37 protein-coding genes and 2 pseudogenes are annotated in these 41312 nt (G+C 70.9%); 20 read left to right on the top strand and 19 right to left on the bottom strand.

The genetic code is table 11. The features are described from left to right. Nucleotides 1-68: 68 nt before the first annotated feature. Together AB0I83_RS20945 and AB0I83_RS20940 are read left to right on the top strand one after the other, a co-directional pair. Nucleotides 69-1553: pseudogene (locus AB0I83_RS20945) on the top strand (LCP family protein); the annotation flags it as partial. Nucleotides 1554-1602: 49 nt separating this feature from the next. Beyond that, complete coding sequence (locus tag AB0I83_RS20940; protein ID WP_363305672.1) at nt 1603-3258, top strand: LCP family protein; 1656 nt, start codon at nt 1603-1605, stop codon at nt 3256-3258. A 96-nt stretch (nt 3259-3354) separates the two neighbouring features. Here AB0I83_RS20940 and AB0I83_RS20935 read toward each other — a convergent pair whose 3' ends face one another. After that, a complete protein-coding gene (locus AB0I83_RS20935) occupies nt 3355-4377 on the bottom strand; it encodes a glycosyltransferase family 2 protein (protein WP_356536451.1) in 1023 nt (340 codons plus the stop codon). Between the two features lie 325 nt (nt 4378-4702). Here AB0I83_RS20935 and AB0I83_RS20930 point away from each other — a divergent pair, with 325 nt between their 5' ends. Next, nucleotides 4703-6067, top strand: coding sequence for an LCP family protein (locus tag AB0I83_RS20930; RefSeq protein WP_363305686.1), 1365 nt, complete (start codon nt 4703-4705; stop codon nt 6065-6067). Between the two features lie 71 nt (nt 6068-6138). On the opposite strand, the gene AB0I83_RS20925 is transcribed toward AB0I83_RS20930, so the two are convergent. Further along, a complete protein-coding gene (locus tag AB0I83_RS20925; protein ID WP_356844274.1) occupies nt 6139-6687 on the bottom strand; it encodes an acyl-CoA thioesterase in 549 nt (182 codons plus the stop codon). 119 nt (nt 6688-6806) lie between these two features. Between AB0I83_RS20925 and AB0I83_RS20920 the strand changes: the two genes are divergently transcribed. After that, nucleotides 6807-8099 (top strand): LCP family protein, encoded by a 1293-nt coding sequence (locus AB0I83_RS20920; RefSeq protein WP_363305671.1) that lies wholly within the window; start codon nt 6807-6809, stop codon nt 8097-8099. An 81-nt stretch (nt 8100-8180) separates the two neighbouring features. Here the strand turns inward: AB0I83_RS20920 and AB0I83_RS20915 are convergent, their stop codons facing one another. Next, nucleotides 8181-8393, bottom strand: a complete 213-nt coding sequence (locus AB0I83_RS20915) for a DUF397 domain-containing protein (protein ID WP_363305670.1) — start codon at nt 8391-8393, stop codon at nt 8181-8183. Beyond that, nucleotides 8390-9268 (bottom strand): helix-turn-helix transcriptional regulator, encoded by an 879-nt coding sequence (locus AB0I83_RS20910; RefSeq protein WP_363305685.1) that lies wholly within the window; start codon nt 9266-9268, stop codon nt 8390-8392. Before AB0I83_RS20910 ends, AB0I83_RS20915 begins: the two co-directional genes overlap by 4 nt. Nucleotides 9269-9483: 215 nt before the next feature. Here AB0I83_RS20910 and AB0I83_RS20905 point away from each other — a divergent pair. The 4 genes and pseudogenes from AB0I83_RS20905 to AB0I83_RS20890 form a co-directional block, all read left to right on the top strand. After that, nucleotides 9484-9711 (top strand): annotated as a pseudogene (locus AB0I83_RS20905) (ATP-binding protein); the annotation flags it as partial. A 281-nt stretch (nt 9712-9992) separates the two neighbouring features. Next, nucleotides 9993-11006: a helix-turn-helix domain-containing protein gene (locus tag AB0I83_RS20900; protein ID WP_363305669.1), complete on the top strand. Its 1014-nt coding sequence runs from the start codon at nt 9993-9995 to the stop codon at nt 11004-11006. A 31-nt stretch (nt 11007-11037) separates the two neighbouring features. Next, nucleotides 11038-11955, top strand: a complete 918-nt coding sequence (locus tag AB0I83_RS20895; protein WP_363305668.1) for a hypothetical protein — start codon at nt 11038-11040, stop codon at nt 11953-11955. Nucleotides 11956-12028: 73 nt separating this feature from the next. Then, complete coding sequence (locus AB0I83_RS20890; RefSeq protein WP_363305667.1) at nt 12029-12580, top strand: GNAT family N-acetyltransferase; 552 nt, start codon at nt 12029-12031, stop codon at nt 12578-12580. Nucleotides 12581-12691: 111 nt separating this feature from the next. Here the strand turns inward: AB0I83_RS20890 and AB0I83_RS20885 are convergent, their stop codons facing one another. Continuing rightward, nucleotides 12692-13849: an acyl-CoA dehydrogenase family protein gene (locus AB0I83_RS20885; RefSeq protein ID WP_363305684.1), complete on the bottom strand. Its 1158-nt coding sequence runs from the start codon at nt 13847-13849 to the stop codon at nt 12692-12694. 186 nt (nt 13850-14035) lie between these two features. Between AB0I83_RS20885 and AB0I83_RS20880 the strand changes: the two genes are divergently transcribed. Continuing rightward, on the top strand, nt 14036-15379 hold the full coding sequence (locus AB0I83_RS20880; RefSeq protein WP_356536462.1) for a UDP-glucose/GDP-mannose dehydrogenase family protein: 1344 nt from the start codon (nt 14036-14038) through the stop codon (nt 15377-15379). A gap of 165 nt (nt 15380-15544) precedes the next feature. Here the strand turns inward: AB0I83_RS20880 and AB0I83_RS20875 are convergent, their stop codons facing one another. From AB0I83_RS20875 to AB0I83_RS20865, 3 genes are read right to left on the bottom strand one after another with little or no spacing between them, the layout of a single operon-like run. Then, nucleotides 15545-16747 carry a dipeptidase gene (locus AB0I83_RS20875; RefSeq protein ID WP_363305666.1) on the bottom strand — a complete coding sequence of 401 codons (1203 nt, stop codon included), beginning with the start codon at nt 16745-16747 and terminating at the stop codon, nt 15545-15547. A gap of 7 nt (nt 16748-16754) precedes the next feature. Beyond that, nucleotides 16755-17291: a 5-(carboxyamino)imidazole ribonucleotide mutase gene (gene purE / locus AB0I83_RS20870; RefSeq protein ID WP_363305665.1), complete on the bottom strand. Its 537-nt coding sequence runs from the start codon at nt 17289-17291 to the stop codon at nt 16755-16757. After that, entirely contained in the window at nt 17288-18439 is a 1152-nt protein-coding gene (locus AB0I83_RS20865) for a 5-(carboxyamino)imidazole ribonucleotide synthase (RefSeq protein ID WP_356536467.1), read from the bottom strand. Before AB0I83_RS20865 ends, purE begins: the two co-directional genes overlap by 4 nt. Nucleotides 18440-18627: 188 nt before the next feature. Between AB0I83_RS20865 and AB0I83_RS20860 the strand changes: the two genes are divergently transcribed. Continuing rightward, nucleotides 18628-19146, top strand: coding sequence for a GtrA family protein (locus AB0I83_RS20860; RefSeq protein WP_356536469.1), 519 nt, complete (start codon nt 18628-18630; stop codon nt 19144-19146). A gap of 27 nt (nt 19147-19173) precedes the next feature. On the opposite strand, the gene AB0I83_RS20855 is transcribed toward AB0I83_RS20860, so the two are convergent. Together AB0I83_RS20855 and AB0I83_RS20850 are read right to left on the bottom strand one after the other, a co-directional pair. Further along, nucleotides 19174-20439, bottom strand: a complete 1266-nt coding sequence (locus tag AB0I83_RS20855) for an ATP-binding protein (protein ID WP_363305664.1) — start codon at nt 20437-20439, stop codon at nt 19174-19176. Between the two features lie 15 nt (nt 20440-20454). Next, entirely contained in the window at nt 20455-21132 is a 678-nt protein-coding gene (locus tag AB0I83_RS20850; protein ID WP_363305663.1) for a response regulator transcription factor, read from the bottom strand. Between the two features lie 490 nt (nt 21133-21622). Between AB0I83_RS20850 and AB0I83_RS20845 the strand changes: the two genes are divergently transcribed. After that, nucleotides 21623-23113 (top strand): oligopeptide:H+ symporter, encoded by a 1491-nt coding sequence (locus AB0I83_RS20845; RefSeq protein WP_363305662.1) that lies wholly within the window; start codon nt 21623-21625, stop codon nt 23111-23113. 102 nt (nt 23114-23215) lie between these two features. Here the strand turns inward: AB0I83_RS20845 and AB0I83_RS20840 are convergent, their stop codons facing one another. Together AB0I83_RS20840 and AB0I83_RS20835 are read right to left on the bottom strand one after the other, a co-directional pair. After that, complete coding sequence (locus AB0I83_RS20840) at nt 23216-23707, bottom strand: ATP-binding protein (protein WP_356536475.1); 492 nt, start codon at nt 23705-23707, stop codon at nt 23216-23218. Between the two features lie 198 nt (nt 23708-23905). Continuing rightward, nucleotides 23906-24274 carry an STAS domain-containing protein gene (locus tag AB0I83_RS20835; RefSeq protein ID WP_356536477.1) on the bottom strand — a complete coding sequence of 123 codons (369 nt, stop codon included), beginning with the start codon at nt 24272-24274 and terminating at the stop codon, nt 23906-23908. A gap of 292 nt (nt 24275-24566) precedes the next feature. Between AB0I83_RS20835 and AB0I83_RS20830 the strand changes: the two genes are divergently transcribed. Next, the gene (locus AB0I83_RS20830) at nt 24567-25532 is read left to right on the top strand and encodes an RNA polymerase sigma factor SigF (RefSeq protein ID WP_363305661.1); all 966 of its coding nucleotides are present in this window, start codon (nt 24567-24569) and stop codon (nt 25530-25532) included. 138 nt (nt 25533-25670) lie between these two features. On the opposite strand, the gene hutI is transcribed toward AB0I83_RS20830, so the two are convergent. The 4 genes from hutI to hutU form a co-directional block, all read right to left on the bottom strand. Then, on the bottom strand, nt 25671-26852 hold the full coding sequence (gene hutI, locus AB0I83_RS20825; RefSeq protein WP_363305660.1) for an imidazolonepropionase: 1182 nt from the start codon (nt 26850-26852) through the stop codon (nt 25671-25673). A gap of 56 nt (nt 26853-26908) precedes the next feature. Then, complete coding sequence (locus tag AB0I83_RS20820) at nt 26909-28282, bottom strand: formimidoylglutamate deiminase (protein WP_363305659.1); 1374 nt, start codon at nt 28280-28282, stop codon at nt 26909-26911. Next, nucleotides 28273-29487: an allantoate amidohydrolase gene (locus AB0I83_RS20815; protein WP_363305683.1), complete on the bottom strand. Its 1215-nt coding sequence runs from the start codon at nt 29485-29487 to the stop codon at nt 28273-28275. The genes AB0I83_RS20820 and AB0I83_RS20815 overlap by 10 nt, the downstream gene beginning before the upstream one ends. Before the next feature lie 173 nt (nt 29488-29660). Then, nucleotides 29661-31325 (bottom strand): urocanate hydratase, encoded by a 1665-nt coding sequence (gene hutU / locus AB0I83_RS20810; RefSeq protein ID WP_356536483.1) that lies wholly within the window; start codon nt 31323-31325, stop codon nt 29661-29663. 352 nt (nt 31326-31677) lie between these two features. Between hutU and AB0I83_RS20805 the strand changes: the two genes are divergently transcribed. The 4 genes from AB0I83_RS20805 to AB0I83_RS20790 all read left to right on the top strand — a co-directional run bounded on the left by AB0I83_RS20805 (nt 31678) and on the right by AB0I83_RS20790 (nt 33839). Continuing rightward, nucleotides 31678-32082, top strand: coding sequence for a hypothetical protein (locus AB0I83_RS20805; RefSeq protein ID WP_363305658.1), 405 nt, complete (start codon nt 31678-31680; stop codon nt 32080-32082). Continuing rightward, nucleotides 32079-32873 carry a transcriptional regulator gene (locus AB0I83_RS20800; protein WP_363305657.1) on the top strand — a complete coding sequence of 265 codons (795 nt, stop codon included), beginning with the start codon at nt 32079-32081 and terminating at the stop codon, nt 32871-32873. The genes AB0I83_RS20805 and AB0I83_RS20800 overlap by 4 nt, the downstream gene beginning before the upstream one ends. Nucleotides 32874-32911: 38 nt before the next feature. Then, complete coding sequence (locus AB0I83_RS20795; RefSeq protein WP_363305656.1) at nt 32912-33379, top strand: roadblock/LC7 domain-containing protein; 468 nt, start codon at nt 32912-32914, stop codon at nt 33377-33379. An 85-nt stretch (nt 33380-33464) separates the two neighbouring features. Beyond that, complete coding sequence (locus AB0I83_RS20790; protein ID WP_356536490.1) at nt 33465-33839, top strand: hypothetical protein; 375 nt, start codon at nt 33465-33467, stop codon at nt 33837-33839. A 97-nt stretch (nt 33840-33936) separates the two neighbouring features. On the opposite strand, the gene AB0I83_RS20785 is transcribed toward AB0I83_RS20790, so the two are convergent. After that, nucleotides 33937-34785, bottom strand: a complete 849-nt coding sequence (locus AB0I83_RS20785; RefSeq protein WP_363305655.1) for a MurR/RpiR family transcriptional regulator — start codon at nt 34783-34785, stop codon at nt 33937-33939. A gap of 147 nt (nt 34786-34932) precedes the next feature. Here AB0I83_RS20785 and AB0I83_RS20780 point away from each other — a divergent pair, with 147 nt between their 5' ends. Further along, entirely contained in the window at nt 34933-35514 is a 582-nt protein-coding gene (locus AB0I83_RS20780) for a thioredoxin domain-containing protein (RefSeq protein WP_363305654.1), read from the top strand. Between the two features lie 41 nt (nt 35515-35555). On the opposite strand, the gene AB0I83_RS20775 is transcribed toward AB0I83_RS20780, so the two are convergent. Then, complete coding sequence (locus tag AB0I83_RS20775) at nt 35556-36359, bottom strand: maleylpyruvate isomerase family mycothiol-dependent enzyme (protein WP_363305653.1); 804 nt, start codon at nt 36357-36359, stop codon at nt 35556-35558. A 127-nt stretch (nt 36360-36486) separates the two neighbouring features. Between AB0I83_RS20775 and AB0I83_RS20770 the strand changes: the two genes are divergently transcribed. After that, nucleotides 36487-36906, top strand: a complete 420-nt coding sequence (locus AB0I83_RS20770; RefSeq protein WP_363305652.1) for a hypothetical protein — start codon at nt 36487-36489, stop codon at nt 36904-36906. A 309-nt stretch (nt 36907-37215) separates the two neighbouring features. On the opposite strand, the gene AB0I83_RS20765 is transcribed toward AB0I83_RS20770, so the two are convergent. Then, nucleotides 37216-38619, bottom strand: coding sequence for a cystathionine beta-synthase (locus AB0I83_RS20765; protein WP_363305651.1), 1404 nt, complete (start codon nt 38617-38619; stop codon nt 37216-37218). Nucleotides 38620-38774: 155 nt separating this feature from the next. Here AB0I83_RS20765 and AB0I83_RS20760 point away from each other — a divergent pair, with 155 nt between their 5' ends. Beyond that, nucleotides 38775-39812 (top strand): SGNH/GDSL hydrolase family protein, encoded by a 1038-nt coding sequence (locus AB0I83_RS20760; protein WP_356844217.1) that lies wholly within the window; start codon nt 38775-38777, stop codon nt 39810-39812. 216 nt (nt 39813-40028) lie between these two features. After that, nucleotides 40029-41249, top strand: a complete 1221-nt coding sequence (locus AB0I83_RS20755) for an acetyl-CoA C-acetyltransferase (RefSeq protein ID WP_363305650.1) — start codon at nt 40029-40031, stop codon at nt 41247-41249. Nucleotides 41250-41312 lie beyond the last annotated feature (63 nt).

Below are 41312 nucleotides of genomic sequence, written 5' to 3'. Positions count from 1 at the left end.
GGCGCGGCGGGGCGGGCCCCCCCCCGGGCGGCCGCCGCCGGCCGCCGGCCCCGGCCCGGGGCCGGGAGCCGTCGGCCGGACGGCGGGAGCCCGGGCGACCGAGGTCGCGGCGGCGCGGGGCGCTGCTGTGGACCGGCGGGGTCATGGCCTTCGTGATCGTCGCCGGATCGGCCGGGGCCTACGCGCTCTACCGGAAGTTCGACGGCAACCTCGACACCGTCGACGTGGGTGACGCGGGCAGCAAGAGCGTCGCCTCCGACGGCCCGCTGAACGTCCTGGTCATCGGCACGGACAAGCGGACCGGTGCGGGGAACGAGGGTTACGGCGACAAGGGCAGCACCGGCCACGCCGACACCAACATCCTCTTCCACGTCTCCGCCGACCGCACCGACGCGACGGCGATGAGCATCCCCCGGGACCTGATCACGGACGTACCTGACTGCCGCACCAAGCAGCCGGACGGTTCGGAGAAGGTCGTACCGGGGACGGAGAACACCCGCTTCAACGTGAGCCTCGGCCAGGAGGGGCGCGACCCCGGCTGCACGATGCGCACCGTCGAGAAGATCACCGGCCTGTCCGTCGACCACTTCATGATGGTCGACTTCAACGCCGTGAAGACGCTCTCCACGGCCGTCGGCGGGGTCGAGGTCTGCCTGGCCAAGGCCGTGAAGGACCCCGACTCGCACCTGGACCTGCCGGCGGGCCGGTCCACGATCCAGGGAGAGGACGCGCTCGCCTTCGTCCGCACCCGCCACAGCTTCGGGAACCAGAGCGACCTCGACCGGATCAAGGTCCAGCAGCAGTTCATCGGGTCGATGATCCGCCGGATGAAGTCCGACGACACACTCACCGACCCGGGCAAGCTCTACAAGCTCGCCGACGCGGCGACCGAGGCGCTCACCGTCGACTCCGGCATCGGATCGATCAAGAAGCTGACCTCACTCGCCGACCAACTCGGCAGGATCGACACGAAGAACATCACCTTCGTGACGATGCCGGTGAAGGACAACCCCGCCGAGCCGACGCCGGTCACCGTGGTCGTGGACCAGCAGAAGGCCGCACAGCTCTTCGCGATGATGCGCGCCGACACCTCGCTCACCGAGGTGAAGGCCCAGGAGAAAGCGCGGGAGAAGGCAACCAGAAGCAAGCAGGAAGCCCTCCTCAAGGGCAGCAGGGCGAAGCCCGCCGACATCCGCGTCGAGGTCCTCAACGGCGGCGACATCTCGGGTGCGGCGAGCTCGACCGTGCGATGGCTGCGGAACGAGCAGGGCGTACCGGATCCGGCCAACGGGTCGAACGCCCCGGCCAAGACCGACAGCACCACACTGGCGTACGCGCCGGACCAGGCGGACCAGGCCCGCGCACTCGCGGACATCATGGGCCTGCCCGCCGGCGCGCTGAAGCAGGGAACGACCGGCGCCGACGGCCTTCAGCCGATGGTCCTGACCCTGGGAGCGGACTTCGAGGGCGCCGGAGTGCCCCTCACCGGTCCGCAAGAGGCGCCGCAGGACATTCAGAAGGCAAGCGCCGACAAGGCGGTATGCGCGAAGTGACGACGGGTCCTCGCGCCACAGCGGAAGTCTGAGCAGCAGGGGGGTCCTGGTGGGACGGAGCAGCACACGCGGGGAGGAGACACGTCCTCACGGCCGGCACGACGGCCCCGGCGAAGACGCGGGGGACCGCGGCGGCCACGACCGGTGGGAGCGCTCCGCCGCGCCGGAGGGCGGACACGAGCCCGGCGGGCCGAACCGGCGTACCCGGCGGGCGGCCAGGGGTGGCAAGCGGCGCGTGCTGCGCTGGGTGGCGGCGGTCCTCGCACTGCTGATAGCCGGCACCGGCGCCGCCGGTTACGTCTACTACAGGCACCTCAACGGCAACATCAAGAAGGAGGACCTGACACTCGGCGACAAGCAGATGACCGACCACAAGGCCAACTCCGCCGGTCAGACCCCTCTGAACATCCTGCTCATCGGATCCGACGCCCGGGACTCCAAGGCCAACCAGAAACTGGGCGGCGCCAAGGAGACCTTCGGCGGTCCGCCCCTCGCGGACGTGCAGATGCTGCTCCACCTCTCCGCGGACCGCAGCAACATCTCGGTCGTCAGCATGCCGCGCGACACCATGCTGAAGATGCCCAGGTGCACGGACCCCGAGTCCGGCGACGTGTACCCGGCCAGCACGGTCGACGTCCAGACGAACGAGAGCCTGGGCCGTGGCGGCCCCGGGTGCACGGTGGCCGCCTGGTACGAGCTCACCGGCATCACGATCGACCACTTCATGATGATCGACTTCGCGGGCGTGGTCTCGATGGCCGACGCGGTGGGAGGCGTCCCGGTCTGTGTCGACGCCGACGTCTACTCGCACACGAGCGACGGCAAGGGATCGGGCCTGAAGCTGAAGGAGGGCACCACGTCCGTCAAGGGCAAGCAGGCTCTCCAGTGGCTGCGCACCCGGTACGGCTTCGAGGACAACACCGACCTGGGCCGCACCAAGGCCCAGCACCAGTACCTGAACTCGATGGTGCGCGAGCTGCGCAAGGGCACCAAGCTCACCGACCCCGGGAAGCTGATGGACCTCGCCGAGGCGGCCACCAGCGCGCTGACCGTCGACAACGGCCTCGACACCGTCAAGAAGCTGTACGACCTGGCCGAGGAGCTCAAGAAGGCCCCGACCGACCGCATCACCATGACGACCATGCCCAACGTCTACGGCACCGGGAACCTGAGCGGACGGGTGTTCCCCAAGAAGGACGAGGCGGAGCAGGTCTTCCGGATGATCCGTGACGACATCCCGCTGGACGGCAAGGCCTCCAAGCGCAAGACGCCCGTCGCCGCGGACACGGCCGGCCCGCCCGCCGACATCGCGGTCAGCGTGCGCAACGCGACGGCGACGGACACCGCGGGTCCCGCCCGGGGCCGCGCGAGCAAGGTCGAGGGTCTGCTGGAGGACGCCGGCTTCACCAAGGCGTCGGTCGACTCGCAGAACGTCGAGAGGGCGGCCAGGACCGGTGTCCTCTACCCGAGCGCGGACCTGGAGGGCGACGCGCAGGCGGTGGCCAAGGCCCTCGGCATCCCGGTGTCCCAGGTGAAGAAGTCGACCGAGGTGTCGGGCGTCGTCCTGACGGTCGGTGCCGACTGGCGCAAGGACGGCGCGTACCCGGCGAAGGCCGCGGAGGAGAAGGCCCCGGACTCGGCGAACCCGCTGAACGGCGCGGACGAGAAGGCGTGCATGCACGTCAACCCGGGCTTCACCTTCTGACGTACGGCACATGAGGAGGGCCCCGCCGGCATCGGCGGGGCCCTCCTCATGTGCGTGGGGGCGGAGGTGCGACCGTGCGCACCGTGCGCGCGACGGTCAGACGGTCTGCTCCCGGACGGCCGGGCGGCGGCTGGCGATGACCTTCCTCGCCAGCGCGCGCGGGCTGGTCAGGAAGCCGAACCCCCAGGACATGTGCATGGTGGCCAGCGCCACGGGGATCTGCGCCCGCGCCTTCGGCGACAGGCCCTTGCCCGCGGGGAGCGATCCGGCGACGATCGCCGCGGCGTACCCGGCCGGGACCACGAACGCCCACGGGGTGACGGCCGCGCCGACGACGATGCCCGCGGCTATGGCGCAGACCGCGGTCGGCGGGGCCAGGTAACGCAGGTTGATCGAGCCGGAGTGGTAGCGGGCCACGACGTGGCGCCAACGGCCGTAGTCCTTGTACTGCTTGGCGAGGGCCCGGACGCTCGGCCGCGGGCGGTACTGCACCTTCAGTTCCGGCGAGAACCAGACCACACCGCCCGCCTCGCGGATACGGAAGTTCAGCTCCCAGTCCTGGGCGCGGATGAACTCGACGTTGTAGCCGTCCGCCCGCTCCAGCGCCTCGCGGCGGAAGACGCCGAGGTACACGGTCTCGGCGGGACCCGCCTGACCACCGGTGTGGAAGGCCGCGTTGCCCACGCCGATCTTCGAGGTCATCGCGGCGGCGACGGCCTGCTCCCAGGCGTTCTCGCCCTCGGCGTGCATGATGCCGCCGACGTTCTGCGCGCCCGTCTCCTCCAGGAGCCGGACCGCGGTCGCGATGTAGTTCGGCGAGAGCATGCCGTGGCCGTCCACGCGTACCACGATCGGGTGACGCGACGCCTTGATCGCTGCGTTGAGCGCGGCGGGGGTGCGGCCGGTGGGGTTGGGGACCGTGTGGATCCGGGAGTCCTCACGGACCAGCTCGGCAGCGATCTCGTCCGTACGGTCGTTCGACGGTCCGAGGGCGATCACCACCTCCATCTCGCCGGCGTACTCCTGCTCCAGGATGTGCCGGACCGAGTTCCTGAGATGGCGTTCCTCGTTGAGTACCGGCATGATCACGGAGACGGCGGGGTGCTGCGCGGCAGACATGTGGTCCTCGGTGGGTCCTCGGGGGTGCCAGGGACTCCGGGGCGGGGTTCCGCACCCCAGGAGGTGGCGTGATTCGGCCGCCACGTTACCGCGAACGGGGGAATGCGGCGCGCGCCGCCAGGTCTCCTACCGGTCAGCAGATCGTATGGGCCTACCGTGCGAAAGTCCTACTCGCACCGCGGAGGTGTCCCTCGTGCCCACGCCGCACCGATCGCCCCGTCCACCGCACCCCCGCACCGCTCCCCCGCAGCGCAGGCCGCTCCGGCAGCCCAGGTCCGGCGGCGGACTCAAGCGCGGAGGCCGCAAGACCCCTCCCCGGTGGGGCATGCGGGTCGTCACCGGACTGTCCGTGCTGGTGCTCGGCGCCGGCGGGATCGGCCACGCCGTGGTGAGCGGCCTGGAGACCGGGATCGACCGGGTTGACCCCTTCAAGGACATGAAGAACCGCCCCCGCGGCGGCCACGGACTGAACCTGCTGCTCGTCGGGACCGACGGCCGCGACAAGATCAGCAAGGCGGAGAAGAAGAAGTACAGACTCGGCGGCGCCCCCTGCCACTGCACCGACACCCTCATGCTCGTCCACCTCTCGGCCGACCGGCAGCGCGCCAGTGTCGTCAGCCTTCCCCGCGACAGCTACGCCGAGCTCCCGGCGCACACCGACGGGACCACCGGCAAGCAGCACTCGGCCCACCCGGTGAAGCTGAACGCCGCCTACGCCGAGGGCGGGCCCCACCTCACCGTGCGGACGGTGGAGGGGATGACCGGGGTCAAGATCGACCACTACCTGGAGGTCGACTTCACCAGCTTCATGAAGACCGTCGACACCCTGGGCGGGGTGGAGATCTGCACCGCCAAGCCGCTCAAGGACTCGTACACGGGCCTGGACCTGACCCCAGGCACCCACCGGCTGGACGGCGGCCAGGCCCTTCAGTACGTGCGCTCCCGTCACCTGGACGGGGCCGCCGACCTGGGCCGGATGCAGCGCCAGCAGAAGTTCATGGCCGCGCTGATCAAGCAGACGACCAGCAGCGGTGTGCTGATGAACCCGATGAAGTTCCAGCAGGTGGCCGCGTCGATGCTCGAGTCGGTGCGCGCCGACAAGGACTTCGGCACCGAGCAGATGCTGGAGCTCGGCAAGGCGATGCGGGGCTTCACCCCGGCCTCGTCCGAGTTCGCCTCCGTACCCCTCGAAGAGGCGGGCTTCCAGGTCAAGGGCATCGGCTCCACCGTGAAGTGGGACGCGCGGAAGTCGAAGAAGCTGTTCCAGGCGCTCCAGGAGGACAGGCCGCTCGCCCCCCAGCTGCCGAAGCAGCCCGAGGCGACGATCGTCGGCGTGGCACCCGAGCAGATCCGGGTGCAGGTCTACAACGGGACGCCGAAGGACGGGCTGGGCCAGGACGTCGACGCGGCTCTGCGCGGCACCGGGTTCAACACCACCAGGGCTCCGCTGAACGGCGGCCCGAGCGATCTGACGCGGACGGTGATCAGCTACGACCCGCGCTGGGACCGGTCGGCCAGGTCCCTCGCCACGGCTCTGCCCGGTTGCGAGCTGAAAGCGGTGAAGGGGCAGGGCGGGACGATGAAGGTCACCGCGGGCTCGGACTTCACGAAGGTGCGGCGGGTGAAGGCCGAGGATCCGCAGCGGGGCGAGTTCGGCACGGTCACCGGCGACCAGGTCGTCTGCCCGTGACCGGCGGCGGCAGCCGGTGACCAGGTGGTCCAGGCCAGCCGGGTGCCGACCGGGACCACCTGCCGGAGCCTTCAGTCGTCGATGCCCTCGGCGGCCCGCCGCTCCCGCAGCTCCTTGATCGCGCGGCGCCGCGCGAGCCGGTGCGTACGCCGGATCTGCGCCTCCTGGTACCGCCGCTCGTCGCGCTCCGTCTCCGGCACCACCTGAGGCACGAGCCGCGGCTTGCCGTCCTCGTCGACCGCCGCGAAGACCAGATAGGCGCTGCCGACCTGTTGGGCGGGGGTCGACTCGTTCCACCGCTCGGCCAGGACGCGGACGCCGACCTCCATCGAGGAGCGCCCGGTCCAGTTCACCTGGGCACGGACATGGACGAGGTCGCCCACGCGCACCGGCTCCAGGAAGACCATCTCGTCCATGGAGGCCGTCACGGCCGGGCCGCCGGAGTGCCGGCCCGCGACCGCCCCGGCAGCGTCGTCGACCAGCTTCATGATCACACCGCCGTGCACCGTACCCAGGAGATTGGTGTCGCTGCCGGTCATGATGTGGCTGAGGGTGGTCCGGGAGGCCGAGGTCGGCTTGGCCGGAATTTCGCCCTCCGCAGGCTGGGACTGATCTGTCATGCCCTCCACCTTATGCGGGGGCTTGCACCCGGTTGCATTGCATCAGCTTCGCAACAGCCGTGACCCGATCCCCCGTACACCCTGTAAGAGCCACAGGTCGACGCGGCACACTGGACCGCATGAGCGATTGGCCCGAAGGACGGAACGGCGGACCCGGCGAGCGCTACGGCCAGGGCAGCGGAAACCCGCAGCCCGAGGGCGCCCGCGCCATGCCGCACGTCCGGCGGCGCCCCGCCCCTCCGCAGTCCCCGCCCCGCATCCCGCCGCAGCAAGGGCAGGGCCACGACGGTTACGGCCAGGACCCCGGCTACGACAGCGGCTACAACACGGGCCAGGTCTACGGCGGCGGGAACGGCGGCGACCAGCGCGGCGGAGGTTACGGCGGAGGCGGCCGGGGCGGCGACAGCGGCTACGTCCGGCCCAGCGCCGCCCCGAACTGGGGCCGACGCCTCAAGGTCGGCACGCTGACCCTGGTCGTCGTGGTGCTCGCCGTCTCCGTCGGCACGTACTTCTGGGCCGACGGCAAGCTCAAGCGCGAGGTCGACCTCGTCAAGGTCATCGACCGTCCCTCCGAGGGTGACGGCACGAACTACCTGATCGTCGGCTCCGACAGCCGCGAGGGCATGACCGCCGAGGACAAGAAGAAGCTGCACACCGGCTCCGCCGAGGGCAAGCGCACCGACTCGATGATGATCCTGCACGACGGCTCCAACGGCCCGACGCTGATCTCCCTGCCCCGTGACTCGAACGTCGAGATCCCGTCGTTCATCGGCTCCGAGTCCGGCAAGAAGTTCGCGGGAACGGGCCGCACGACGAAGCTGAACGCGGCCTACGCCGAGGACGGCCCCGAACTGCTGGTCCGCACCGTCGAGTTCAACACCGGCCTGCGCATCGACCACTACGTCGAGATCGGCTTCGGCGGCTTCGCCAAGATCGTGGACGCGATCGGCGGCGTCGAGCTGGACATCCCCAAGGCCTTCAAGGACAAGAACTCCGGCGCCGACTTCCAGGCGGGCAAGCAGACGCTGAACGGCGAACAGTCCCTCGCCTTCGTCCGCACGCGGTACGCGTTCGCGGGCAGCGACCTGGACCGTACGAAGAACCAGCAGAAGTTCCTCGCGGCGCTGGCCTCGCAGACGGCGACCCCGTCCACGATCCTCAACCCGTTCAAGCTCTACCCGACGATGGGCGCGGGCCTGGACACGCTGATCGTCGACAAGGACATGTCGCTCTGGTCGCTCGGCAACATGTTCTTCGCGATGAAGGGCGTCACCGGCGGCGAGGGCAAGTCGATGAACATCCCGCTCTCGGGCCAGAGCGTGAACGGCAACCTGGTCTGGGACAAGGCCAAGGTCAAGCAGCTCGTGGAGCAGCTGAAGAACGACGAGGCGGTCACGGTCAAGGGCAGCTGACCCGGCCCGACCCGCAGGGGCCCCTCACCCGTCGCGGCGGGTGAGGGGCTTCTGTACGCCGTGGTCCGTCCGCCGACCGGGTCAGCTTCCGGCCGCGTACGCCACGAACGCCGCCCAGCTGTCGCGAGTGAAGCCGAGCAGGGGACCGTCGGAACTCCGCTTGGAATCACGGACACGGACGGTTCCGGGGGCGGATGCGATCTCGACGCAGTCGTTGCCGTCGCCGCTGCTGCTGTAACTGCTCTTGAACCACTGCGGATCCGAGGGAACCCCGGCAGAGGTTTTGCGGATCATGTCTCCCCCAGAACTTGCTCGATGAAGGCCAACGACTCACCTGGCGTAAGAGCCTGGGCCCGGATCATCCCATAGCGCAACCCAAGGATCCGGAGTTGCTTCGGATCGGACACCGGGCGCCCGCTGAACGCACCGTCCGAACGCCCCACCGCACTGCCGTCAGGAAATCTCAGAACCTCGATCAGCCCACCCGTACCTGGATGCTCATCACGGAGTGTCGGCATCACCTGAATCACGACGTTCCGCCACTGCCCTACTTCCAGAAGCCGTTCGAGCTGTCGACGCAACGCCAATGCGCCTCCGACCGGCCGGCGAAGGGTCACCTCCTCCTGGACGAAGCTCAGTGAGGGCAGCGGATCCCTTTCGAAGATCGCTCGTCGCGCCAGACGAGCGGCAACGACCCGGTCCATCTCGTCCTGCGTATAAGCCGGTAGCCAGGACGCGAAGAGGGACCGCATGTGCTCCTCCGTCTGCAACAGGCCATTGATGTTGTGGTGGTGGTACGCCTCCAACTCGACCGCCTTCGCTTCCAACTTCGCCAGATCCCGGACCTTCTTCGGGTACCGCACCTCCGCCACGTCCCGCTTCATCGCGGCCAACTTCCCGCCCGCGCCCAGCACCTCGTCCGCCCGGTCCAGGAACTCCGGCCGAGGAATCCGCCGCCCTCCCTCGACCTTGTAGACCAGGTCCTCCCCGTAGCCGATGGAGGCCCCGAACTCCCCGGCCCGCAGCCCGGCCGACTCACGCCAGCCCTTGATCTGACGGCCCACCGCAGCCACCACAGCGACCCCGGACTCGTCGTCCGGGTCGACGTCCCAGCCGGGCTCGTCCGCTCCGCCGTCCCCGTGCTCCGTACCGACCCCGTCCGCGCTCATCCGTACCCCACTTCCGACGTGCATGCCGTCCCTGCTCAACCCTGGTCGTCCCCAGCCCGTCACCCCGGACAGCCGGGACAGCACCGGACAAGCGCTGGACAATCACCGTACGTAAGCGCCCTGCGACTGCTCACGGTACGCACGCGCGGCCACGCTGAGTGATGTGACCCAAGAAATCACTCGAACCGAACATTCCGCTCCCACCTGGCAGTTCACCGGGCCGGGACTTCCAGCTGAGCCTCGCGGTCCACGACGACAGGCTTCTGCGCATCGCGGTGACCGACACCCTGGGCGAGCGGTTACCGCTCGTGGCAACGCCCGCGCAGGACGGGGAGTCGGGACGCGGCCTGCTGATCGTCGAGGCGGTCGCGGACCGCTGGGGCGTGGACGTCGGGCCCGTCCCGCGCAAGGCCGTCTGGGCCGAACCCGACCTCGTACCGTGACCGCCGCCACCGGGTCGCGGAAACCTACGACCCGGTGGGCCGCGACGCGGTGCCCCACGACGTACAAGGCTTTGAAGTACCTGGAGAAACCACCTTCCCCACCCCAACCCGACCCGGCTCGATCCCAGTCACTCGCACGGGTGACATATGGCAACTGGGCTGGATTTGGAGTGGCTTGCCAGGCATATGCTCGCCCCGACCACCACAGACATGAGACGGCCCCCGGCCGGGACTGCGAATCCCGATCGAGGGCCTGACCACCGAGGAAGAAGCGCTTCCCGATGGATACCCAGCAGATTACCGCGCCCCCGTACGCCCGGCCCGTTGCCTCCAAGGGCTCCGCGCCGTCGTCCGGCGTTATCCACGTCAACGTCCGGCACACCGGCGGCTTCACCGTCATCGGCAACCACCTCGCCCAGCACCGCGGCCTCTCCCTCGTCGCCATCGGGCTCGCCGCGCACATCCAGTCACTGCCCGCCGGGACGAGGATCGGCATCAAACGCCTCGCCGAGCGTTTCCCGGAGAGCGAGACCCGGATCGCGTCTGCCCTGCGGGAGTTGGAGGCGACCGGATACCTGCACCGCAGTCGTGTCCGCCTCACCGACGGCCGCGTCGTCACCCGTACCGTGTCGTACAACCAGCCGGGCTCCGGCGGACGCGCCAGCGCGACGCCACCGCCCCGGGCAAGGCACACCGAAGCCTCACCGTCGCCGCACCCGGTCACGTCACACGAGCCCGCTCACCCGTCGCATCCCACGCAGGCGCCACGACCACCAGCACCCCAGCCCGCCGCGGAGCCGCCGCCGACTCCCTCACCAGCCCCCGCACCGCCGTCGGGCCGGGCGCTCGTGCCGCCGCCCACCGCGCGCACGACACCACCTGCGCCGCTCCCCCGACCGCAGGCACTCACCCCCGAGCTTCAACGAGCGGCCTGCGCGATCCTCGCCGACCTGCGGCGCCACGCACCCCAGCTCGTGCTCTCCGGGGCCGATATCGAGAACCTCACTCCCGGTGTCGCGGCCTGGCTCGAACGCGACACCCACCCCGACTCCATCCGCCACGCCCTCACCACCGACCTTCCGGCCCCGCTGAGACATCCGGTGAAGCTCCTGCGCCACCGCGTCACCGCACTCCTGCCACCGGCGCTGCCAGGAACCCAGGAGCTGACGCCCTCGCCGCGCCCCGGCGTGGTCGTGATCCCGCTCCAGAACTGCGACCGGTGCGACCGCGCCTTCCGCTCCCGCCACCCCGGCCACTGCCGCGACTGCCGCGCGGACAGCCGGCAGGCCGCCTGATCAGGACCACCTCTCGAACGAAGGAACCTTCATGGTCAGCTCCCCCCACGAAGCGATGCACCGCATCTTCCAGGAGTACCCGGATCTCTTCTGCAGCGTGTCCGAACTACTCGGTGTGACCATCGGTCCATCCGCTTCGACCAAAGTCATGCCCACAGACCTCACCGAGAGGCAGCCCCTCGAACGTCGCGTCGACACCCTGTTGCGCATCGAAACGGAGAACGGTCCACCCCTTCTCCTCGCCATCGAAGCCCAAGGCAAGAAGGATCCGGACAAACCCGCTACCTGGGCGTACTACTACGCGTACCTGCTCAACAAGTACCGGATGCAGACACTGCTCATGGTCGTCTGCCAGAACCGTGCCACCGCCGAATGGGCCGCACTGCCCACACACTTCGGCAGCCCTGAGCACCCGGTCCTCACGCTGCGCCCCCTCGTGGTGGGCCCCCACAACATGCCCGTGATCACCGAGGTGGCCAGAGCGCGCAAGGACCCCGCCTTCACCACGCTGGCGCTCATCACACACGCTGACAATCCCGACGTCGGTGCCATAATGAAGACGCTGTCGACCAGCCTTCAGGACGCTCCGGAAAGCATCGCGCACCCCCTCGTCGAACTCGCCGCACAAGGCCTGGGCAACCGCCCAGCCGCACAACAGTGGAGGAATCTGGTGGCCGTGGACCTCTCTTTCTACAAGTCACCCCTCTCGGAGGAGATCCGGGACGAAGGCCGCGCAGAAGGCCGTGCCGAAGGTAAGGCAGAAGGCAAAGCCGAAGGCAAGGCGGAGGGCAAGGCGGAAGGCCTTCTGCTGATTCTCGAGGCACGCGGTATCGCCGTCACGGATGAAACGTGCGAGAGGATCACAAGCTGCAACGATCCCCAGCTCCTGCGCACCTGGCTCCTGCGCGCAGCCACCGCAACCTCGGTCCGCGAGATCTTCCAGGACTGAAGGCCGGCCGCCGACCCGGCCCGTGACCGCAGGGCGGTCGGTTCCTGTCGGCCGGTCCCGTCGGAGGTTTTCGATGATCACATGGCGTCGGCTCGCCGAGCACGACTTCCCGCTGCTGATCTCCTGGCTGGAGCAGCCGCACGTGGCCCGGTGGTGGAACCACGAGACCTCGATCGAGGCGGTGTCGCGGGACTTCGGTCCTGCCGTCAGGGGTGAGGAACCGTCGGACGAACTTCTGGCCCACCTCGACGGCAGTCCTTTCGGCCTGGTTCAGCGTTGTCGTCTGTCCGACTACCCCGACTACATGGCCGAGCTCGCCACCCTGGTCGAGGTGCCTCCCGGGGCGATGACCCTCGACTACCTGGTCGGCGAGCCACGGATGACCGGCCAGGGGCTCGGCACGCGGATGATCCGGTCGGCCGTCCAGGCCATCTGGAACGACCGTCCCGGTGCCCCCTGTGTCCTCGTGCCGGTGTCGACGGCCAACCGGGCGTCCTGGCGGGCGCTGGAGAAGGCCGGACTGCGACGCGTGGCCGGAGGGGACCTGGAGCCGGACAATCCCGTCGACGACCGGGCGCACCACCTCTACCGGATCGACCGGCCTGCGCGGCCGGCTCAGGGATGAGCGCCCGCGAAACGACGGTGCCGTGGGCCCTCCGGCACACGCGCGGCCCCCGGCACCGACGTGCCGGGGGCCGATGTGCCGAGAACCGCGGGGCGGGGCCGGGGGAGGCCGTTACGGCAGGTTGCGGGCCATGACGATGCGCTGCACCTGGTTCGTGCCCTCGTAGATCTGGGTGATCTTGGCGTCACGCATCATGCGCTCGACCGGGTAGTCCCGCGTGTAGCCGTAGCCGCCGAGCAGCTGGACCGCGTCCGTGGTGACCTCCATGGCGACGTCGGAGGCGAAGCACTTGGCCGCGGCGCCGAAGAAGGTCAGGTCGGCGTCGAGGCGCTCGGACTTGGCGGCTGCGCTGTAGGTGAGCTGGCGGGCGGCCTCCAGCTTCATCGCCATGTCGGCGAGCATGAACTGGATGCCCTGGAAGTCGCCGATCGGCTTGCCGAACTGCTTGCGCTCCTGGACGTAGCCCTTGGCGTAGTCGAGGGCGCCCTGGGCGATGCCGAGCGCCTGGGCCGCGATCGTGATACGCGTGTGGTCCAGGGTCTTCATCGCCGTGGCGAAGCCGGTGCCCTCCTCGCCGATCATGCGGTCGGCGGGGATACGGACGTTGTCGAGGTAGACCTCGCGCGTCGGGGAGCCCTTGATGCCGAGCTTCTTCTCCGGGGCGCCGAAGGAGACGCCCTCGTCGGACTTCTCGACGACGAACGCCGAGATGCCCTTGGAGCGCTTCGTCGGGTCGGTGACGGCCATGACCGTGTAGTACTCGGACTCGCCGGCGTTGGTGATCCAGCGCTTCACACCGTTCAGGACCCAGAAGTCACCGTCGCGGACGGCCTTGGTCTTCATGCCCGCCGCGTCCGAGCCGGCGTCCGGCTCGGACAGGGCGTACGAGAACATGGCGTCGCCCTTGGCCAACGGGCCGAGGTACTTCTTCTTGAGGTCCTCGGAGCCGGAGAGGATCACCGGGAGCGAGCCCAGCTTGTTCACGGCCGGGATGAGGGAGGAGGACGCGCAGGCACGGGCCACCTCCTCGATCACGATGACCGTGGCGAGGGCGTCGGCGCCCGCGCCGCCGTACTCCTCCGGGACGTGGACCGCGTGCAGGTCGGCGGCGACCAGGGCGGCCAGCGCCTCCTTCGGGAAACGCGCCTCCTCGTCGACCGCGGCGGCATGCGGAGCGATCTTCGCCTCGGCGAGGCGGCGGATCGTGTCCCGGAGCATGTCGTGCTCCTCGGCCGGACGGTACAGGTCGAAGTCGGTCGAACCCGCCAAGACGTTCACTCCCCAAGGATGCTAACTACCGTTAAGTAACCCGATTTTAGTGGCCCTGCCTCGCGGCGGCATACGGGCACGGCACGTGAGCTTGCCGACAGCCCCGGAGGGCCTCTCGGAACAGGGGCCCGGCGGGCCCCGGATATGCTCGGTCCGCACGTCTGTCCGCATCGTTCAGGAGCACCCATGGCCCTCAGGATCACCGTGATCGGCACCGGATACCTCGGCGCCACCCATGCCGCGGCCATGGCGGAGCTGGGCTTCGAAGTCCTCGGGCTCGACGTCGTACCCGAGAAGATCGAGATGCTCTCGGCCGGCCGGGTGCCGATGTACGAACCGGGGCTCGAGGAGATCCTGCAGAAGCACGTCGCCGGCATCGAGGGGTCCACCGGGCGACTGAGGTTCACCACCTCCTGGGAGGAGATCGGCGCCTTCGGCGATGTCCACTTCGTCTGCGTGAACACTCCCCAGAAGCACGGCGAGTACGCCTGCGACATGAGCTACGTGGACAGCGCCTTCGAGTCGCTGGCCCCGCAGCTGACCCGCCCCGCACTGGTCGTGGGCAAGTCCACCGTGCCGGTGGGCTCGGCCGCCCGGCTCAGGGAGCGGCTCGCGGAGCTGTCCCCGGTCGGTACGGACGCCGAGCTGGCCTGGAACCCCGAGTTCCTGCGTGAGGGCTTCGCGGTCAAGGACACCCTGCACCCGGACCGGATCGTCGTCGGTGTCGAGAGCGAGCACGCCGAGAAGCTGCTGCGCGAGGTGTACGCCGGTCCGGTGGCCGAGGGCTCGCCCTTCGTGGTGACGGACTTCCCCACCGCCGAGCTGGTGAAGACCTCGGCCAACTCCTTCCTGGCGACCAAGATCTCCTTCATCAACGCCATGGCAGAGGTCTGCGAGGCCGCCGACGGCGACGTGGTGAAGCTGGCAGAGGCGATCGGCCACGACGAGCGCATCGGCAAGAAGTTCCTGCGGGCCGGTATCGGCTTCGGCGGGGGCTGCCTGCCCAAGGACATCCGCGCGTTCATGGCCCGAGCCGGTGAGCTGGGGGCGGACCAGGCGCTGACCTTCCTGCGGGAGGTCGACTCCATCAACATGCGCCGCCGCGGCCACATGGTCGAGCTGGCCCGCGAGGCCGTGGGCGGGGGCTCGTTCCTGGGCACACGGGTCGCGGTGCTGGGCGCCACCTTCAAGCCGGACTCCGACGACGTACGCGACTCGCCCGCCCTGAACGTGGCCGGACAGATCCATCTGCAGGGCGGCCAGGTCACGGTCTTCGACCCGAAGGGCATGGACAACGCCCGTCGGCTCTTCCCCACCCTCGGTTACGCGGACACGGCGCTGGACGCGGTGCGCGGCGCGGACGTGGTGCTGCATCTGACGGAGTGGCGGGAGTTCCGCGAGCTCGACGCGGCCGCGCTGGGCGAGGTCGCCGGACGGCGGATCATCCTGGACGGGCGGAACGCGCTGGACCCGTCGGTATGGCGCGACGCCGGGTGGACGTACCGGGCGATGGGACGCCCGAAGGCCTGACGCGCGACCGGCCGCCGTGCCCGCCCGAGCCACGGCTGCGGGGCGGGCACGGCGGCCCTCCGGCCACCGGACCGCCCCTCGGACGGCCGCACCCGACATGGCCCGGCCCTCGGCGACGCGGGGCGGGCCGTCTCCGTCCCGTCCGGCTCCGCCCTGGGCTCCGGGTCAGTAGGCCTGACCGTCCAGCTGCTCGATCGTCGCGTGGGACGGGCCGACCCTGGCCCCGAGGTCGCGGGAGACCGCTTCCGCGTCGCGCAGCACCCGGACCGCGTTCTGCCACGTCAGCTTGGCCAGGTCCTTGTCCGACCAGCCGCGGGTGAGCAGCTCCGCGATCAGGTGCGGGTAGCCGGACACGTCCTCCAGCCCCAGCGGGAGGAACGCCGTGCCGTCGTAGTCGCCGCCGATACCGATGTGGTCGATCCCGGCGATCTCGCGCATGTGGTCGAGGTGGTCGGCGATCGTGGCCACGGTGGCCATCGGGCGCGGGTTGACCGCTTCGAAGTCCGCGTGGATCCGCATCGCGGCCGGCGTGGTGTCCAGGTGGTGCAGCCCGTGCTCCCGCATGTTGCGGTCGGCGGCGAGCGTCCACTCGACGGCAGCCGGCAGGACGAACTTCGGTACGAACGTGGCCATCGCCACGCCCCCGTTGGCCGCGAGCATCCGCAGGACGTCGTCGGGGATGTTCCTCGGGTGGTCGCAGACCGCCCGGGCCGAGGAGTGCGAGAAGATCACCGGCGCCACCGAGGTGGCGAGCGCGTCCCGCATGGTGGTGGCCGCCACGTGGGAGAGGTCGACCAGCATGCCGACGCGGTTCATCTCCCGCACGACCTCGCGGCCGAACTCGGACAGACCGCCGACGCGAGGGGAGTCGGTCGCCGAGTCCGCCCAGTCGGTGTTGTCGTTGTGCGTGAGGGTCATGTAGCGGACGCCGAGCGTGTGCAGGGCGCGCAGGGTGGCCAGGGAGTTGTTGATGGAGTGGCCGCCCTCCGCCCCCATCAGCGAGGCGATACGGCCCTCCGCGCGCGCCGTCTCCATGTCGTCGGCGGTCAGTGCGCGCCGCAGGTCCGCCGGGTAGCGGGCCAGCATCTCCGCGACGACGTCGATCTGCTCGAGCGTCGCGCTCACCGCGTCGTCGCCGGTCAGACCGGTGGTGACGTAGACGGACCAGAACTGGGCGCCCACGCCGCCGGCCCGCAGCCGGGGGATGTCGGTGTGCAGGTGGCCGGTCTGGTCGAGCGCGATGTCGCGGGCGGCCAGGTCGTAGCCGACCTGCTCGCGCAGGGCCCACGGGAGGTCGTTGTGGCCGTCGACCACGGGGTGGTCGGCGAGCAGCAGGCGGGCGCGGTCGAGGTTGCCTTGGACGCTCATGGGCCGCCTACTTCCCGAAGCCGAAGGAGTCCGCGCTCTGCGTCCTGGCGCGCAGCCGCTTGCCCTTCTCGGTGGCCTGCTCCTTGAGCTCCTGCTGGAAGTCCTTCATCCGGGTGCGGAGTTCGCCGTCGTGGGCGGCGAGGATACGGGCGGCCAGCAGACCGGCGTTGCGCGCGCCGCCGACGGACACCGTGGCGACGGGGACACCGGCCGGCATCTGGACGATGGACAGCAGGCTGTCCATCCCGTCGAGGTACTTCAGCGGGACGGGCACGCCGATGACGGGCAGCGGGGTCACCGAGGCGAGCATGCCGGGGAGGTGGGCCGCTCCGCCCGCTCCCGCGATGATCGCCTTGAGACCGCGGTCCGCCGCCTCCTCGCCGTACGCGATCATCTCGTGCGGCATGCGGTGGGCGGAGACGACGTCCACCTCGTAGGCGATCTGGAACTCGTCGAGGGCCTTGGCGGCCGCTTCCATCACGGGCCAGTCGGAGTCCGAGCCCATGACGATCCCGACGACGGGTCCGGAGGCGGTGTCGGTCATTCGGTGATCGTTCCTCGCAGGTAGTCGGCCGCGTGCCGGGCGCGCTCCCGCACGTCCGCCAGGTCGTCGCCGTAGGTGTTGACGTGGCCGACCTTGCGGCCGGGCTTCACGTCCTTGCCGTACATGTGGATCTTGAGCTGCGGATCGCGGGCCATGCAGTGCAGGTACGCCTGGTACATGTCCGGGAAGTCACCGCCGAGGACGTTGCACATGACCGTCCAGGTGGCGCGCGGGCGCGGATCGCCGAGCGGGAGGTCCAGGACGGCCCGCACGTGGTTGGCGAACTGCGAGGTGACCGCGCCGTCCTGGGTCCAGTGCCCGGAGTTGTGCGGGCGCATCGCCAGTTCGTTCACGAGGATGCGGGGCTTCCCGTCGGCTCCGCGCGTCTCGAAGAGCTCGACCGCGAGGTGGCCCACCACGCCGAGCTCGGCGGCGATCCGCAGGGCGAGCTGCTGGGCCTCGCCGGCGAGGCGCTCGTCCAGCTCGGGTGCCGGGGCGATGACGGTGTCGCAGACCCCGTCGACCTGGACGGACTCGACGACCGGGTACGCGACGGCCTGGCCGTGCGGCGAGCGGACGATGTTGGCCGCCAGTTCCCGGGAGAAGTCGACCTTCTCCTCGGCGAGGACGGGGACACCGGCCCGGAAGGGCTCGGCCGCGTCCGCCTCGGAGCGGACCACCCACACACCCTTGCCGTCGTATCCGCCGCGGACCGTCTTCAGGACGACCGGGAAGCCGCCCACCTCGTCGGCGAAGGCCGCGGCGTCGGCCGCGTCCTCGACGATGCGGTGGCGGGGGCAGGGCGCGCCGATCTCCATGAGCTTCGCGCGCATCACCCCCTTGTCCTGGGCGTGCACCAGGGCGTCGGGGCCGGGGCGTACGGGGATGCCGTCCGCCTCCAGGGCCCGCAGGTGCTCGGTCGGCACGTGCTCGTGATCGAAGGTGATCACGTCGCAGCCGCGCGCGAAGGCGCGCAGCGTCTCCAGGTCGCGGTAGTCGCCGACGACGACCTCGCTCACCACCTGGGCTGCCGAGTCCTGAGGGGTGTCACTCAGAAGCTTGAACTTGAGGCCGAGGGGGATGCCCGCCTCGTGGGTCATACGGGCGAGCTGGCCGCCGCCGACCATGCCGACTACAGGGAACGTCACGCCTCCAGGGTATCGGGCGTGCGGGAGGTCCCCGCACCCTCACCTGGGGGCTCCCCCGGTCCGCTGCCCCCGGCGGGCCGGGGAGCACCCTCGTCACGCGGCCGCAACGGGCTCGCGGGCATCACACGGGAGGGCTGGTTAGCATGGCCGGGTTGACGAAACCGAACGGACGGGGCTGAGCGATCATCATGAGCGAACGGGGCGCACTGCGGACCCGGCTTGATCTGCTGGCCCGGGAGGTCGCCAAGTTCGGCGCGGTCGGTGCACTCGGGCTGGTCGTCAACATCGCCGTGTCCAACCTGATCTGGCGGACCACGGACATTCCGGTGGTGCGGGCCGGGCTGATGGGGACGGTCGTCGCCATCCTCTTCAACTACGTCGGCTTCCGCTACTGGACCTACCGGGACCGCGACAAGACCGGCCGGACGCGGGAGCTGATGCTGTTCCTGCTGTTCAGCGCGGTCGGCGCGGTGATCGAGACGGGGGTGCTCTTCATCGCGACGTACGGCTTCGGCTGGGACAGCCCGGTCCAGAGCAACGTCTTCAAGATCCTCGGCATCGGGATCGCCACCCTGTTCCGCTTCTGGTCCTACCGCACCTGGGTGTTCAGGGCGCTGCCCGCCAAGGAGGCCGTGCTCGACGCGGAGCGGTTTCTGGAGCAGCGGCGGCCCTCCGACGAGGTAGCGCCCGGCCCGGTGGCCCACTGACCCGGCGGGGCAGCTCTCCCGCTCCCCTCAGCGCACCGGCCGTGCCGATTCCTTGCCGCTCGGCGCGACCCGGCTGAGGAAGAGGGCGAAGACCGGCGGCTGCTGCTGGAGCAGTTCGAGCCGCCCGCCGTCCGCCTCCGCGAGGTCCCGGGCGACGGCGAGGCCGATCCCCGTGGAGTTGCGGCCGCTGATGGTGCGCTCGAAGATCCGCGCGCCGAGGTCGGCGGGGACACCCGGGCCCTCGTCGGTCACCTCGACGACGACCTGGTTGCCGATGACACGCGTACGCAGTGCGACCGTCCCGCCACCGTGCATCAGCGAGTTCTCGATCAGGGCGGCGAGCACCTGGGCGACGGCGCCGGGGGTGCCGACCGCCTCCAGCCCGTGCTTGCCCGAGCAGACGACGGCCCGGCCGGCGCTCCGGTAGGCCGGGCGCCACTCCTCGATCTGCTGCTTGACGACCTCGTCGAGGTCGAAGACGACGGCGGAGCCGGTGCGCGGGTCCCGTGAGTTGGTCAGCAGCCGCTGCACGACGTCCGTGAGGCGCTCGACCTGGGTGAGCGCGATGTTCGCCTCCTCCTTGACGATTTCCGGGTCGTCGGTGACCGAGATCTCCTCGATGCGCATGGAGAGGGCCGTCAGGGGCGTACGGAGCTGGTGCGAGGCGTCCGCGGCGAGGCGCCGCTCCGCGGTGAGCATCCGGGCGATCCGCTCGGCGGACGAGTCCAGGACGTCGGCGACCCGGTCCAGCTCAGCCACTCCGTACCGCTTGTGCCGGGGGCGCGGGTCGCCCGAACCGAGCCGCTCGGCCGTCTCGGCGAGGTCGGTGAGCGGCGAGGTCAGCCTGTTGGCCTGCCGCACGGCGAGGAGCACGGCGGAGACGATGGCGAGCAGGGCCACGGCGCCGATGATCAGCAGGGTCCGGCCGACCTCGCGGGTCACCGCGGAGCGGGACTCCTCGACGGTGACCTTCTCGCCCTGCTCCCCCGTCTCCGTGCTGCGGATGACACCGTCCGTGGGACGGTCGCCGACCTCGATGGGGGCCCGCCCCGGGATCTCGACGCGGGCGTAGCGGCTGGGGTCGACCTGCTCGGCCAGCACGCCGGGGGTGATGCGCTCGGCTCCGAGCAGACGGCTCTCCACGACGCTGATCAGGCGGAACGCCTCGGAGTCGACGCTCTCCTGCGCGCTGTTGCTGATGGTGCGGGTCTCGACGATGACGAGGGAGACGCCGAAGACGGCGATCACGACGAGTACCACGGCGAGCGTGGAGTTGATCAGGCGGCGGCGCATGAGTGCCTCTGTACGTCAGCTCTTCTCGAACCGGAAGCCGACGCCCCGGACGGTCGCGATGTAGCGCGGGTTGGCCGCGTCGTCGCCGAGCTTCTTGCGCAGCCAGGAGATGTGCATGTCGAGGGTCTTGGTGGAGGACCACCAGGTGGTGTCCCAGACCTCGCGCATCAGCTGGTCGCGGGTGACGACCCGGCCGGCGTCCCGGACGAGGACCCGCAGCAGGTCGAACTCCTTCGCGGTGAGCTGGAGTTCCTCGTCACCCATCCACGCGCGGTGGGACTCGACGTCGATCCTGACGCCGTGGGTGGCGGGCTGCGGCACCGGCTCGGTGGCACCGCGGCGCAGCAGGGCCCGGACCCTCGCGAGGAGCTCCGCGAGGCGGAACGGCTTGGTGACGTAGTCGTCGGCCCCGGCGTCCAGTCCGACCACGGTGTCGACCTCGTCGGCCCGGGCGGTCAGGACCAGGATCGGTACGGCGTGGCCGTCGGCCCGCAGCCGCCGCGCGACCTCCAGGCCGTCCATTCCGGGCAGCCCCAGGTCGAGCACGACCAGGTCGACGCCCCCCTGGAGTCCGGCGTCCAGAGCGGTCGGACCGTCCTCTCGGACCTCGACCTCGTATCCCTCCCGGCGCAGGGCGCGGGCCAGTGGCTCCGAGATGGATGCGTCGTCCTCGGCGAGCAGTACACGGGTCATGCAGTGATGGTAGTCCGCGCGGGACCGCTGAGGTGAGGCGCTCGGCGAGCCCTGCGGGTCAGGGCAACGAATCGGTCATCCACCTTCGAATATGGGACCGTGGTTCCACCCAGACCTGTGATCCATGTCTCAAGTCCTTCCATATCGCTGCGTGTCATGTCGTATGGTGTCCCGACGCCTGTTGCACCACTCAGTGACCTTTGGGCAGCTTTTCGCGCCAAGGGTCACTTTTGTGTACGGGCCGGTTCCCGCCGGCCCCGATCAGTGAACGACCTGTAGGCCGGGCCCGGAGCGCGAGGACGCGCGCCGGGCGTGGATCCCGGAGCGGTCCGCACCCATGACTCCGCCCCCGAACTCCCCCACGGAGCGGGCGGCCGGATCGAATCCCCTCGAGGCGTCGGGGGCAGGGCGTGTCCGCGACGGTGCCGGCTACCCCCACCGGGCGCGTACCGCTCACGAGGCGGCGCGTCCCGACCAGCAAGGATCGACCATGGCGTCCAGCCTGACGAAGGACCCGGCCGGCACAGCCGGCTCGGAGAAGACCTTCTTCGGCCACCCCCGCGGCCTGGCCACACTCTTCATGACGGAGATGTGGGAGCGCTTCAGCTACTACGGCATGCGCGCCCTTCTCCCGCTCTACCTGATCGCTCCCAACGGGCTTCACATGAACCCCGCCACGGCCACGGCGATCTACTCGGTCTACCTGTCGCTGGTGTACCTCCTCGCCATGCCCGGCGGCTGGTTCGGCGACCGCGTCTGGGGCCCCCGCAAGACCGTCGCCATCGCGGGCGGCGTCATCATGCTCGGCCACCTGACGCTGGCACTGCCGACCGAGGGCACCTTCTTCGCCGGGCTCGGCCTGGTCGCGATCGGCTCCGGCCTGCTGAAGTCCAACATCTCCACGATGGTCGGCCACCTCTACGACGGCCCGGACGACCCGCGCCGCGACGGTGGCTTCACGATCTTCTACATGGGCATCAACATGGGTGCCTTCGCCGCCCCGCTGATCATCGGCACCGTCGGTGAGAACGTGAACTGGCACCTGGGCTTCGCCCTGGCGGCCCTCGGCATGGGACTCGGCGTCGCCCAGTTCCTGCTCGGCACCCGCCACCTGGACCGGCGCAGCCTCGTCGTGCCCAAGCCGCTCTCCGCCGACGAGCGCGCCTCCACGCTGCGCAAGTCGATGATCTGGCTGGGTGTCGCGGCCGTCTTCTACGTCGGCGCGGTCGTCACCGGCGTCTACACGCTCAACTGGCTGCTGGTCCCGATCACGGTCGCGGGCCTGGTCATCCCGGTCGTGGTCCTGGCGCGCATCAAGCGCGACAAGGAGCTCAGCGAGACCGAGCAGAAGAAGATGTCCGGCTACATCTGGTTCTTCGTCGCCGCCGCCATCTTCTGGATGATCTACGACCAGGGCGGTTCGACCCTGGCGATCTTCGCCGAATCCTCGGCCGAGAACTCCGTCCTCGGCTGGAACTTCCCGGTCTCCTGGTACCAGTCGGTCAACCCGGTCCTGATCATGGCGCTGGCCCCGGTCTTCGCGGCCTTCTGGCTGGCCCTGAACCGGCGGGGCAAGGAGCCGAGCACGGTCGTGAAGTTCAGCTCCGGCCTGGTGCTGGTCGGCGCGTCGTTCTTCCTCTTCCTGGCGCCGCTGACCATCGCGGGCGACGGCCACAAGGCCGCCGCGATGTGGCTCGTCGCGATCTACTTCGTGCAGACCGTCGGCGAGCTGACGCTCTCCCCGGTCGGCCTGTCGGTCACCACGAAGATGGCCCCGGCCAAGTACGCCAGCCAGATGATGGGTGTCTGGTTCCTGGCCGTGACCGCGGGTGACTGCACCACCGGCCTGCTCTCCATCGCGGGAGTCGAGCTGAACGGCACCGGGGTGGTGACCCTCCAGGCCGCCCTGGCGGTGGCCGCCGGTGCCGCGATCTTCATGTACCGCGGCAAGGTCAAGACCCTCATGGGCGACGTCCGCTGACACGGACCACGTCCGGACACGAGAAAGGGTCGCCGCACCGATTCGGTGCGGCGACCCTTTCTCGTGTTCCCCCGGCCGGCCGCCGGCGCGAGCGCTGCCGGGCTACGCGGGTGCCGCGAGCTCGGCCCAGACCGTCTTGCCCGGCCGGTCCGGCGTACGCGTCACGCCCCAGTCCAGACAGAGCCGCTGCACGATGAACATGCCGTGGCCGCCGGGACGCCCCGCGCGGTGCGGGGTGCGCGGCGCGGGCTGGCCCGCACCCTGGTCGACGACCTCGACCCGGAGCGCTTCGGTCGTACGGCCGATACGGAGTTCGTCGGGGCCGTCCGCGTGCAGGCAGGCGTTCGTCACGAGCTCGGACACGACCAGCAGGACGTCCTCGGCGGCTGCCCGCCGGTCCGCGCCCGCCGCCGGCAGCCAGCCCCAGTCGTGGAGCGCCTGCCGGGCGAAGTCGCGGGCCGTGGGCACGATGCCGCTGGCGTTCCTCAGCGAGAGCGTGCGCCACTGCCGGTCGGCCGGGACGTCAGAGGCAGTGCCCGTGCCGTCCGGCTCGCGGCCGAGGTCGCCCGGCGGATGCTGCCGGGTGGTGCTCATCAGCGCTTCACCTCACCGATTCACCGTGTTGCCACGAACAGATATCGAACAGATACAGAGTGTGCGGGCTTCCTGACCCCGACGGGTCTCTCCTGCCCTGCCGAATGGTGACAACACCCACTTCAGCTACGTCAACAGCGTGACCCGGGCGACAAAAGGTGCCGCAGAGGTCAGGGAGGGGCATGGGGAACGCCCGTCTCAGCTGCTCAGAGCGTCTTCGAGCGAGGCGTGGACGGTGAACACCGCTTCCGCTCCCGTGATCTCGAAGACGCGGGCCACCACAGGCCGCATTCCGGCCAGGTGGACACCACCGCCGGCCTCCTCGGCCTTCAGCCGCGCGCCGAGCAGCACGTTGAGCCCGGTGGAGTCACAGAACTCGAGGCGCGCACAGTCGACCACCAGGCGCGTGCGCCCCTGTTCGATGGCACTCTCCAGCGGCTCCCGCAGCAGATCGGCGGTGTGATGATCGAGCTCACCCGCCGGCGTCACGACTTCGCTGCGCCCCTCGGTGCGGACCTCGACGTTCAGCCGACCCCGGTTCGCACTTCCGACCGTCCCGCGGTCCATTGATGTCCTCTTCGCCGTCCGTCACTACCCGCGGCACCCGGTGTGCGCGGCTTCATCGTGGCTGCCCCCGACGTGCGTGAGACATTACGCGTTTCGCTCGCCACACGGTAGTCGGAGAACTCAACAAACCGGACATATAAGCGCATTTGGCGCTTGTAACTCATGGCTGGAACCGGGTATGGGTAGAGGGCACGGCTCGACCAGGAATCCGATCGGCTTCGGAGGCGCCGCTTCACCGCAGGAACACGTATGGGCATCGGCAGCCACATGCCGAGAACGATGGAGGAGAACCATGTCACCCCGGCTCGACGTATCGCGTACCCACGTCGCGACGTCGGCATGTCCTCAGGGACCGACCGATTCCGACTCCGTCGCAGCGAACGACGTAACAGGCCGAAGCACCGGCACCACCGCTGACGACGACTTCCACGACGAGGGCCTCGAAGGGCCGGCGGACCTCCCCGAGATCCCGCCCTACGCCGAGATCGGCGCGCTCGACGCCCGGGCGCTGTCGAAGACGCTCTTCGCGCGACTCGAAACCGTCGAGGAGGGGACGTACGAGTACGCGTACGTCCGCAACACCCTCGTCGAACTCAACCTGGCGCTGGTCAAGTTCGCCGCCTCCCGGTTCCGCTCGCGCAGCGAACCGATGGAGGACATCGTCCAGGTCGGCACGATCGGCCTGATCAAGGCGATCGACCGCTTCGAACTGAGCCGGGGCGTCGAGTTCCCGACGTTCGCGATGCCGACCATCGTCGGCGAGATCAAGCGCTTCTTCCGTGACACCAGCTGGTCCGTACGCGTCCCGCGCCGGCTCCAGGAGCTGCGGCTCGACCTCGCCAAGGCGGGCGACGAGCTGGCCCAGAAGCTGGACCGCGCACCGACGGTGGCCGAACTCGCGGACCGTCTCGGCCTCACCCGGGACGAGGTCGTCGAGGGTATGGCCGCGAGCAACGCGTACACCGCCAGTTCGCTGGACGCCAAACCCGACGAGTACGGCGACGACAACGAAAGCGCCCTCGCGGACCGTCTCGGCTACGAGGACAACGACCTCGAGGGCATCGTCTACATCGAGTCGCTGAGGCCGCTCATCGCCTCGCTGCCGAAGCGCGACCGCAGGATCCTCTCGCTGCGCTTCGTCGCCAACATGACGCAGTCCGAGATCGGCGAGGAGCTGGGCATCTCGCAGATGCACGTGTCCCGGCTGCTGTCCCGGACGCTGGTCAAGCTCAGGAGGGGCCTGACCCTCGACGAGTGACCCGGTTCCACACGTGCCCGGCGATCCGGGTGACCTGGCGTTCCGAGCGCCGTGGAACAGCCTTGCGGAAGGACCCGCCCCAGCCGGGGCGGGTCCTTCCGCGTTGTGGACGGCGCTCGCGGGCGGGGGTGGGGCCGGTCAGACGACCTGCCGGCCGCGCCGCCACACCGCGCCGACCAGCGGAACCCCCGGCCGGTAGGCGAGGTGGACATGGCTCGGCGCGTCGAGCAGTACCAGGTCCGCGCGGGCACCCGGGGTGATGCGGCCGACGTCGGTGCGGCGCAGCGCGGCGGCGCCTCCGGCGGTGGCGGACCAGACCGCCTCGTCGGGCGTCATGCCCATGTCCCTTACGGCGAGGGCGACGCAGAACGGCATGGACGAGGTGAACGAGGAGCCCGGGTTGCAGTCCGTGGACAGGGCGACGGTGGCACCGGCGCCCAGGATGCGGCGGGCGTCGGGCCACGCCGCACGGGTGGAGAACTCCGCGCCGGGCAGCAGGGTGGCCACCGTGTCGCCCTGGCCGAGCGCTTCGAGGTCGGCGTCGGTGAGGTGGGTGCAGTGGTCGGCGGAGGCCGCGCCGAGCTCGACGGCGAGCCGTACACCGGGACCGTGACCGAGCTGGTTGGCGTGGACGCGGGGGCTCAGCCCCCTGGCCAGGCCCGCGGTGAGGATCGTGCGGGCCTGGTCCTCGTCGAAGGCGCCGCGCTCGCAGAAGACGTCGATCCAGCGGGCGTACGGGGCGCAGGCGTCCAGCATCGGGCCGGTGACCAGGTCCACGTAGCCGGCCGGGTCGTCCGCGTAGTCCGGGGACACGATGTGGGCGCCGAGGTAGGTGACCTCGTCCGTGTGGCGGGCGGCGATGCGCAGGGCACGTGCCTCGTCCTCGACGGTGAGGCCGTAGCCGGACTTGGTCTCGAAGGTGGTGGTGCCCTGGCGGAGCGCCTCGCCCAGATAGCGGGCGACGTTGGCGGACAGCTCGTCGTCGGAGGCGGCACGGGTGGCGGCCACGGTGGTGCGGATGCCGCCGGCGGAGTAGGCGCGGCCGGACATGCGGGCGTTGAACTCGGCGGTGCGGTCGCCCGCGAACACCAGGTGGGAGTGGGAGTCCACGAAGCCCGGGATCACGGCCCGGCCACCGGCGTCGACCGCGTTGTCAGTGGCGGGTGTTCTGCTTGACTCACCGGTCCACACGATGCGGTCGTCGTCGATGACGACGGCCGCGTCCCGGATCAGGCCCAGGGGGGTCCCGTCGCCGAGGGAGGGGTCGTTGGTGACCAGGTTCGCGATGTTGGTGATGGCGGTCGTCGTGGTCGTCGTCATCCGGAGGCAGCTTTCGTCGGGTTCGCCCGGTGTCGGTGCCGGGGTTTTCGGGGTGCTCAGCCGCGCAGTGCGGCGATGGCCGAGGCGAGCGCTCCCGGCACGTCCTGGACCAGTGTGTGCAGGCCGTCCCGGACGATGTGCCGCCCCGCGACCACGGTGTGCCGCACATCGGCCGCGGAGGCGGCGAATACGGCCGCTTCCGCCGCCAGCCGGGGCACCGGCCCCGCTGTTCTGACCGAGTCCAGCGCCACGGTGGTGAGGTCGGCGGGCGCGCCCGGTTCGAGTACGCCGGCGTCGGGGCGGCCCAGCGCGGCGTGTCCGTCGGCGGAAGCGGCCCTGAGGAGCGCGGCGGCCGTCCAGTGACCGCGTACGTGGGTGCGCAGGCGCTCGTTGAGCTCCATCGCCCGCGCTTCCTCGAAGAGGTCGATCACGGCGTGGCTGTCGCTGCCCAGCGAGAGCGTGGAACCCGCGCCCTGGAGGGCCGTCGCGGGTCCGATGCCGTCGGCGAGGTCGCGCTCGGTGGTGGGGCACATGCACGTGCCCGTCCGGGAGGTGCCGAGCAGCTCGATGTCCTCGGCGGTGAGGTGGGTGTTGTGGATGCCGGTGGTGTGCGGGCCGAGGACACCGTGATCGGCGAGGAGCCGGGTGGGTGTGCGGCCGTGGGCGGCGAGACAGGCGTCGTTCTCCGCCGTCTGCTCGGAGAGGTGGACGTGCAGCGGGACCCCGCGCTCCTGGGCCCACCGCGCGACGGTGGCGAGCTGCCCGGCCGGCACCGCGCGCACGGAGTGGATCGCGGCGCCGATCAACGCGTGCTCGCCCCCCTTGAGCAGGGAGGCGCGCTCGGCCCAGGCGTCGGCCGTGGTGTCGGAGAAGCGGAGTTGGTGCCGGCTCGGCTTCTCCCCGAAGCCCGCGGCGAGATAGGCCGTGTCCAGCAGGGTGATGCGGATGCCCGCCTCGGCCGCTGCGGCGATCAGCGCCTCGCCCATCGCGTTCGGGTTGTCGTAGGGCGTGCCGCCGGGCGCGTGGTGGAGGTAGTGGAACTCGCCCACGGCGGTGATGCCGGCCAGTGCCATCTCGGCGTAGGTGGCACGTGCCAGGTCGTAGTACGTGTCGGGGGTGAGCCGGGCCGCGGCGCGGTACATCATCTCGCGCCACGTCCAGAAGGTGCCGGAGCCCACCTGGACGGTGGAGCGCAGGGCCCGGTGGAAGGCGTGCGAATGGGTGTTGGCAAGTCCGGGGAGGGTCAGACCGCGCAGCACGACGGCGCCCGGGGGCGGTGTTCCGATGCCCGTGCGGACACCGGCGACGCGCCCGTGGGCGACGTCCACGAGCACGTCCGGTTCGACGTGCCTGCCCAGCCAGGCGTGCGACATCCAGTACGTCGCGGTGACCGGTGTTCCCGTGCCCGTCGGTTGCGTTGTCAGCTGCACGCGAGACCTTCCAGTACGTCGGCGAGTGCCCTCACCCCGGCCACGCAGTCGTCCTCCGCGGCGTGCTCGGCGGGCGAGTGCGAGATCCCGGTGGGGTTCCGTACGAACAGCATGGCGGTCGGCACGGAAGCGGACAAAATACCCGCGTCGTGTCCGGCTCCGGTTCCCAGCACGGGCACCGCCTGTCCGGTGCCCTCCGTGCCGCGCCCCCCGAGGATCCGGCCGATCTCGTCGCGCAGCGCGTGCTGGAACTCCACGACCGCGGTGAACGACTCGCGTACGACGTCGAGATCGATACCGGCCCGCTCTGCGTGCTCCCGCGCCGCCCGCTCCACCGCGGTGACCACGGCGTCGAGAGTCGCCTGGTCGGCGGCGCGCGAGTCGAGCCAGCCACGGACGAGGGAGGGGATCGCGTTGACCCCGTTGGGCTCGACGGCGATCTTGCCGAAGGTCGCGAGACCTCCGGCGAGCTCCGCCTCTCGCCGGGCCGCCAGCACGGTCTCGGCGTAGGTGAGCATCGGGTCGCGCCGGTCCGTGAGCCGTGTGGTGCCGGCGTGGTTGGCCTCGCCCCGGAAGTCGAACCGCCAGCGGCCGTGCGGCCAGATGGCCGAGGCGATCCCGACCGGGTCCCCGCTCAGGTCGAGGGCGCGCCCCTGCTCCACGTGGAGCTCGACGAACGCGCCGATGCGGGCGAGGCGTTCGGGGTCGGGCCCGATGGCGTCCGGGTCGTGGCCGGCCGCCTCCATGGCCCGTGGCAGCGGGACGCCGTCCCCGTCGCGGAGCCGGTGCGCGTCCTGGCGGGTCAGCTGCCCGGCGGCCAGCCGGGACCCGACACAGGCAAGACCGAAGCGGGCCCCCTCCTCGTCGCCGAAGTTGGTGACGGCGAAGGGCCTGGTGAACTCCGCTCCCCTGCTGCGGAGTTCGTCCAGAGCGGCGAACGAGGAGACCACGCCCAGCGGCCCGTCGAAGGCTCCGCCGTCGGGCACGGAGTCGAGATGGGACCCGGTGACCACGGCGTCCCCGGCGAGCGGATCGCCGAGCCACGCCCACTGGTTGCCGTTGCGGTCGATCTCGTGGACCAGCCCGCGCGACTCCGCCTGGGCTCGGAACCACTCCCGGCACTCCAGGTCGGCGCCGGTCCAGGCGTAACGCCGGTAGCCCCCGCTCCCGGGGTCGAGCCCGAGGGGCTTCAGACCGCGCCACATCCCCTGGAACGACTCGGCTCCGCCCGCCGGCCCGGACCGGGCGCCCGGCCCGCCGCTCCCCCGCACGGCCGCCGGCTCCGACCCGCCACCCGCCGTACCGGCCGTACCGCCACCGGCCGTTCCGGCCGTTCCGGCCGTCGGCCGCAGCTCCGGCCCGCCACCCGCCGTCCCGGTCACCGGTCGTCGTCCTCCGCCATGGGGACCCGCACGCCCTTGTCCGAGGCGACGGACTCCGCGATGTCGTACCCCGCGTCGACGTGCCGGATGACACCCATCCCGGGGTCGTTCGTGAGCACCCGCCGGATCTTCTCGCCCGCGAGCTCCGTGCCGTCGGCGACCGTGACCTGACCCGCGTGGATCGACCGCCCCATGCCGACGCCGCCACCGTGGTGCAGCGAGACCCAGGAGGCCCCGGAGGCGACGTTGACCATGGCGTTCAGCAGCGGCCAGTCCGCGATGGCGTCGGAGCCGTCGAGCATGGCCTCGGTCTCCCGGTAGGGCGAGGCGACCGAACCGCAGTCCAGGTGGTCGCGTCCGATGGCCAGGGGTGCGGCGAGCTCACCGCTCGCCACCATGTCGTTGAACCGCTCGCCGGCCCGGTCGCGTTCGCCGTAGCCGAGCCAGCAGATCCGGGCCGGCAGCCCCTGGAAGTGGACCCGCTCCCCGGCCATCCTGATCCAGCGGTGCAGCGACTCGTTCTCCGGGAAGAGTTCCAGCAGCGCCTTGTCGGTCTTGTGGATGTCCGAGGCCTCGCCCGAGAGCGCGGCCCACCGGAAGGGACCCCTGCCCTCGCAGAAGAGCGGCCGGATGTACGCCGGCACGAAGCCGGGGAAGTCGAACGCCCGGGCGTAACCGGCCAGCTGGGCCTCGCCGCGGATCGAGTTGCCGTAGTCGAAGACCTCGGCCCCCGCGTCCATGAAGCCGACCATCGCCTCGACGTGCGCGGCCATCGACTCCCGGGCGCGCAGCGTGAAGTCGGCCGGCTTCTCCGCCGCGTAGGAGGCCATGTCGTCGAAGTCCACGCCCACGGGCAGGTAGGCGAGAGGGTCGTGTGCGCTCGTCTGGTCGGTGACGATGTCGACGGGGGCGCCCTCGGCGAGCATGCGGGGCAGCAGCTCCGCGGCGTTGCCGAGCAGGCCGATGGAGAGCGGGCGGCGCGCGTCGCGCGCCTCGACGGCGAGCTGGAGGGCGTGTTCGAGCGAATCGGCCCGGACGTCCAGGAAGCGGTGCTCGATCCGGCGCTCGATGGCGCGGGGGTCGCAGTCGACGCAGAGGGCGACGCCGTCGTTCATCGTGACGGCGAGCGGCTGGGCGCCGCCCATGCCGCCGAGCCCGGCGGTCAGCGTGATGGTGCCGGCCAGCGTTCCGCCGAACCGTTTGGCGGCGACGGCGGCGAACGTCTCGTACGTGCCCTGGAGGATGCCCTGGGTCCCGATGTAGATCCAGGAACCCGCGGTCATCTGCCCGTACATGGTGAGCCCGAGGGCCTCCAGGCGGCGGAACTCCTCCCAGTTGGCCCAGTCGCCCACCAGGTTGGAGTTGGCGATCAGGACCCGCGGCGCCCACTCGTGGGTCTGCATGACGCCGACCGGCCGCCCGGACTGCACGAGCATCGTCTCGTCCTGCTTGAGCGTCCGCAGCGTACGGACCATGGCGTCGAAGGACCGCCAGTCGCGGGCGGCCTTGCCGGTGCCGCCGTAGACGACGAGCTTGTCGGGGTGTTCGGCGACCTCGGGGTCGAGGTTGTTCTGAAGCATCCGGAGGGCGGCTTCCTGCGGCCATCCCAGGGTGCTCAGTTCCGTACCGCGCGGTGCCCGTACGGGGCGGGGTCCTGACATGGGGATGCCTCCTCGCGAATGTGACTCTCCTATTCACATCCTGTCTACCTGAATAGTCCTAGTCAACAGGGGGTACGGGCCACGCGCCGCCGACCGGATCGGCCCCGGAGGCGTCCGGAAGGTGGCGGTGTCCGGCCGGGAGCCTGCCCGAGGGGAGCCGAGAACCGACCGGATCCACCCCGGAAGGACAACAGGACGGACCGGTTCCGACCGACTGCCGCGCGCCCATCTGCCCTCCCCCGCAAGGCCTTTCGCATGTACCTGTGGAAAATGCCAGAACACCCACCAGGACCGAGCACGTTGCGTAGCCTCTCAACTACACCCGTAAGCCACGCCGGGAGGGGAGTCCACGTTGCCCGGAATCGACGAGTGCCTGCTCGAAGTCATGAGGCTGCCCGGGGCCCGGGGCGCCGCGGTGGTCGACTGGACGAGTGGCCTCGCGCTCGGCACCATCGGCGAGTCACCCAACGGCGACCACGAGGCCACCGCCGCCGAGACGGCCGAGGTGGCGCGGATGGCCGCCGAGCAGCCGGTCTTCGCGGAGCCGGACACCTCCGCCGACCCGCAGCTGCCGCCCGTACCCGCCGTCGAGGACGTCATCGTCACCACGGTGCCCGGCTACCACATCCTCCGTTTCGTCGAGACGGCCTTCGACAGCAGCGTCTTCCTCCACCTCTGGCTGGACCGGGCGGAAGGCAACCTCGCCATGGCCCGCATACGACTGGGCGAGATAGCGGAGCGGCTGGTCCTGGCATGAGACCCACCGCCGCCGCCGAGCCCGGCCTCCTGGAGCGGGCCGCGCCCTCCCCCATGCTCCAGCGGCTCGCGGACGAGCGCGCGACCGGCGCGCTGATGCGCGACCGCGGCACCCTGTACCTCGCGGACGGCCAGGTCGTGCACGCCGAGAGCCCCGCAACCCCCGGAATCGACGTCCTGCTCACCGCCGGCGGGGCCCTGCCCACCAAGGGCTGGTGGGACGCCGTCGCCCGGGCGGGCGCCGGGCAGCGGGTCGGCCGCTACCTCGTGGACAGCGGATCGGTTCCCGGCGGCGCGTTGGAGCTCTGCCACCTCGGGGCGCTGTACGACGCGGCCTTCTTCGCCCTGGCCCCCACGAACACCCCGGCCCGCTTCCGCTACGGGGTCTCCCACTGGATAGGCCCCGTCCGCCCCGTCCCCGTGGACGCCGTGCAGCGCGAGACGCTCCGGCGCCGGGAACTGCTCGACCGGATCTGGCCGGACGCGCTCACCGACAGCGCCCCGCTCGTCGCCACCGCACACCCGGTGGACGCCCCGGTCCCGGCACGCCAGCGCCGCGTCCTGGACCTGGTGGACGGCGAGCGCACCGCCACGGACATCGCGCAGGAGCTGGGCCGCTCGGCCTTCCACACCCTGGTGGACCTGCGCCGGCTCGCGGCAGCCGGACTGGTCGGGGCGGTCCGTCCGACGGCGTCCGCGGCGGTGACCGGCCGGATCACGCTGCCGGAGGTCACCACAGACCCCGACGTCGACCTGCTGCGCCGGCTCAGAGACGCATTGGAGGCCCTGTGATTCGCGCGCTCAGACAGCGTGCCGGGAGGAGACAGCTGATGGTGCCCGAGGTCGAAGCGCAGGATGTCCTCGACGAGCTCCAGCGGTTACGCGCCCGGGTTCCGCTGCTGACCGGCGCACTCGCCGCCAGCACCGACGGCCTCGTCGTCGCGCAGGACATCCCCGGCATGGAGGCGGAGGGCATCGCCGCCCTGACCGCGGCCGCACTCGGCGTCTCGATCCGGATGACCGACGCCACCGGACGCGGCGGCTTCCGCGAGCTCCTGATCCGCGGCGGATCAGGCTACGTCGCCACCTACGCGGCGGGCTCCTCCGCCGTCCTCACCCTGCTGGCCGAGGACCGCATCAACGTCGGCCGCCTCCACCTGGAAGGCAGACGGGCCGGCGCGCGCATCGGCGAGATGGTCGACGCGGCCCAGGACCGCGTCGAGCGCCCCGTGCCTCCGCCACGGCCCCCGCAGTCCCGAGCCCTGCCCCGTCGCCCCACCCCACCGGATACCGCGTGACACCCGCACCGAGCACGTACGTGACACCCCTGCCCAGCAAGTAACGGACCGGCCACCGGGCCGGCCACGGAAGGAAACCAGCATCATGGCCAACACCGAAGCCTCACTGAAGGCCGCGATGGCGTCGATCGAGGGGACCCTCGGTGTCGCACTCGTCGACTACACCAGCGGCATGGCCCTCGGCACCCTCGGGGGTGGCAAGGAGTTCAACCTGGACGTAGCGGCCGCCGGCAACACCGACGTCGTACGGGCGAAGCTCCGGACCATGGAACACCTGGGGATCAAGGACGAGATCGAGGACATCCTGATCACCCTCGGCGGTCAGTACCACCTGATCCGGCTGCTCAAGACCCGTGGCGGCAACGGCCTGTTCCTCTACCTCGTACTGGACTCCGGCCGTGCGAACCTCGCGATGGCCCGCCACCAGCTGAGAAACATCGAGAACGAGCTGGAGGTCTGAGACCCCGGCACTCCACCGGCGCGGGACGCCGCGCCCCGACACCGGGGCGCGGCGTCCCGCGCCCGCGAAGCCCGGCCGGGTGCCGCGGACGGCCGGGTCAGTCGACGAACAACCCCCGCTCGGCCGCGCGCGCGTCGAACTCCTCCAGCCTGGCCTGCGCCTCGGGCAGCCCGTCGCACATGGCCTCCAGCAGCACCCGCCCCAGCAGCATCGGCGCGCAGGCGGTGTCGAACGCGAGGCCCGTGCCCACAGCCCCAGGGATCAGCAGATCGCTGTGCGCGGCCACCGGCGCGAAGGCGGAATCGGCCACGGTCACGACGCGCAGCCCCTGCCCACGGGCGTACGCCAGCGCGTCCACGGCCTCGCGGGGGTGGCGCGGGAGCGCGAAGCAGAGCAGCACGCTCGCGCCCGCCCGCCGCGCGGCGTCGATCCGGTCGTGCAGCATGCTGCCGCCCTCGTCGAGCACCCGTACGTCCGGGTGCACCTTGGCGGCGAAGTAGCCGAAGCCGCGGGCCTGCGAGGAGGCGGCCCGCAGACCGAGCACGAGCAGCGGCCTCGATTCGGCGAGCAGCCGGCCCGCCCGTTCGACCGGGGCGGGGTCGGCGAGCAGTTCGGACAGCTGCCGGAGGTTGTCGATCTCGGCCCGCACAGCCTGCTGGTACTCGTTGAGACTCTCCTCCACCCCACCCCCGCCGTCCGCCCCGGACGGCGTGACGTCCCTCAGGTGTCTGCGCAGGGCCGGGTACCCGTCGAACCCGAGCGCAACGGCGAAGCGCGTGACGGACGGCTGGCTGACCCCGGCCAGCTCGGCCAGCTCCACGCTCGACAGGAACGGGGCGTCGGCGGCACGCCGGACCATGGAGTGCGCGATCCGCCGCTGGGTGGGCGTGAGCCGCTGCCCGTCGAAGAGCCGCTGCAACCGTGCAGCCGGGCTGCTCCCGCTCATGCTGTCCCTCTCGGAGTTCCGCCGTGCCGGTCAGGCACCGGGGAATCCATTCAGCCAGCAAGCGCTCTGCATGTCCATATACAGGTCCACCCCCCGGACACGCCCCCTCGCATTGCGGGACCGCTCTTCCCTGCGGACCCTGGATCCATGATCCCAGTCAATACGAACGGGCCGGGCGGCATCATCGTCCGCTACGGCGACGCCGATGCCGCGCACGTGCTGAGCGTCTACGCCGACCTGCGCTGCCCGTACTGCAAACGCATGGAGCTCGGCCTGGGGGCCGTCATGGAGCGGGCCGCCGACGAGGGCCGGTTCGCGATCGACCACCATTTCGGCACCTTCATCGACGACTCCGCGGGCGGCAGCGGCTCCCTGGAGGCACTGGCCGCGCTGGGAGCCGCGGCGGACGAGGGCCAGAAGCCGTTCATGCACTACCTGCGGGCGCTGTACGCCGACCAGCCCAGCGAGGACGTCGACGCCTTCGCCGACCGGGACTTCCTGCTGCGCCTTGCCGGTGAGGTCGAGGCGCTGCACACCGACGCCTTCCGGCAGAAGGTCATGGAGCGCACCTATCTGCCCTGGGCGGCACAGGTGTCGGCGGCCTTCGGGACGAGCGGCGTCAGCTCCACCCCCACGGTGCTGATCGACCGCACCCCGGTCGCCGTCATCAACTCCCTGGGGTACGCGGTCACCCCCGAGGCGTTCCTCGCCGAGGTCACGCCCCGCTGAGACGGCCTCGCCGAGGTGACGCACCCGCCGGGGCCCGTCCCTCAGAACACGACGCGCGCCGCCATGAGCGCCGCCCGCGCCCCGGCCCCGCCCTCCACTTCCAGGCGCCCCCGCGTCGGCCGCCCCGACAGGTGCCGCGCGAAGTCGACCGCGTCGGCGCGGAGGGTGGCCGCGGGGGTGCCGATGCCCAGCAGGCGGTTCCCTCCCGCGGGTCCGTGGAGGTCGAGCTCCGCCGCGGGGCCCGTCCAGGCGAGGGCCAGGTCGAGGACCACCTGGTCGACGATCTCCCGGTCGTGCCGGTCCAGCACCGGCTCGGTGCCGGTGGCGTCGGCGAGGTCCATCCGGTGCATCCAGGTGTCGCGGGCGACGAGGACGCAGTACAGGTACTCCACCGAGTCGTCGGGCAGCGCCTTCGCCTCGGGGTGGAGCAGACTCGGCCGGACCTTCCTGCGTACGGCGGCGGGGGTGCGGCGCAGGGCGATGACGGCCTGTGGTGCGTAGTGGGCGAGCGCGCCGATCAGCTCGCGCCCCGGGACGTCCCGCCGGTCCTCGATCTGGCTCTCGTTGTGCCCGTCGAGCGGGCCGAGATCGGGGTGGGTGCGCCGGGCCCGCCGGATCCGCCGCACGGCGACCCAGGGGCGCGGGAGTTCCTCGTACTGGCCGACGGTGTGGGCGAACATGTCCCGGACGGTCCAGCCGGAACACGCGGTCGGGCGCTGCCAGTCCTCGTCGGACAGCTCCCGGAAGGTCGAAAGGGTCGCCCGCAGCTCCGCCTCGTTGACCTCGCGGGCCCGCGTCCCGGACGTACGGGGGATGGCACGTGCGGACGGTGTGGTGGTGGCCATGGGCACGCCTTCCGAGCTTCCCCCGCCCAACGCTACGCCGAAGAGGTACGGCCCGCCCCGCGCGGGAGCCGAAACAGGGGGGCTGCCCCTACTGCCCCGGACGGCTCGGATTCGTACCGTAAGGCGCATGGAAGCCCGTGATCCCGAGCTCAGGCGAGAGCTCGACGCAACCCTGAAGGCCCGCGCCGAGCTGGGGCCGGAGTACGACTCCGCGCTCGTCGACTCGTTCCTGGAGAAGGTCGAGCGGCGCCTCGACGACACGCTCGACCGCGGGGTGCGGCGCCACCTCGCCGAACAGCGGACGGTGGCCGCCAGGAGCGGTGCGCGGCCCGCCGCCGCGGACGGGACCTTCGGGGAGCGCTTCGGCTTCGGGGCCGTCTCCCTGGTGCTCGCCGTCCCGCTCTCCGCGATCGGTGTCGCGAACGCGGGGATCGGCGGGCTCGTCGTGGCCTGGCTCGGAATTCTCGGAGTCAACGCCGTCCACGCCTCGCGCACCTGGCCGTGGTCCCGGGGGAGGCGGCGGGTCTCGTCCGACCTGGACGGCTGAGCGGGACCGCGGGGGAAGGGCACCCGGCGGCGTCGGCGCTGGAGTATGGCGCGGGGACCGCCGCACCCCCGGTTGCCCGGAGGGCGGGACGACGGCGGTCCCCGCGAGGGACGCGGGCCCGGGTCAGGGCCGGGTGCCGCGTCCTGGCGACGGTGGAGGTCCGGGAGCCGCTCCGTAGTCCGTGTCGCCGTATGTGGTGCCGGCGGGTTTCCCTGCCGACACCCATCACTCTGCCGGAGCCGTGTTAAGCCGGTGCTGCGCGAACGTGTCGCGCTCGTACCGTTTTTCGCGGACTCCGGAAGCCGGCGGTCACTGCTTCGGGGCGGCGTCCTTCGCCAGGAAGGCCAGCACGTCCTGCCTGCTCACCACGCCGGTCGGCTTGCCCTCGACGAGAACGATCGCCGCGTCGGCACCGTCCGCAGCGCTGAGCACGGCCATCAGGTCCTCGACCGGCTCACCGGAGCCGACCTGGGGCAACGGGGCCGACATGTGCTTCTCCAGCGAGTCGGACAGCGTGGCCCGCTGGGTGAACAGCGCGTCCAGGAGCTGCCGCTCCATCACGGATCCGATGACCTCGGCGGCCATCACGTCCGGGTGCCCGGCGCCCGGCTTCACGATCGGCATCTGGGAGACGCCGTACTCGCGGAGCACGTCGATGGCCTCGCCCACCGTCTCCTCCGGGTGCATGTGGACGAGCGAGGGCAGCGGCCCCTCCTTGAAGTCGAGGACGGCGCCGACCCGGGCGGAGGTGCCGGTGTCCTCGAGGAAGCCGTAGTCGGCCATCCACTCGTCGTTGAAGATCTTGCTCATGTAGCCGCGGCCGCTGTCCGGCAGCAGGACGACCACCACGTCGTCGGGGCCGAGGCCCTTGGCGACCTCCAGTGCCGCGACGACGGCCATGCCGCAGGAACCGCCGACGAGGAGGCCCTCCTCCTTGGCGAGGCGGCGGGTCATCTGGAAGGAGTCCTTGTCCGAGACCGCGACGATCTCGTCCGTGACCGTGCGGTCGTAGGCGCTCGGCCAGAAGTCCTCGCCGACGCCCTCCACGAGATAGGGGCGCCCGGAGCCGCCCGAGTAGACGGAGCCCTCCGGGTCCGCGCCGACGACCCGCACCCGGTTGTCGCTGATCTCCTTGAGGTAGCGGCCCGTACCGGTGATCGTGCCGCCGGTGCCGACGCCCGCGACGAAGTGGGTGATCCTCCCCTCCGTCTGCTCCCAGAGCTCGGGCCCCGTGGTCTCGTAGTGCGAGCGCGGGTTGTTGGGGTTGGAGTACTGGTCGGGCTTCCAGGCCCCCGGCGTCTCGCGGACCAGGCGGTCGGAGACGTTGTAGTACGAGTCCGGGTGCTCCGGGTCAACCGCGGTGGGGCAGACGACGACCTCCGCGCCGTACGCGCGCAGCACGTTGATCTTGTCCGTGGACACCTTGTCCGGGCAGACGAAGATGCACTTGTAGCCCTTCTGCTGGGCGACGATCGCCAGGCCCACACCGGTGTTGCCGCTGGTGGGCTCGACGATGGTGCCGCCGGGCTTCAGTTCACCGCTCTGTTCGGCGGCCTCGATCATGCGCAGCGCGATGCGGTCCTTCACCGACCCGCCGGGGTTGAAGTACTCGACCTTGGCCAGGACCGTCGCCTGAATGCCTGCCGATACATTGCGCAGCCTGACCAGCGGGGTGTTGCCGACAAGACTGATCATCGAATCGTGGAATTGCACCGTGTACTCCGGGATCTCCGAGATGGTCAAGCAAGACTATGCGTACGTGGGGGAGATTGGACCAGGCGATTGGGCCGGGCCCCCGACGGGGCAGGAAGTGCTGTGGACGGCTGTACGGCATGGAGGAGGTGGACCGGACTGTGTCGAGGGCAAGGGTGGCACGGCGGATCGCAGCGGGTGCGGCCTACGGCGGAGGTGGCGTCGGGCTGATCGGTGCGGCGACGGTGGGTCTGGTGCTGGCCGAGGTGCAGCTGGCGAAACGGCTGGTGGGCGGCGGGACGGCACCTGTCCCGCCGAGTGCGGACGGGCGGTACGGGGTGGCGTTCGCCGGCCCCGCCGACCCGCTGCGCTTCGTCCTGCTCGGTGACTCGACGGCGGCCGGCCAGGGGGTGCGCAGGGCGGGCCAGACTCCCGGGGCCCTGCTGGCGTCCGGGCTGGCGGCGGTCGCCGAACGGCCGGTCGACTTCAGGAACGTGGCGCTGCCGGGGGCCCGCTCGGACGACCTGGAGCGGCAGGTCTCGACGGTGCTGGCGGACCCCTCGGGGGTGCCGGACGTCTGCGTGATCATGATCGGCGCGAACGACGTGACCCACCGGATGCCCGCGACCCAGTCGGTGCGCTGCCTGAGCACGGCCGTACGCAGACTCCGCACGGCCGGCGCGGAGGTGATCGTGGGCACCTGCCCCGACCTGGGCACGATCGAGCCGGTCTACCAGCCGTTGCGCTGGCTGGCCCGCCGGGTGAGCAGGCAGCTCGCGGCGGCCCAGACGATCGGCGCGGTGGAGCAGGGCGGCCGCACCGTCTCGCTGGGCGATCTGCTCGGCCCGGAGTTCGAGGCGAATCCGCGGGAGCTCTTCGGACCCGACAACTACCACCCCTCCGCCGAGGGGTACGCGACCGCGTCGATGGCGATGCTGCCGACGCTCTGCGCGGCCCTGGGCCTGTGGCCGGAGTCCGACCGCCTGGACGGCTCGCGGCGCGAGGGCATGCTGCCGGTGGCCAAGGCGGCCTCACGGGCCGCGCGGGAAGCGGGTACGGAGGTGACCGGGGCACGGGCGCCCTGGGCCCTCCTCAAGCACCGCCGCCGTCGGCGTCTCCCCGCCCACACCGAGCCGGTGCGGCAGCCGGACACGGACACCGGCGGCGGGCGGATGCCCGGGCACGGGTCGGGTGCGACGTGGCGCCGGGCCTGAGCCTGAGGGGGCTTGCGTGGGGTCCGTGGCGCGGGCGGCGGAGAGTACGCGCGGCGGCGCGGCTGCACGGAGGACGGGAACAACGCGGGCGACTGAGCGGTTGCTTAGAAAAGAGGTCCGCATCACATCGCCTGTCGGGTGACCTCAGCTATACGTCCGGGTAACTTCCAAGGCAGCCCAGCCTTTCCTGCCTTCCAGCCCTCATGGAGCCGCGTGATGCCCGAAGCCGTGATCGTCTCTGCTGCCCGTTCGCCGATCGGCCGGGCCTTCAAGGGGTCCCTCAAGGACCTGCGCGCGGACGACCTGACCGCGACCATCATCCGGACCGCGCTGGCCAAGGTCCCCGAGCTGGACCCCGAGGACATCGACGACCTGATGCTCGGCTGCGGCCTCCCCGGCGGCGAGCAGGGCAACAACCTGGGCCGCATCATCGCCGTACAGATGGGGATGGACCACCTTCCCGGCTGTACGGTCACGCGCTACTGCTCCTCCTCGCTGCAGACCAGCCGCATGGCCCTGCACGCCATCAAGGCGGGCGAGGGCGACGTCTTCATCTCCGCCGGCGTCGAGATGGTGTCCCGTTTCGCCAAGGGCAACTCCGACAGCCTGCCCGACACCCACAACCCGCTCTTCGCCGAGGCCGAGGCCCGCACCGCGGCCCGTGCCGAGGAGTCGGGGGCGAGCTGGACGGACCCGCGCGAGGAGGGCCTGGTCCCGGACGCGTACATCTCGATGGGTCAGACCGCCGAGAACCTGGCCCGGATCAAGGGCGTGACCCGCCAGGACATGGACGAGTTCGGCGTGCGGTCGCAGAACCTCGCCGAGGAAGCGATCAAGAACGGCTTCTGGGAGCGGGAGATCACCCCCGTGACGACCCCGGACGGCACGGTCGTCTCCAAGGACGACGGCCCGCGCGCCGGAGTCACCCTGGAGGGCGTGCAGGGCCTGAAGCCGGTGTTCCGCCCCGACGGTCTCGTCACGGCGGCGAACTGCTGCCCCCTCAACGACGGCGCCGCCGCACTCGTCATCATGTCCGACACCAAGGCGCGCGAGCTGGGCCTGACCCCGCTGGCCCGCATCGTCTCGACCGGCGTCTCCGGCCTGTCCCCCGAGATCATGGGCTACGGACCGGTCGAAGCCAGCAAGCAGGCGCTCAAGCGCGCCGGGCTGACCGTCGACGACATCGACCTGGCCGAGATCAACGAGGCGTTCGCCGCCCAGGTCATCCCGTCCTACCGGGACCTCGGCCTGCCGCTGGACAAGGTCAACGTCAACGGCGGCGCCATCGCGGTCGGCCACCCCTTCGGCATGACCGGTGCCCGCATCACCGGGACGCTGATCAACAGCCTGCAGTTCCACGACAAGCAGTTCGGCCTGGAGACGATGTGCGTGGGCGGCGGCCAGGGAATGGCCATGGTCATCGAGCGGCTGAGCTGAGTCGTAGCGGAGGGTAGGGGTCGCCCGAGGCACGAGGGCGGCACCTGCCCGCAGCGCAGGCGA

This window comes from Streptomyces sp. NPDC049970 (assembly GCF_040660235.1).
In the GTDB taxonomy this organism is placed as follows: domain Bacteria; phylum Actinomycetota; class Actinomycetes; order Streptomycetales; family Streptomycetaceae; genus Streptomyces.
The sequence above is the reverse complement of the archived record's forward strand: the minus strand, read 5'-3'. Positions and strand labels throughout refer to the sequence as shown.

Excerpts from the sequence above, each read along its gene's own strand:
- AB0I83_RS20860 (WP_356536469.1), top strand. The coding sequence starts at position 18,628 with ATGAGCGAACGGGGCGCACTGCGGACCCGGCTTGATCTGCTGGCCCGG.
- AB0I83_RS20855 (WP_363305664.1), bottom strand. The coding sequence starts at position 20,439 with ATGCGCCGCCGCCTGATCAACTCCACGCTCGCCGTGGTACTCGTCGTG.
- AB0I83_RS20840 (WP_356536475.1), bottom strand. The coding sequence starts at position 23,707 with ATGAGCACCACCCGGCAGCATCCGCCGGGCGACCTCGGCCGCGAGCCG.
- AB0I83_RS20835 (WP_356536477.1), bottom strand. The coding sequence starts at position 24,274 with ATGGACCGCGGGACGGTCGGAAGTGCGAACCGGGGTCGGCTGAACGTC.
- AB0I83_RS20875 (WP_363305666.1), bottom strand. The coding sequence starts at position 16,747 with ATGAGCGTCCAAGGCAACCTCGACCGCGCCCGCCTGCTGCTCGCCGAC.
- AB0I83_RS20880 (WP_356536462.1), top strand. The coding sequence starts at position 14,036 with ATGGCCCTCAGGATCACCGTGATCGGCACCGGATACCTCGGCGCCACC.
- AB0I83_RS20830 (WP_363305661.1), top strand. The coding sequence starts at position 24,567 with ATGTCACCCCGGCTCGACGTATCGCGTACCCACGTCGCGACGTCGGCA.
- AB0I83_RS20845 (WP_363305662.1), top strand. The coding sequence starts at position 21,623 with ATGGCGTCCAGCCTGACGAAGGACCCGGCCGGCACAGCCGGCTCGGAG.
- AB0I83_RS20925 (WP_356844274.1), bottom strand. The coding sequence starts at position 6,687 with ATGACAGATCAGTCCCAGCCTGCGGAGGGCGAAATTCCGGCCAAGCCG.
- AB0I83_RS20815 (WP_363305683.1), bottom strand. The coding sequence starts at position 29,487 with ATGTGGCGCGGTCTGAAGCCCCTCGGGCTCGACCCCGGGAGCGGGGGC.
- AB0I83_RS20780 (WP_363305654.1), top strand. The coding sequence starts at position 34,933 with ATGATCCCAGTCAATACGAACGGGCCGGGCGGCATCATCGTCCGCTAC.
- AB0I83_RS20790 (WP_356536490.1), top strand. The coding sequence starts at position 33,465 with ATGGCCAACACCGAAGCCTCACTGAAGGCCGCGATGGCGTCGATCGAG.
- AB0I83_RS20775 (WP_363305653.1), bottom strand. The coding sequence starts at position 36,359 with ATGGCCACCACCACACCGTCCGCACGTGCCATCCCCCGTACGTCCGGG.
- AB0I83_RS20920 (WP_363305671.1), top strand. The coding sequence starts at position 6,807 with ATGAGCGATTGGCCCGAAGGACGGAACGGCGGACCCGGCGAGCGCTAC.
- AB0I83_RS20850 (WP_363305663.1), bottom strand. The coding sequence starts at position 21,132 with ATGACCCGTGTACTGCTCGCCGAGGACGACGCATCCATCTCGGAGCCA.
- hutU (WP_356536483.1), bottom strand. The coding sequence starts at position 31,325 with ATGTCAGGACCCCGCCCCGTACGGGCACCGCGCGGTACGGAACTGAGC.
- AB0I83_RS20755 (WP_363305650.1), top strand. The coding sequence starts at position 40,029 with ATGCCCGAAGCCGTGATCGTCTCTGCTGCCCGTTCGCCGATCGGCCGG.
- AB0I83_RS20910 (WP_363305685.1), bottom strand. The coding sequence starts at position 9,268 with ATGAGCGCGGACGGGGTCGGTACGGAGCACGGGGACGGCGGAGCGGAC.
- AB0I83_RS20770 (WP_363305652.1), top strand. The coding sequence starts at position 36,487 with ATGGAAGCCCGTGATCCCGAGCTCAGGCGAGAGCTCGACGCAACCCTG.
- AB0I83_RS20935 (WP_356536451.1), bottom strand. The coding sequence starts at position 4,377 with ATGTCTGCCGCGCAGCACCCCGCCGTCTCCGTGATCATGCCGGTACTC.
- purE (WP_363305665.1), bottom strand. The coding sequence starts at position 17,291 with ATGACCGACACCGCCTCCGGACCCGTCGTCGGGATCGTCATGGGCTCG.
- AB0I83_RS20895 (WP_363305668.1), top strand. The coding sequence starts at position 11,038 with ATGGTCAGCTCCCCCCACGAAGCGATGCACCGCATCTTCCAGGAGTAC.
- AB0I83_RS20900 (WP_363305669.1), top strand. The coding sequence starts at position 9,993 with ATGGATACCCAGCAGATTACCGCGCCCCCGTACGCCCGGCCCGTTGCC.
- AB0I83_RS20915 (WP_363305670.1), bottom strand. The coding sequence starts at position 8,393 with ATGATCCGCAAAACCTCTGCCGGGGTTCCCTCGGATCCGCAGTGGTTC.
- hutI (WP_363305660.1), bottom strand. The coding sequence starts at position 26,852 with ATGACGACGACCACGACGACCGCCATCACCAACATCGCGAACCTGGTC.
- AB0I83_RS20800 (WP_363305657.1), top strand. The coding sequence starts at position 32,079 with ATGAGACCCACCGCCGCCGCCGAGCCCGGCCTCCTGGAGCGGGCCGCG.
- AB0I83_RS20795 (WP_363305656.1), top strand. The coding sequence starts at position 32,912 with ATGGTGCCCGAGGTCGAAGCGCAGGATGTCCTCGACGAGCTCCAGCGG.
- AB0I83_RS20785 (WP_363305655.1), bottom strand. The coding sequence starts at position 34,785 with ATGAGCGGGAGCAGCCCGGCTGCACGGTTGCAGCGGCTCTTCGACGGG.
- AB0I83_RS20930 (WP_363305686.1), top strand. The coding sequence starts at position 4,703 with ATGCGGGTCGTCACCGGACTGTCCGTGCTGGTGCTCGGCGCCGGCGGG.
- AB0I83_RS20890 (WP_363305667.1), top strand. The coding sequence starts at position 12,029 with ATGATCACATGGCGTCGGCTCGCCGAGCACGACTTCCCGCTGCTGATC.